This is a genomic window from Bradyrhizobium oropedii, assembly GCF_020889685.1.
Classification (GTDB): Bacteria; Pseudomonadota; Alphaproteobacteria; order Rhizobiales; family Xanthobacteraceae; genus Bradyrhizobium; species Bradyrhizobium oropedii.
In genome coordinates, this window is sequence record NZ_JACMYO010000063.1 from 1 (window position 1) to 43689 (window position 43689).

Below are 43689 nucleotides of genomic sequence, written 5' to 3' on the forward strand. Positions count from 1 at the left end.
CGGCAAGTCCCGCCCCCATCGACAGCACCGTGCGCCGCGAGATATTAGCGCCACCGCGCGTCGATCCCCTCAAAGTCATATCGTCATCCTTTCGTCCTGTCATGCAACGGCAGCCAAATCGCGCTCGGCCGTCAGCAGACCGTCGAGCAATTCTTCCTTCAGAGCTGACAGCGCCGGATCGCCGCGATGCCGCGGACGCGGCTGGTCGAAGCTCAGATCACGCGCGATCCCGCCGTCCTTGACGAGGAGCACGCGATCGGAGAGCAGCAACGCCTCCTCGACGTCGTGCGTGACCAGCACGACGGTGCGGGGCCGCGCGACGAGCAACTGTTCCAGCAGCAATTGCATCGCAGCCCCGGGTGATGGCGTCGAGCGCTCCGATCGGCTCGTCGAGCAGCAACAGATCCGGTCGTGGATCAGCGCCCTCGCCAGCGCCACACGCTGGCGCTGGCCGCCGGACAGCCCGATCGGAAATTCACTTTCGCGCCCCTGCAATCCGACCGCCTCGAGGATGCGTCCGGCATCCTGCTTCCTGCCCTTGATGCCCAGCAACACATTACCGAGCACGGGCCGCCACGGCAGCAGGCGATCCTCCTGAAACATCAGGCGCACGTCTGCCTTGTGGCCTGTCGCGCGGAGCTCGATGCGGCCGCGCGTTGGGGCATCCAGGCCTGCTACGAGACGCAGCAGCGTCGACTTGCCGGCTCCGCTGGGTCCGATGATCGAGACGAACTCGCCAGCAGCGATTTCGAGATCGACGCCGTCAAGGACCGTGCGGCCGGCGAACGATTTGCCGACCGAGCGCAGACTGACGCTGGCTCCGCTCATGCCTTCACCCTGTCAGCATAGTTCGGATGCCAGCGCAGCAGCCGCCGTTCGATCAGGCGCGTGATCAAATCCGATAGCCAGCCCGCGATGGCATAGAGAATAATGGCCAGCACGATGATATCGATGCGCAGCAGCTCGCGGGCATTCTGCACGAGGTATCCAACGCCATCCCGCGACGCGATCGTTTCACCGACGACGAGCGTGAGCCAGGCAACACCGAGTGCATAGCGCATGTCGACCAGGATCGGCTGGAGCGCCGCCGGCAGAATGATGGACCGGACCAGCTCGGCGCGGCCAAGGCCGTAGGATTTTCCAAGCTCGATCAGCTTGGGATCGACGTTGCGAATGCCCCGACCGTGTTGATGTAAACAGGGAAGAGCGAACCCATCGCGACGAGAATGAGCCGCGGCTCCTCCCCGATGCCGAACCAGAGGATCATCAACGGCACCAACGCGAGGTGCGGGATGGTCCGGATCATCTGCAGCGAACGATCGAACAGGTCGTGCAGCGGCTCGAACAGCCCCACGGCCAGGCCGCGACCATGGAACATTGTCGCCCCCCTTTTCGAGCTTGAGTCTGTCTTCGACCGCATCTAGTCGCGAGAATAGTGAACGTTTGTGAACAGCCCGCCCGTCGCTCTCGATTAAGGGCCGACCAATACTGTTGCGCGAGGTTAGGTCTCCAAACTCTGGATTGCCTTGTCGAGTGTTTCGCCGCCGACGAAGCGCTGGCGCAGCTCGCGCTTGAGCAGCTTGCCGCTCGGATTCTTGGGCAGGCTGTCGACGAAGATGACGCGCTTGGGCACCTTGAAATGCGCCATCTGCCCGGCGCAGTGCTTGATGACGGCGTCCTCGTCTAGCTTCTCGCCGCTCTTGACCACGACGATCGCGGTCACCGCCTCGATCCAGCGCGGATCGGGCAGGCCGACGACGGCGACCTCGGAGACAGCCGGGATGCGGTAGACCATCTCCTCGACCTCGCGGCTCGCAACATTCTCGCCGCCGGTACTTGATCATGTCCTTGACGCGGTCGACCACGGTGATGTGGCCCTCGGCGTCAACGGTGGCGAGATCGCCGGAGTGAAACCAGCCGCCGGTAAACGCCGCCGCGGTCTTCGCGGGATCGTTGTAATAGCCGGAGAGCAGATGCGGCGAGCGGTGCACGATCTCGCCGACTTCACCGACTTTCACATCTTCCATCGCCGTGTTGACCACCCGCGTTTCGACATTGAGCACGGGCTTGCCGGCCGAGCCGGCCTTGCGCAGCTGGTCCTCGGGCCGCAGCACGGTCGCAAGCGGTGCGATCTCGGTCTGGCCGTAGAAATTCCAGAACTTGACGTTGGGCAGACGCCGCTGCAGCTCGAGCAGCACCTCCACCGGCATGATCGAGGCGCCGTAGTAGCCCTTCTGAAGCGTTGACAGGTCGGTCTTGTCGAACTTCGGCGAGCGCAGCATCGCGATCCAGATCGTCGGCGGCGCGAAGAAAGAGGTGATCCTGTGCGCCTGGATCAGCGCCAGAATGTTGTCGGCGGCCGGCTTGCCCGTGATGACGCCGGAGGCGCCGAGATAGATCTGCGGTCCCAGGAACACGTCGAGCTGGGCGCAGTGATAGAGCGGCAGCGCGTGCAGGAACTTGTCGTTCGCGCTCATGCCGCCGCCGATGATGCAGCTGACATATTGCCACATCACCGCTTCATGGGTCAGCATCGCGCCCTTGGGCAGGGATTCCGTACCGCTGGTGTAGACGATCTGCGCGAGATCGCGGTTGTCGACGGAGGCCTCCAGGAACGAGCCGTCGGCATCAAGGAGATCGTCGAAAGTGGTGAGACCCGCGGGCGCCGTGGCGGGATCCTCACCCGGCAGCCAGATCATCTTCTCGACCGCGCAGTCCTTGGTCGAGGCGGCGCGCGCCGGCTCGACGAAATCCGCCCCCGCAGCGAGCAGCTTTGCGCCGGAGCTCTTCAGGATGAAGTTGATCTCGTCCGGATTGAGCATGAAGTTGATCGGCACCAGCACCGCGCCGATCCGGGCCACCGCGAACCGGAGCGCCGCAAAGGCGTGCGAATTGCGTGAGAGCACGGCGAGGCGATCGCCCTTCTTCACTCCGAGGCCGAGCAGGCCGCGGCCGAGCCGGTTGCAGATCGCATCCACCTCGGCAAACGTCCAGCTAACATCTCCGCAGACGATCGCTGATTTGCTCGGCTCGCGTTGGGCAGAGCGGCGCAGGAGATCGCCGAGACTGTGCTCCCGAGCCTTTTCAATTGTCCGCGTGAGCTCTTGGGTCATGTTGCTCCCTTCAATTTGCAGTTGCCCTGGCACCGGTCTGGAGCAGCGCGGGGCCGTTTGTCTTGCATATACTTTCCATATGGTCTAATTTGTATCAAGAGGTCCGCGCCAGAGACTTCGGGGAAAAGTGGTTTCAGGGAGGATTATCGGCATGATCGCCAGAATCGTGATCGTAGCCGCGGCCATGTTCGCCGCCTGCATTTCGGCGAGAGCGGACGACCGGCCGCTGAAGATAGGCTGGCTCATGAGCTATACCGGTCCGGGCGCCGCCGCCGGTGCCGCATCCGACGCGGCAATCGAGGTGTTCTTCAAGACATTCGGCAAGTCTGTCGCAGGCCGCAAGATCGAGATCATCAGGCGCGACACCACGGGCCCAGCACCCGACGTCGCGCGGCGGCTCGCCCAGGAGCTGATCGTCGGCGAGAAGGTGGATTTCCTTGCGGGAATGGATTACACGCCCAACACGATGGCGGTCGCACCGTTGTCGACCTCCGCCAAAGTCCCCCTCCTCATCGTCAATTCCGCGACATCGGGGATCCTCGCCAAACATCCCTTTGCGGTCCGCTTCGGCTTCACGACAACCGAGATGGCGCAGCAGCTCGCAACCTACGCCAGCAAGCAGCAGTTCAAGTCGGTCTATACTTTCGTGCACGAGTACGAACCTGGCCTCGACGCCGAAGCGATGTTCATTCGCGAATTCAAGGCCGCTGGCGGCGCCATCGCCGGTTCGGTGCGCGCGCCGCTCAAGGCAACCGACTTTTCCGCCTACATTCAGCGGATCAAAGACGCCAATCCTGACGCCGTTTTCGTGTTCATGGCGGCCGGCGAGCTGCCACCCATTTTCCTTCGCCAGTTCAAGGAAGCCGGGCTCGATCCCGCCAAGATCATCGGCATTGGCGATATCACGGACGAATCCTCGCTCCCTGCAGCTGGTGACGCAGCACTGGGTGTGGTAACCGCGTTCCACTACACGCAAACGCATGAGTCCGTAGCCAATAGCGAGTTTGCCCGCACCTACAAGTCGATTGCGCCGGATCGTCCGCTGAATTTCATGCCCGTCGTCGCCTACGACGTCCTTAAGGCAATCTATCAAGTGGTCGAGGCCCAGAAGGGCGAGCTAAATCCCGACCGGACCATGGAGCTGCTGAAACAGACGAAGTTCGAAAGTCCGCGCGGGCCGATCTCGATCGATCCCGCGACCCGCGATATCGTCCAGACCGTCTATTTCCGAAAGGTTGAGAAGCGCGACGGACAGATCGTCAACGTCGAGTTCGCATCGACACCGGACGTCAAGGACCCAGGTTCGGCACGCTAGGTGGCACGATGCTTGGCTTCGTCAATATCCTGCTCGGCGGCATCGCCTACGGGTTCGTGCTGTTCCTGATGGCCGGCGGACTCTCGATCACGCTTGGCCTCATGGGCTTCGCCAACATGGCCCACGCGGCGCTCGCAATGGTCGGCGGCTACACCGCCGCGCTGTTGATCGGCAAGGCCGGCTGGCCGTTCCTGGCGGCCGTCGTCATGGCGGGGCTGACTGCGGCGCTGACCGGAGCGATCCTGGAACGTACGTTGTTCCGACGCCTCTATCAGGCATCCGAGCTCGAGCAGGTCCTGCTCACGATCGGCGTCGTCTACGCGGCCATCGCAGCAGCAACTTACCTCGTCGGGCCCGAGCAGATGGCCATTGCAGTCCCCGCCTGGCTCGACGGCAATCTGCGCATTGGGCCGGTCGACCTCAACCGCTACCGCCTCTTCCTGATCGTAACCGGCCTCGTGCTCCTCGTCTCGCTGGTCGGCCTGATCGAGCACACCACGTTCGGCGCCAAGATCAGGGCCGCTGTCTTCAACCGCCGGATGACCGCATCGTGCGGCATCGATGTCGACAAGCTCTACGCCCTCGCCTTCGCACTCGGATCGGCGCTCGCCGGGATTGGTGGCGCGCTCAGCGTCAAACTGCTTGGGCTCGATCCCAACTTCCCGATCAAGTTCCTGACCGAGCTATTGATCGTCGTCAGCGTCGGCGGGCTCGGCTCGCTGCGCGGGACGTTTCTCGCCGCCATGCTGTTCGGGATCATCGACGTCGTGGGCAAATATTTACTGCCCGAGATCGGAGCCTTCATCATCTACGCCACTGCGCTTGCCCTGTTGACCGTGCGGCCGCAGGGCCTCGTTGGCCGCCCGCGATGAGCGACATCACACTCGACCTCGCACGAATAATGGTCGTCAACCGCGCACGGTGGACCACCATCGAGGTCGCGTTCTGGATTGCGGCCGCAGCCGGATACTTTCTTTTTCCTGCAAAGCTCGTCCTGTTGACACAGATGCTGATCGGCGGCCTCTTTGCCATGTCGCTCGACCTGTTGCTGGGCTATGGCGGGATCGCCTCGTTCGGCCATGCCGCCTTCTTCGGCCTCGGCGCCTATGCGGCGGGACTGCTCGCCGCCCACGGCTGGGGCGAACCGCTGTCCGGTGTTCTCTTCGGCGGGCTGGCCGCCGGCGGACTTGGACTGGCATTCAGCTCCGTGATCGCCAAGGTGCGCGGCGCGGCGGTGCTGATGGTGACGCTGTGCATCGGGCTGTTGCTGTTCGAGGCCGCAAGCCGCATGCCGTGGCTGACCGGCGGCGATACCGGCCTGCAAGGCATCGACATGTGGCCGCTGTTGGGCCTGTTTGAATTCGACCTCTTTGGCCGGACCGCATTCTGGTACGCCTACGCCGTCGCTTTCCTGCTCTACCTTGCGGCCCGGCGATACATCCATTCGCCCGAAGGTCTCGCGCTGAAAGGGATCCGCGAGAACCACGATCGCGTTCCCATGCTTGGCGTATCGACCGCCCGCCGCAAGATGATCGCCTTCACGATCTCGGCGACCATCGCCGGCATGGCCGGCGCATTGCTCGCCCAGACCACCCAGATCGTCGCGCTGGAGACATTGAGCTTCGAACGGTCGGTCGCAGCCCTGATCATGCTGACCGTCGGCGGGCTCGGCACGCTGATCGGTGGCTTCATTGGCGCGGCGACTTTCATCTGGGCGCGCGACGTGCTCTCCGCGCTCAACCCGGTGTACTGGATGTTCTGGCTCGGGCTCATTCTCATCGCGCTGATGCTGACGGCGCGAGGCGGACTGGTCGGCGCCTTGACGCTGCTCACGAACTATTTGGCGCGCGAGAGACATCCGCGATGACCGCACCAGCGCTCGAAACAAAAGCCCTCTGCAAGCAGTTCGGCGCCTTGAAGGTGACCAACGAGGTCAGCCTTCGGCTGAAAGCCGGCGGCCGCCAGGCCCTGATCGGGCCGAACGGTGCGGGCAAGAGCACGTTGATCAATCTGCTCACCGGCGTGCTCGCGCCAAGCAGCGGCAGCATTCTGCTCGAGGGCGCGCCGATCAATCGGCTGACCACCGATCAGCGTGTCGCGCTCGGACTCGGCCGAACGTTCCAGATCAACGCGCTGTTTCCGCATCTGTCGCCGCTGGAGTCGATCATGCTGGCGGTGGCGCGACGGAACGGCCGCCTGGGTAGGCCGCTCCAGGCGCTGCACCGAGAGACGGATACTACCGACGAAGCGTTCGCGCTGGCTTGCTCCGTCGGCCTTGGCCGGGACTGCCTGCGTCCGACTGCGGAGCTCGCCTACGGCCGCCAGCGCCTGCTGGAGATTGCGCTCGCCCTTGCCGGCCGGCCGCGCGTCCTGCTGCTGGACGAGCCGGCCGCGGGCGTTCCCGCCAGCGAGAGCTTTGAACTTATGCAGGCGATCGAAGCGTTGCCTCGCGACGTCGCTATTCTCTTCATCGAGCACGACATGGATCTGGTCTTTCGGTTCGCCGAGACCATCACCGTGCTGGTGGCAGGTACGGTGTTGTGCGAGGGGACGCCGGGCGAGATCGCCGGCGATTCCGAGGTGCGCCGTGTCTATCTGGGGGTCGCCGGTGGCTGAGCCCCTGCTCGAGATTGAGAACATCGACGTCGGTTACGGCGAGGGTGTGGTGGTCCATGATCTGTCGCTGACCATTGAGGTTGGCGGATCGCTCGCCCTCCTGGGGCGCAACGGGGCCGGAAAATCGACCTTGATACTCGCGATCGCGGGTCACCTCGCTCCGCGAGGGGGGCGGATTCGGTTCGGTGGGCAGGACATCACGACCATGCCGCCACACCGGCGATGCCGCATGGGCATCGGGTGGGTGCCGCAGGGCCGCGAAGTGTTTGCGCCGCTAACCGTCGAGGAGAACCTCCGGATCGCAGCGGCGCCGGGAGCCTGGACGCTCGACCGCGTCTACGAACTGTTTCCGAAGCTGAAGGAGCGGCGCGGCAATTTTGGCAATCAGTTGTCCGGAGGCGAGCAGCAAATGCTGGCCATCGGGCGCGCCCTGGTTACAAATCCCCGCCTTCTGCTGCTGGACGAGCCGCTCGAAGGCCTCGCGCCGGTTGTCGCGCAAGACGTCGCGCGTTGCATCACGGACATCACGCAAAGCGAAAGCATGGCCGTCGTCCTGATCGAGCAGCATGCCGGCTTCGCGCTAGGGCTGGCGCGGCATGCGATCATCCTCGAACGGGGTCTTGCCGTCCGATCCGGTGCGAGCGGCGCTATCGCCGCAGACCTCGATGCCCTCGAGCAGCATGTCGGAATCAGAAAGCCGGTTCGCGCCGCCTGAAATAAGGCCGTGGACCGCGGCTTGCTCATTATCTTTTCCATATGGTATATTTAGCGAGCAGAAAAGCGACAAAGGAACCGGGAGGACCGCATGGGCTTTCGCTTCGACCCCGAGGACCGTGACTTCGTCAATAATCCCTACCCCACCTACAAGATCCTGCGCGACAACCATCCGGTCTACCGGCACGAGCCGAGCGGCTATTATGTGATAACGCGCAACGAGGACGTCGCCCGCATCCTCAACGATTTCGAGACGTTCTCGTCTGCCCGCGGCAATACCCTGGTCGACTCGCCGCTCCGCATCGGAAAGACGCTCGGCACGACGGACCCGCCTCGCCACGACGAGCTGCGCCGGGTCGTCATGAAGGGATTCACGCCTGCCCGGATCCAGTCGATGCAGCCCGCCATCGAGCATGACGTGCAACGCCTCCTGCACGAATTCGGTGAACGCCGCGAATGCGACTTCATGGCCGATATCAGCCGCCCCATTCTGTACGCCGCGCTCGGCCGCATGCTCGGCCTCGATGGTCACGCCGCTATCCGCGCGGCCGAACTGTCGAGAGATCTCTTTCATGCCGCCCCGAACGCGATGGGTCCCGTGTCGAAGCCGGGCGTGATGGAAGACGTATTCGCCGTGCTCGGCGAGCAGCTCGAGCGCCGGCGCAAGGACCGCAGCGACGACCTGTTCTCGTTCCTGCTCGAGGCTCAGGAGGCCGGTGCGCCGCTCTCTGACGCGGAAATTCTTGGCAACATGTCGACCGTGCTATTGGCGGGGAACGCTTCCATCGGCCACTACTTTTCGAATCTCATTCATGCGCTCTGGCAGAATCCGGACGAGCGTTCGAAATTGCTGGCCGATCCGACAAAACTCGACGCGGCCGTCAACGAAGGCGTTCGGTGGGACACCTCGACGCAGTCCTTTGCACGCCAGACCACAAAAGAAATTTCCCTGCACGGGGTAACGATCCCGGCCGATAGCCGTCTGGTGGTCTGCTACGGCGCGGCCAATCGCGATGAACGGGTGATTCCTGATCCGGACACATATGACATTGACCGTGGCAAGACGCGCCATTTCGGCTTCGGATCCGGTCCTCACATTTGTCTCGGCGCGCCCACTGCTCGGGCGATGATGCGTACCATCATGACGCCGCTGTTGCCGGCGCTCGGCGAATACGAACTCGACGTCGCAAATGCCGAGCGAGTCGCTCACATGATGGCACGCGGATTCTACAAGCTCCGGATTCGTTGGTAGGTGGCGATGACCGTATTTGATCTCGCCGGCGACGCCTTCTTTGAGGATCCCTATCCGACCTATCGGCGGATGCGGACCGAACAGCCGGCCTATCATTGTCCGAAGACCAATCTCTGGTTCGTCAGCCGGCACCGCGACGTCGCGGACGCGCTGGCAAGGCCCGATCTGTTCTCGTCCTCAGCGGGCAATGCGCTCAGCGATTCCCCGCTTCGCGTCGGCAAGACGCTGGGATCGATCGATCCGCCCCGCCATGATGAACTGCGGCGCATTATCATCCGCGGAGTCACACCGGTGCGCATCGAGCTGGTTCTCCCCTGGATCCGTGCCGAGCTCGCGCGGCGGGTGGAAGTGCTGAGCCCTCGCCGCCAATGCGATTTGGTCACGGATATCAGCCGGCCCCTGTTGTTCGGAGCCCTGGGACGCATGCTCGGCCTTGGACCCGATTCCGCTCGGAAGGCCAGCGAGCTTTCGGAGCGATTGTTTCGTGGACACGCTGGCCCCGCGGGCCCTGCGCTCGCGGAGGACGATCGTGCCGTGGTCATTGCGCTGTTGACGGAGGAGCTGGCGCGGCGCCGCGTGGAGCGCGACGATGACCTGTTCTCTATCCTGATCGCGGCACAGGCGGCAGGAGCACCTCTCAGCGACGCCGAGATCGTGGCCAACATGATGACCGTGCTGCTCGCAGGCAACGCCTCGATCGGACATTTCCTGCCAAACCTGATGCACGCGCTCTGGTGTCATCCCGATCAGCGCTCGCGCGTGATGGCTGATCCGTCGCTCGTCGATGCCGCCATCGAAGAAGCGATCCGCTGGGACACCTCGACGCAATGCTTCGCCCGGATGACGTCAGCACCGACCGAGATTGCGGGACTCCCCATTCCGCCGGGCGCGAGGATCGCTCTACTCTATGCGTCGGCCAATCGCGACGAGACGGCCATTGCCGATGCCGACCGCTTCGACATCACACGCGGCAAGGTGCGTCACTTCGGCTTCGGGTTTGGACCGCATATCTGCCTCGGCGCGAGCGCAACCCGCTCCATGCTGCGCGCAATCCTGCGGGACCTGCTCGTCGCGCTAGGCGACTTCGACATTGACGTCGCCACGGCCGAACGAGTTCGTCACCTGATGGTGCGTGGCTTCAAGAGCCTCCCGATCATTTGGTGAGGCGTTTTCCCTTCGGCGTCGCAACGCGCGCCGGCGCGCGCCCTCCGCCGGTTCGCGGAAGAACAAGGCACAGCATGTCCGGACATGCTCATCGACAAACTTCTTGGAGAAGGGCGAGCGTCCCATCACCTGCTGGACTTCGGCGGACAGCATGAAGATACGCGTGACGGCCCCAATGAACAGATATTGCAGATGATAGGGATCGCCCTCGACGTAGCGCCCCTGCTTCTGTGCGACCCGGATCAGCTTGGCCACGACGTCGAAATAGTTGCGCACGCGCTCCTCGACCAGCCAGGTGAGCCGATCGCTCTCCCGCTTGCCTTCATGCGACATCAACCAGTGGAAATTCGGGTTGGCTGCCGCGAAGCGAATGAACTGCTCCTGGAGCACCCTGAGCTGCGCAAGCTCGTCCTTCCCGGTCATTCCCGCGAGGTGATCCTGGAAGTGCTGACCGAAATTGAAGCTCGTCGTCGTCACGACCGCCTGCCAGAGCCCATCCTTGTTCTTGAAGTGATAGGTCACCAGCGGATGCTGGACGCCGGCCTTCGTCGCGACGGTGCGTGTCGAGGCGCCTTCGAAGCCGCGCTCGGCGAATTCCTCAAAGGCCGCCTGAAGGATCCGTTCCCGCGTGTCGAGCGAACGCTGCTGCCGACGCCGCTGGTTGACGACATCGTCGAGGGTTTCCTTGGTCAGATCCGTTGTCACAGCATCCCCGCGAGGCAGGCCATATCCGATCAAGGCTATCCGCCCGGCCACCGGATTTGTCAACCGCGCCGGGGCGCGAGGGTATCAGCGCGTCGGTTTGGATTGCAGGGCGTGGTACCGCAAGCGCTCGCGCGCCTTGTCCAGACGCTCGCCGGCGATGACGGCATCCCTGATCTTGGCCTCGGCGGCCGCGATCTGACGCGCCGTGGCGAGGATCTCCTCGAGCCGGGACGCCGGCAACGCGACAATGCCGTCCCCGTCACCCACCAGCCAGTCTCCCGGTGCGATCCGGACGCCGGCAATTTGGACCGGCACATTCATGGCGTCGGCGGTCACGCGGTCCTTGCCGGTGCGCATGGCGTTGCCGCGCGCGAAGATCGGGTAACCGAGATCGAGGCTGCGATCGATGTCGCGGCAGACGCCGTCGATCACGGTGCCGCCGATGCCGCGGCGCGAGGCGACCATGGTGAGGATATCGCCCCAGACGGTCGCATCGAGCCGCCCGTCATTGTCGATCACCACGATCTGGCCAGGCGCGACGTCGTCGATGTAATCGCCGACCGAGCCGCCATGGACGCCGACGGGCAGCATGCGGATGGTGAAGGCAGGTCCGGCGAGCCGCATCTGGTGATCGAACGCCTTGATGCCCAGACATTGTCCCTCGATGCCAAGGCGATCGAGCGCGTCGGACAATGTGGTGGTGCCGATCTCCTTCAATTCACCGGCGATCTCCGACATTCAGGTCTCCCGTCGTTTCAGCATGTCTTCGTAGTCGCCGCTCAAGACCTCGCCGACCGCCTTGCCCGCGTCGATGGCTTCCGCCATGCGCTGCTCGCGCGCGTAGATGTCTTCAGCGGTCGAAACGATCTCCTCGGCGCGCGCCGCGTCGACGAACACGATGCCGCTGCCGTCGGCGATCACGAGATCGCCCGGCTTCACGGCGACAGTCGCGAATGTGATCGGCTCCTCACAGGAATGCTCGGCAACGCGTCCGCGCGCCGTCACCGGCACTGCGGCGCGCGCGAACACCGGCAGACCAAGCATGCGGCTCTCGTCGATGTCGCGGCAGGCGCCATCCACCAGCACCGCTGCGACACCGCGGCGAACGGCACCCCGGCTGAGCAGGCCGCCCCAGCCCGAGACCTCGGTGCGGCCACGATGTTCGACGACGATGACATCCCCCGGATTCGACGCCATGACCGCGCCCGCACCGAGATGTCGTTTCGGCAACCCCGGCAGGGGCGCCCCCAGCTTGATGGTGACCGCTCGTCCGGCAATCTTGACCGGGCCGGTGAGCGGGGAGATTCCAACCACGGCGCCGGAAAGGCCGAGTTTGTCGAGGGCGTCCGACACCGCGCAGGTATCGAGGGCGGCGAGCCGCGCAATCAGACCGTCCATGGCGCGACCTCAGGTACCGTCGAGAACCGCCGTGGCGTCACATTGCACGAGCATGTTGGCCGGCAGATGATCGTTCTGGAACGTGTGACGCGCCGGACGGGATGCTGGATCCGGAAAGGCGGCGAGCCATTGCGTATTCACGGCCCCGCGCGCCTCCGGCACCTTCACATAGACCGTCATCTTGACGATCTGGTCGAGGCTTGCGCCGCCTGCGTCCATGATCCGCTTCAGGTTCGCGAACATCAGCTCGGCCTGCCGGCCGACATGATCCGGGATCTTTCCGCTTGCCGGATCGAGTCCATAGACGCCGCCGGTCATGATGATGTTGCCGACCCGCGACGCGGCGGGAATTGGCTGCCCACCATGGCTGAACCCCTCGACTTCAATGCTTCGTCGTGCACCCATGCTGATCTCCTCCCCTGCTCAGGCGTCGAGACGGGTGAAGAATTTGCGTGCGTTACTTTCGAAGATGGCCTTCTTGTCGGCGGAGGTCAGTTCCGCGATGGACTCGATCACCGGCTTGAGGTCATCGTAGGGCCGACCCGTTTCCGGATCGACGCCGCCGCCGCTGCCGGGGCGCTCGGTGCCGAACATGCAGCGATCGGTGCCGACCACGTCGAACAGCAGCTCCAGCGACTTCTTGTTGTGGACCACGGTGTCGAACCAGAAGCGCTTCAGGCTCACATCGAAGCTCTCGGTATCCTTTGGCAGGCGGCCTGCGGCAATGGCCATCTGCCGATTGGACCGCCAGCGCCCGACCTGGAACGGAACCGATCCCCCGCCGTGACTGACCATGAGCTTCAGCGTCGGATAGCGCTTGAAGACATCCGAGCGTGTGATCGTGGTGATGGCGAGGCTCTCCTCGGTGATGAAATGCTCGTCATAGGTTTCCCGGCCGCAGCAGGCGCAACTGTGAATGTGCGCAGGAATGTCGTGCTTGCAGAGGAATTCATAGAGCGGATACCAATACGGATCGGCCAGAGTCGGGCTCTTCCCCATGCCCTCGGACGGATCGGGATTGAGCAGGACGCCGATGAACCCAAGCTGCTCGATGCAACGCTTGATCTCATCGAACGTCGCCTCGACGGGAACACCGACAGCCTGCGGCAATCCGCCGACGCCACGAAAGCGCTTGGGATGCATCTTCACGGTGCGGGCGATGATGTCGTTGTTGTCCTCGGCCCAGGTGACGACGTCCTCCCAGCGGTTTTCGCCGTGGATCATCATGAAGGGGCGCGGCGAGATCACCTGCAAATCGGTGCCGACGCCATCCATGATCGCCACGTTTTGAGCTGCGGATTTCTCAAGCTCCGCATCGGAGATCGCCGCCGGAAACTTGCCGTACTGACCGCGAGCGACGACTAGGTTGCTGCGATGGGCATAGAGCGAGGCAGGCGCGACGAGATGGGCATGAGCGTCGATGATCATGGGCGCGATCTCTCCCTGGCCATGGGCCTGATTATTAATTGGTCCACTTGGTATATATAAGAAACGGCAAACTTGCAAGTGGATTTTCGTCTCCCCCTCGTCCGGTTTCGATTGCAGCCCCGATCGCCCTATGTAATATTGTCCACAAGGTAAAATTAATTTCAGGGAGGACTGCCGATGGCTAGGATCGTGTTCAGCTTTGCCGCGTCTCATACGCCGATGCTGGCACTCGAGGGAAAGCGCTGGAGCGAGCGCGCCGAAGACGACAAGAAGAACAAGGCGTTGAACCTGGCCGACGGCAGATTTATCAGCTACGACGATCTCGCAGAGGAAAACGGCGCGCCTTACGGCGATGTCGCGACCGAAGCCAAGTTTCTGGAAATCGAGGCCGCCTCCCAGAAGGCTCTTGATGCGATCGCCGACCGCCTCGCGGCCGTTGCGCCCGACGTGGTCGTAATCATCGGTGACGATCAGGCCGAGCTGTTCAGCCATGCCAACATGCCGGCGATCTCGATCTTCCACGGCGAGGAGATCCTGACGCACGAGAAGCACCTGACGCCGCAGACGCCGGGCTGGGTCGGAACCGTGATGAAGGGCTATGCGATGGATGCCGTGCATAGCTTCCCGGGGCAGCCGCAGTTCGCGCTCGAACTGATCCGCGGCCTCGTCGACGAGGACGTCGACGTGGCAGCCGCTGCCAAGGTCGATGATCCGCTGAAGGCGGGATTTGGCCACGCCTATGGCTTCATCATCGAGCGGCTGTTCCGGGGACGCGCCATCCCGGTCGTGCCGGTGCTCCTCAATACCTATTATCCGCCGAACGCGCCGACAGCCCGTCGCTGCTACGACATCGGCACAAAGCTGGCCCGCATTGTCGAGAAATCGCCGAGCAACCTTCGCGTCGCCGTTGCGGCAAGCGGCGGTCTCAGCCATTTCGTCGTCGACGAGCAGCTCGATCACAAGGTGCTTAACGCCATTCGCTGCAAGCATCCGCAGGTCCTGCGCGGCCTGACACGCAACGAGTTGAATTCAGGCTCGTCCGAAATCCTCAACTGGGTGATGACGGCGGCGATGTCCGAGGGACTGACCAACGATTGGTCGGAGTATTACCCTGCCTATCGCACGCCGGCAGGGACCGGAACTGGAATCGGGTTCGCGACGTGGTCCTAGCTGGCGAGCTTGGCCGCACTCGTCATCGAGATAGCGTCTAGCGGGTCAAAGGTCCCTATTCGCTATCGACATGTCGTCTGTGGCGGGTCAGCAATCTGGCCGGCGTCATGGGCTTTCAGCTGTCCAAGACGACGTGAGGCGAGCGGCTGGCGGAAGCCATGATCTCGCGACCGGCGAGAAGGAAGACGATGCGCCTGAAACTTCGTGTTAGGCCTTGAGGGCCCGGCGCGGGCGTTTGATCCGTGTTAAATCCACCGACTTCACATCCTCCTGTGAGGGCGTCGCCGATGTTTGAGAGCCGAGCAGAGTGGACAAGCACTATCAGCTGGACGGCTTGCTCATGACGGTAACAAATGCCCGCGCAACCTCATCGAGCTGATGTTCTGGCAAGCCTGCAACGTTAATTCGTCCGTCCTCGACCAAATAGATCGCGTGCTCCTTACGCAGTCGTTCGACTTGTTCCGCTGTCGCCCCGATGCGCGAGAACATGCCCCGTTGTCGAGCGATAAAATCAAAGCGGGTGCTGTTCGATTGACGTTGTAATGCTTCGGCGAAACTGAGCCTCAGATTGACCATTCGTCGACGCATTCCCTCGAGTTCGATGGCCCAATCCGCTCTTAGCGCAGCATCCTCGAGAACAATTCGTACGGCGGCAGCACCGTGGTCAGGTGGCATCGAGTAGAGGCTACGCGCGGCGCCAAGGAGCTGCGCCACAGCGACGTCGCTCTGTGTTGACGTGCGCCCAACGATGACCGCCACTCCAACGCGATCGCGGTAAACACCAAAAGTCTTGGAGCAGCTTGCAGCAATGACCATTTCGGGAATTCTGGCGAAAATGGATCTGAGCCCAGCAGCGTCCTGCTCCAGCCCTTCCCCGAACCCTTGATAAGCTATGTCAATAAAGGGCAGCAAAGCCCGATCTGTCAGACAATTGGGACTGGATCGACGGCGAGGTCGCACCGCTCTACAGCGAGAATGGACGGCCCGGGATCGAGACCCGCTTCATGATCGGGCTGCTGTTGCTCAAGCACATTTACGGGCTGTCCGATGAGGGCATTTGCGAGCGCTGGGTCCACAACCCGTACTTTCAGTTCTTCACCGGCGAAGAGTTCTTCCAGCACGCCTTCCCGCACGAGCGCTCGGACGTCAGCCATTGGCGCAAGCGGCTCGGCGACAAGCTGGAGCTGTTGCTGGCCGAGAGCCTGCGGGTGGCGCACGAAGCCGGTGCGTTACGCAGCCAGGACCTCAAGCGCGTCACGGTCGACACCACGGTGCAGCCGAAGGCCGTCAGCTTCCCGACCGACGCCAAGCTGTTGCATGCGGCCATCAAGGGGCTCAACCGCCTGGCGAGAAGGCACGGCGTCAAACTGCGGCAATCCTATGCTCGTGTGGCCAAGGCCGCCGCGATGATGGCAGGCCGATACGCCCACGCCAAACAGTTCAGGCGGCATCAGCGGCAGTTGCGTATCCTGCGCAGCCGGCTGGGCCGGATTCGCGACATTCGCCGCAAGATCGAGGGCCAGTCGGCACTGGAGGAGGCGTTCACCCTCCCGCTCTGCCGGGCCGCGCAGATCCGCTCGCAACCTCGCAACAGCAGCGCCAGCGCGGCTGGAAGCTTTATTCCTTCCATGCTCCGGAGGTGGAGTGCATCGGCAAGGGCAAGGCCGCCGCCCCTTACGAGTTCGGCGTGAAGGCCTCCATTGTCACCAACAACCGCCGGGCTCCCGGTGGCCTGTTCGTGCTGCACGCCAACTCGCTGCCCGACAATCCCTACGACGGTCACACCTTGCGGGACATCATCGACCGCACCGAGGCGCTCACCGGCTGTCCGATCGAGCGGGCCTATGTCGACAAGGGATACCGCGGCCACGACGCACAAAACCCACGGCGCGTCTTCATCTCCGGCCAGAAGCGCGGCGTCTTCGGCATCATCAAGCGCGAGCTGCGCCGCCGCTCCGCCATCGAGCCCATCATCGGCCACATGAAGGCCGAAGGTCACCTCGGCCGTTGCTACCTCAAAGGCCGCGCAGGAGATGCCGCCAACGTCATCCTCTCCGCCGTCGGCCACAACTTCCGCCGCATCCTCGTCTGGCTCAGAGAACTCTTGGCCTTGTTCCTGCGGCTGATATGGCCAACGCTCGCCTGTCCGCCCCAGCTCAATCCGGCTTCTTAACGGACGACTTCGGAATGGCTCGGATTGCGACCAGTAGGATCTGTCAGTATCGGCGCGGATATGACCCAAGCGCGCGAATGTCTGGGTGCTTTCCGAGCAGCAGGGTCAGGCTCTCCATTTTCTCGTTCCCAGCGACCTCGATCAGATATCGATGCCTGTCGAGGGCTGTTTTTGCCGGTCGCTCGTAAATGGTCAGGATCTGGACTCCGGCGCCTGCAAAAGAAGCAAGCAAGGAAGCAAGATCCGCATCACTCACAGTTGCTAGCAAGGACGTCTTGTCGTTATCGGTAGGCGGAGGGCTATCCTTGCCCAATACCCACCAGCGTGTGACATTGTGCGGGCCCTCTTCGATCCCATCCACCAGCGAATCCAGACCATAAATCGACGCGCCAATTTTGGGGCCAATGGACGCCTTGTCCAAGGCGTCGCTGTTGGCCACGGCTTGCGCCGCAGCGCCGCTGCTCGCCGCCGCGGTCCGTCGCACCTGCGGAAATTGGTGATCTAGCCAAGGCTTTACCTCGTCAAAGGCAACAGGATGCCCGAGAACTTCTTTGACATCCTCCAGACGCGTTCCATGACGAGCAAGAAGGCTATAGCCAAGCATTTTGGGATATTCGGCGACGATCCTTACGTTTGGCAGAGCGAGGATCGGATCCAGATAGGGAGTAGCTCCCACCAGCGAGGTCGTAACAGGCAGGCAGGCACGATCGATTTTCCCGCTCTGATATGCTGACAGCAATTCGTCTTGCGATAGAGGGACCAGATCCGAAGGTCCGAACAGCTCCAAGCAGGCCTGGTGTGTCCACGATCCAGCCGGCCCAAGATAGCCAATCTGCCCCGCCGCCGCAGCTGTCATGTGCAGTGCGCCGCTCGCTGCTGCGATGAGAGGAAGTGCGACCTGCAAACACTGTCTGAACCGCGACAACAACGCCATGAACCCCCTCCTATGATATCAAGATCCCACCTTAAGCGATGGTCCCTCCGCCATCGACCAAAACGGTCGAACCGGTTGCAAACGGCGTCTTCGCCAGAAAAAGCACTGCATTTGCCATATCATCGGGCTGCCCCACGCGGCCCGCTGGCAGATTCTTCGCCGCGTTTCCAAACATGGTCCCGCGGTCGCCTTCCGACATCCCCGACCACATCGGCGTCGCGGTCAACCCGGGCGAGACCACATTCACACGGATTGGCGCCAATTCCAGCGCGAGGCCGCGAGCGAGAGCTTCCAATGCAGCATTAATGGCGCCTTGAAGAACGGTGTTCGCCGATGGCCGAAAGCTTCTGAAGCCGGAAACCAGGCACAATGATCCTTGCTGACTGATCCTGGCCGAGCGAGCGACGTGGTATGCGCCCCAGAATTTGCTCATCATCGTCTTCCGCGCGTCTTCCATCGTCTGCTTGCGCATGGGGCCGCTGACAGTTTCGGCGGCGGAGACCACAACGTGATCCCATTCCCCCTCGGGAGCAAAGAAGGAGTCTACTGCCTCATCATCCGTGACATCGAGCTCCCGGCCGACCGATCCGGAGCCAATTTCCGATACCGCTTTGTCCAGCTTGGCCCGCGAGCGGGATGCGATATGAACCCGAGCGCCTTCCGCAAAAGCCTGCTTTGCGACCGCTAGGCCAATGCCTGAACTCCCTCCAATCACCAGAAATCGAGCGCCTCTCAGATCACCTACCATAGCCTTCCCTTTGCGCTATCGGGGCGCACGCAGCTTAATCGTCGCCAGCCCGACCACCGCCTAATCAGATTTCAAGAAGATCCCGCCCGACGATGACCTCGCCGGAGAAGGATTCCCGCGCGGCGTCAAGCCACACATATTCCGGAACAGTATCATCGCCCGGCACGAAATGATTGATCACGAGAGTTTTGACACCGGCTTCCTTTGCAACCTCGCCAGCTTGCTGCACGCTCAGTGCATTTCCAGAGATGCTTTTGAAAATCGCTTCCCTGCGGGATGGTTCGGCCGCAATCCGTTCGGCCAATCCCCGAATGCCCGGCAGGTACTGTCCCTCGCAAACAAGCACGTCGGCTCCCTTCGCGAGTTCGATAAGTGCGTCGCACTTGCGCGTATCGCCCGAAAACACAATGGAGCGATTAGGTGTGTCGAAGCGATAGGCGAGTGCCACCTTGATAGGCGGGTGATCGACCAACGCACATGTCACCTTGACGTTTTCGTCCTGCATTACTGCGCCCGCAGACGTGATCTCGTGCGGCACAAGCAACTTCCGCGGATCAAGCCGTCCTTCGTCGTGGATACGCAAATCAACGTCGAACTCATTCAATTCGAAGAATTTTTCAGTCATCTTCGACAGCGGTGGCGGCCCATACGAATTGACGGCGCCTTTTAGCGCAGCGCTCCATGCCAGATAAAACAGATTGCCATAGTCGAGGTTGTGATCGGAATGCTGATGCGTGATGAAAATTGAGTTGAGATCCTTGAGGGCAAAGCCTGCCCTCACAATCTGCCGCGCGACGCCATTGCCGCAATCCACGACATAAATCCGGCCGCCGGCGACGACCATGGCGGCCGGTGCAGAGCGAGATACCTTTGGACTGGGGCCTCCAGCAGTCCCCAGAAGGACCACGCGCGCGCGATCCGGGGCGGAGGTCGTTGCCCCCTTGGGTGCCTCCTGTGCGGATGCCGGCATATTCCATCCGATCAGTGATGCGGCGACGCCCGTGAGAACTTGCCTACGATCTGGGGACATTATTTTCTCCATTTGACTAGTCCGTTGGGCTCGGCCTCGGTCTTGGTGCCCAAGCCGCATCGGTAACGGCCGATCGCGCTCCGTCCAGGAAGTCCGCGCGCAGAGCCTGCGCGCGAGGTTCGACACGCGTTATCGAGTCGGCTTTCAGAGGTCCGTAGCCGCGGATTTCACCAGGGTACGAGGCGAAAGCGACTGCCGCTTCAATATTCGACGCAATAAGCCCCGTCGCGATTTCTTCCGCGAACGCCAAATACTGATCGCGTAACCGGCGTTCCATCCGCCTTTCGTGCATCCACCCGAAGGGATCGAACGCAGAACCTCGTAGGCCCTTCAATCGCGCGAGCAACCTCAGGACCGGCAACATATAGCGCGCGGAGAACGCCATCTTTCGCGGGCGGCCGGTCGCAGCATCCCGTGTTGCTAAAATGGGCGGAGCCAAATGTAGTTTCAGTGACCCGCCTTCAAACCGCTCGTCCACGCTCTGCCAGAATGAGGGTTCCGTCAACAGCCTGGCCACCTCGTACTCGTCCTTGTAGGCCATCAACTTGAACGCATTTTCGACCACAGCCGCAGTCAATCGTGTAGATCCGGCGCAAGCCTTCTCCTCCGCGGTCCGGACAAGGTCGACGACATGCTGGAAACGATCCGCGTAGGTGTCGTCCTGATAGTCGCGGAGGGCCTTCACCCGAAGCGCGATTTTTTCATCAAGAGTGTTCACCGGTTTGGGCGAAGTCACAATCGGCGTTTCGGCGTCGACGATCAAATTCGCAAGCGCATCCGGTTCGCCAACCGAAAGCCTACCGAGATGAAACGCGCGAAGCGTCCCGGCAACGTCGACGCCGTTGAGGCGGATGGCTTGCTCGATTGATTCCAAAGAAAGCGGCAACGCGCCCATTTGGAAGGCCGAACCAAGCAGGATCATGTTTGCGACGATAGGATCGCCGTGGGCGCGCTCCGCCAGCTGCTTGGCTGCAATTCGAGTGGCCTGGTGACCGGCCCTTTGCTCCAGGCGCCGAACAAGCCGTTCCGCATCAAGATTGATATTTGCATTTTCATGGAAGGATTGCGTTGCAACAACCTGATCGTCGATCACGACAGTCGTGGAAGAACCAACCGTCTTCAAGGCTTCAAGTTGGGTCGCCGCGACGATGTCTGAGCCAACCAGGAGGTCGGCATCTTCGAACCCCAGCCGCAACGGTGCCACGCTCGTCGGAGTGGGAAGGATACGCAGATGGCTATAGACGGTGCCCCCCTTCTGGGCGAGCCGGTCATGTCATAAATGCCAACTCCCCGTCCCTCCAGGTGAGCAGCCATCCCGATCACGGCAGTTGCGGTCACGACGCCCGTGCCTCCGATACCGGCGACCAGAACGCCGAACGCTCTCTGATACTCGAATTTTGAGACGGGTACGGCGAGGCGAGCCACCGCGTCGTCGAGATTGGGCGATGTCGGCTTCCTCAGGCGGGCTCCCTCAAGCGAAACGAAGGAGGGACAGAACCCTTCCAGGCATGAAAGATCGCTGTTGCAGCTGGCCTGATCAATACGTCGCTTACGGCCAAATTCCGTTTCCAATGGTTGGACCGACATGCAATTCGAGGCCTGCGAACAGTCGCCGCATCCCTCGCATACTGCGGGATTGATGACGACGCGCTTCGACGCGGCGGCCATCTGACCTTTTTTACGCCTCTTGCGCTTTTCAGTGGCGCAGATCTGCACGTACACGATGACGGTCGTCCCTTCCGTCTCACGCAGTTCCCGCTGTACGTTCTCCATTTCCGTGCGATGAACAACCGTCACGCCGGCAGGCAGTGACTGCTGGGCACGAACGGCATCGGGATCTTCGGCCACGACGACAACGCGCTTCACCCCTTCCAAGAGCACCTGTCGGACCATGGCGCCAACGGACAATCCGCTTTCGACCGTCTGGCCGCCCGTCATAGCGACCACGTCATTCGCAAGGATCTTGAAGGTCACGTTCGCGTCGGACGCCGCCGCCGCACGGATCGCCAAAGAGCCCGAATGAGAAAACGTTCCGTCTCCGAGGTTGACGAAGACATGCTTGGTATTGGTGAAATGCGAAAGGCCGATCCAGTTGACACCTTCCGCACCCATATGGGTGCAAGGCAGCGGATTGCGATCCATGAATTGCACGAGCCCGTGGCAGCCGATTCCAGCCACGCCGAACGAGCCCTCGGGCAGTTTCGTGGAGCGATTGTGCGGGCAACCCGAGCAAAAGACCGGTCGTCGCGCAAGCGGACCGGGATCAACCCGCTTCCAGGCTAGCCCCCGCTGCTCGAGGTCATCGAGGGCCGCTCGAAGCCCATTGAGTCCTTGATCCTGCGGTGCTCTCTCCAGGAGGCGTCGCGCGACGGCCTTCCCTACCATAACAGCATCGAGCGGCTCATCCACTGGGAGGAGCGTGGCTCCATCCGGTGTGTGCTTGCCGGAGATGTCTGGTCGGCGGGCCGAATGGTACATCAGGGCGGCCGCTTGAAGCTCCATGTGAGGACGCTTTTCCTCAACGAAGAGCAATTCGTCGACCTCACTGGCGAACTCGGTCAATGACAAAGGATCAAGCGGGTAGATCAATCCGACCTTGAGGACCCCGATACCAAGCCGCTGCGCCTCGGCCTCGTCGATCCCGAGCCACCTCAGTCCGTCGATGACATCCTGGAACGCCTTTCCCGCCGTCACGATGCCGAGACGGGTCGGTTTTGTCGCGCCGAATGCAACTCGGTCTATGGCGTTGCGTCGGGTAAATTCGTGGATTCTGGGCAGCTTGTTCCGGACCATTCGCTGGTCCTGAGCCGCAACCGCGAGCATTTCGACGCGAATGCTGACATCGGCACCGGACGGACCGGCGGCCAAGGTCGGCGTGAGTTCATCCACAGAGAAATCGACAGCCTGGGTGCAGTCCGCGGTCTCGTTGACAAGCTTCAATCCCGCAAGAAGTCCGCACTCACGCGACAACGCAAAGCCGGCCAAGCCAAACTTCAAGATGTCATGCACATCCGAGGGATACAGGATCGGCACTTCGTGGGCCGCCAGAGCAAGATCGCTTTGGTGCGCAAGCGAGGAGGATTTGCCGGCATGGTCGTCGCCGAACACGAGCAACACCCCGCCATTGGGATGAGTGCCCGACATGTTGGCGTGCTTGATGGCATCGCCAGATCGATCGACCCCCGGCCCCTTACCGTACCACATCGCAAAGACGCCGTCGTACTTGCGACCGGGAACGAAATCCAACTGCTGACTGCCCCAGACCGCCGTCATGGCAAGATCTTCGTTCAAGCCAGGTTGAAAGACGATGTCGGACGCAACAAGGCGATCCTTGATTTTCAGGAGCTCGTTGTCCACCGTCCCAAGAGGAGAACCGCGATACCCTGAGATATAGCCGGCCGTTCTCAACCCACGTTGACGATCGAGCTCTCGCTGCAGAATCGGAACCCTGGCGAGGGCTTGTTTTCCCGTAATGTAGATCGTTCCCTGGGTCAGGTCGAACTTGTCCGCGAGAGAGACCTCACGGAGGACAGGCTTGCTTGGCATTTTCTTGCTCATGTTTCGGGAATTGCCGCCACGCATTCGATCTCGACGCGCACTTCCGGGCGAACGAATTTCGATACCTCCACGAGCGTACTCGCTGGCGGATCAATCCCTTCGAAAAACTCCTCACGAATCTTGTTCGTCGCCGGATAGTCCCGGATGTCGAGCACGAACACATTCATTTTCATCACGTGCTGAAATCCGCCCCCCTCAGCTTCGAGCGCAGCTAGTATCCGTTCGTAGATAACCCTTGTCTGGGCCTCGGTGTCCTGCGCGCCCGACTCTCGCGCCGTAACGCCCGAAACAAACACGAGCTTGGCACCCGCCAGTTTGAGAACGCTCGCGTGAGCGAATTTACCGAACGGTGCTGGCAATGCAGCATAGGTCCGAGATTTCGCAATTGGCTTCATGACAGTCCTCCATTGCAGCCAAGGGGCTCCGCGATGCCAAAATGCATCATCGCGCGCGATCGGAATGGCTCGCTGGTAAGTGCGGACGCATGATTTACATCGGGTACCGTTGCCGCAATCCCCACCGGAAAGAGACCAGCGACCCGGTACGGAGCTCCGGCAAGCTTGTCGTTTTCTCCAACCATCACGAGGGTCGGCGCCGCGACCTGCGCTAATTTGGCGAGATCAAAGACGCAACTCTGCCCGCGAAGGCATGCCGCGAGAACGGCGAGATCGTTGTACGACTTTAACGCAGCATGCTGGGCGAATCGGAGCGCGTATGACGGAAGCGCGCTCGTATCCAACTTGTGTTCAGCTACGGCATCCAGCGCATCTGCGAACTCGGGCGCCAGCCCGACGGTGGCGGCAATTCGCTCGCCCATACCGCCGAGCACGAGGGTTTCAATCTGATCCGGGTTCGCAAGAGAGAGGGTCATCGCGATGTGCGCGCCCATCGAATAGCCGACGACACTAAAGCTCGAATGGCCCCAGCAGAATCTCGCGGCCGCAATACAGTCCCCCGCGAAGGCCTCCAGCCGGTAGTCGCGCGGGTTCCGAGACTTAGAGCTAAGACCATGTCCACGTAGGTCGGGGGCTATGACATCATAACCCGCGGCGACCAGCGCTTGAAACCACCCCGTCGCGACCCAATCATCGTTAGCGTCTGAGGCAAATCCGTGCAGTTGAGCAGGTTGACCATCCGCCAGAGCATCGATCTCGATTGAAAGAAGCTTCGGCCGCTCATTTCCCATGGTTTGATGCCCCGGTCTGACGGGCGCGATCTCGGCTGGCAATGCTCTCAATCACGGCTGCTGCTGAAATGGCGAGCTCGTCACGGCCAGGCGCGGCACCGATCTGCAAACCGATCGGCAGAACGCCGTTATCCCGCGACGGCCATGGCACGGAGATCGCAGGTCCGCGCGACAGGTTGAACAGTGGGGTGAACGGACACCACTTGAACCAATCGACCTCACGGGCTTCCGCAGAATCTGCGCGCAGAGGAAGGCAAGGCATGGTCGGAGTAAGCAGGACATCGACAGTATCGGACAGGACCAAAGCCGCCTGACTGGCAATTTCCTCTCGACGGCGCTGCATATCGATCAACGTCTCCGCGGGTAGGTTGCGGACCGGCTCGATAAACTCGAGTATCGCTGGGTCAAGTTCCGAGCGCTTGCTTTCGGGAACGAGGGACACGGCAAACGCGCACCCGAGACGATAAAGCGTCGCTACGATGTCGCGAGCTTCATCAAGCCGAAGCTCGACCGACTTAATGTCTGCCTGTGAGCTCAGGGCTCTAACTGCCTCATCCCACCCTCTCTTCACCTCGGGATCCAGGTAGCGGTTCAAGTCAGTGGGAATGCCGATGCGCGCTCGCGGCGTCAACTTTCTTTCTAGACGCTGCGATAGCGGCGTCTGGACCAGCGACATCCAGTCCGACGAAGCCGGTCCGCTCATCACAGCCGCCGCCAATGCGGCATCTGCCACGCTTCTGGTTATCGGCCCGATGTGAGGGAGCTGCCAGAAAGCCGCCGGGAACGGCTCAAGCGGGATCGCTCCGAAGGTGGGCTTGTACCCGACCACGCCGCAGAAGGCGGCTGGTATGCGGACGGATCCCGCCGCATCGGTCCCTATGCCAACAACGCCGACGCCGAGCGCTGTCGCGGCGGCAGCGCCGCCGCTGCTCCCACCCGCGTGACGAGTTTTGTCCAAAGGGCTCAGGGTCATTCCGTTGAGCAGGCTTTGGGTCAACCCTTTCCAGGCGAACTCCGGTGTCGTCGTCTTTCCGAGAAACACCGCGCCCGCGCTACGAAGCCGTGCCACTGAGACCGCGTCGGCCGTCGCAGGCGCTTCGGGTGTCGTCCGCGATCCACGCCTCGTTGGCCAGCCGGCAACGTTCAGCGTATCCTTGATCGTCGTCGGGATACCATCCATCGGTCCGATAGGCTCGCCGCGCCGGTATCGTTCTTCGGAAGCTTGCGCCATCTCGATGGCAACAGTCTCGTCCACCAGCGTGAATGCGTTAACGCCGGCATCAACCGCAATGACTGCGTCCAATTGAGCGCGAACGATCTCGACAGGAGACAGCTCGCGCTTAGAGAAGCTCTGGTGAAGTTGACGTATTTCGCCATCAATCGACATAGACTTGATCCCGCGCAGCAGCGTAATCCGCAGCACCTCCCAGATAGGCCTGACTCAATCTCGGGTCGGTTGAGAGTGAAGCACTGGTGCCTTCCAGAACAATTTTGCCAACCTCAAGCACGTAGCCACGATCCGCTACGGAAAGTGCGAGCCTTGCATTTTGCTCAACCAGGATGATGGTCAGTCCGTCGGCCTTGAGCTGGCCAATGACCCGAAGAATTTCCTGGACGATCAACGGTGCGAGCCCGATCGAAGGTTCATCCAGCATCAGCAAGCGAGGACCGGCCATCAAAGCACGCCCCACCGCGAGCATCTGCTGTTCGCCGCCGGACAGCGTAGCTGCCTTCTGCTTGCGACGCTCTGCAAGGATCGGGAATAGGCTGTAGATGCGATCGAGCGACTTCGACGACGCATCAGTTCGATAGCCGCCCAGGCGCAGGTTTACTTCCACCGTGAGGTTGCCGAACAACTCCCGTCGTTCCGGTACGAGCACGACGCCACGAGCAACCAACTGCTCGGGACGAAGACCGACGAGCTGCTCATCCTCCAGGAGGATGGATCCCGCGCGCGGCGGCGCCAATCCCATGATGCCGTTCAGCAGCGTCGTTTTCCCAGCACCGTTGGCTCCGAGCACAGTCACGAGCTCGCCGGGTGAGACCGCCAGATTGAGGTTCTCTAAAACCGTCGCTCGGCCGTAGCCAACTTTTAGGCCGCTAATCCGCAAATTTGGCATGGTCAGGCTCCCAAATACGCGGCGATCACCCGCTCGTCCTGCCGAACCTCCTCGGGAAGACCGGTCATAAGTCCTTGCCCGCGATCCAGAACAACCACCCGATCTACACAATTCATGACAAGGTCCATGTCGTGCTCGACGAGCAAGACCGACATCCCGGCCCGCTTGAGCCGGTGCAGCAAGGTGACCAGCTTGAGTTTTTCACCCGTCCGTAGTCCGGCAGCGGGCTCGTCCAAGAGCAGCAAGCGGGGTCGGCTAACCAAGGCACGAGCGACTTCTACGAGGCGCGCCTGCCCCATTGCCAGACGCGATGCAGGCTCGTGCGCGAGGCCATCCAACTCCACGATTTCAAGGGCGCGCCAGGCCTTTGCATAGGTTGCGGCCTCTTCCTTTCGGTCGAAGCCGAACATCCCCGACATCATGCCCGCATGACCTTGCGCATAAGCGCCAAAGGCAACATTTTCCAGCACCGTACGCTCAGGAATGATCCGTACGTGCTGGAACGTGCGAGATACCCCACGATGTACCAGGTCGGATACTCGTCTGGGCGGCTTCTCGCCCATGAGAAGAACATCGCCCTCTGACGGGGCAAGAAGCCCGGTAGCGATGTTGAAGGTAGTGGATTTGCCTGCGCCGTTGGGCCCTATCAAACCAACGATCTGATCGGGGCCCACCCCGAACGAAATCCCTTGGAGCGCTTTGAGGCCGCCGAAGTTCTTTGAAATACCTGTGACGGTCAGCAGGTCCTCGCCGGCCGTACTACGCTTGGATGGGGTCAACTCGATATTGCGCCCTGGCCGAGCTGCAGAGAACTGCGGCCAAATGCGCTGCAGGGCCGACCAGATTCCCCCCGGCCAGCGCAACAGCACGCAGATGAGCACGAGCCCAAAGACGATCAGTTCCACGTTGCCCGACAGACCCAGCATGCGGGCAACCGTATTCTGCAACAGCATCTCGAGCGCAGTAATGGCTGCCGCACCGAGGACCGCGCCGAACGGATGCGCCATTCCCCCAAATATGCATGCGATCAATAGGTTTATGCTCGCGGTCAGCCCGAACGGTGCAGGACTGAGAAACTTGAAGTAGTAAGCATAGAGCGTCCCGGAAAGTCCGGCCAGCGTTGCCGCCACAACGAACACGATCAGGCGTAAGCGCGCTGCATTGACCCCAAAAATTTCGGCCATCTCCGCGTCGGTCTTGAGGGCCGCGATCGCCCGTCCCGCGCGGGTATGCAGCAGGCGGGAAAGCCCACCACCGAGCACTGCAACCAGCAGCCAGACAACAACCGCAAAGCCGCGATCATCTGTCAATGACAAGGGGCCGATCGCGAGGGGCGGAATCTGTCCCAGCCCGGAGGCTCCGCCGGTAATGCCCCCCGCCGCGACGATCGCGGCACTGGTCGCGATTCCAATTGCCAGCGACGCAAGCGGCAGGAAGTGCCCTTTTAGTCGCAGCGTGATGGCTCCCACGATGACACCAGAAAGAGCTGAGGCAGCCACGCCTAGAATGAGCGCAACGAAAGCCGGGACGCCGAAATCACGTGCCAGAATTGCCGACACATAGGCCCCGATCGCCATAAACGCCGCCTGACCGAGGGAGACCTGTCCTGCAATCAACAGGAGCGTCAGGCCCATCGCGGCGATCGACGTTAGGCCGACCGTGACGAGCAACGTGACGTCGTACTGCGGGCCAATAGCGGCGATGATACAAGCCAGCACAAACATTGCGAACGCAACAACGATCGACGCGGTCGCGGGGGATCGCCGCGATGACGGAATGGACTTCTCGGCCATGATCAATGCTCGTGTGCTTCTGGCGGACGAACAGCGTTTCGCCAAAGAAGGATCGGTATCACCATCAGAAAGACGATGACGTCTCTGAACGCGCTGATCTGGAATGCCGAGAAGGACTCGGTAAGACCAACCAGCACTACGCCGACCAGCGCCGTCGGGTATTCAACGATGCCACCGAGTGCTGCGGCAACAAATCCCTTCAAGCCGATCGGAAAACCCATGTCATAATTCGCGGTGATGAGCGGAGCCAGCAACAGTCCTGAAACAGCACTAAACCCGGCCCCGATGGCAAAGCTGAGCTGCCCGGCGAACCGGACAGGGATGCCACACAGTTGAGCCCCTACTCTATTGACCGCGGTTGCTTGTAGGGCCTGACCGATGAGCGTTCTCTCGGAGAACATGTACAAGCCTGCCATCGCCAAAACAGCAAAGCCGCAGATCCAGAGGCTTTGGTAGGTGATGAAGACCGGTCCCAGCGACACTCCGCCGTCGACGACCGGCGGTACCGATTGCGGCTCCGCGCCCCAAATCAAGACCGCCACGCCGTGAAACACCATGTACACGCCGACGCTGACGATGAGCAGCACGATCGGCGATGCGCCCGAGACCGGCTCCACCGTCAACCGGTAGGTCAGCGTCCCGAGAGAAACGGTCGCGGCAAGCGCGGCCAACACAGCGAGCCAGTATGATCCCGGAAACTTGTGCGCCGCAAATGCCGTGAGAAGGACGCCGGCAATCCAAACCGAACGGATCAACAAAATGCGGATCCTGACCGAGCTCAACAGGCGCCGATCCGCCAAGTCAAGCAGCGCGAATGCCGCCAGACCGCCCGCGACAAGCCAACTGAACAGATTGAACGATCCCGAAAGCGCGCTCGAAAACGACAGCGCTCCCAACGTTACGTATTCGCCCTGGGCGATATTCACCACCCGCGTCACTGTATAGATTACAATGAGGCTGAGCGCGACAAGACCGTAGACGGCACCATTGGTGATGCCGTCCACGAGCAAGAATAGGAGCGTGTCGAACAATGTTTATTCCTCGATCAGGACGAAACGTCCGCCCTTGATTTGCGACAGGAAGGTGGACCGCTTATCCAATCCGAGATGGTCGGTCGGTGTGACGTTGAAGACGCCATTCACGCCGGGCCATTCGCGTGTTTGTTCCATCGCGTTCTTGATCGCGATGCGGGTAGCGGCGAGGTCGTCGGTCTTGGCTTCCGCCATGTGCTGGTAAGCATTCACGGCAAGCAGCATGGCATCCCAGGACTGACCAGCGAACAAGTCGACCTTGCCCTTTCCGTAAGCCCCGTCATACAGCTCAGCGAATTTGGCAAGGACGGGACGAAGCGGATTGTCCGTGGCAATCTGGTCGTAGACATTGAGCGCCCCGACGCCGACGATCGCGCCCTCGACGTTCGCCTTTGCAATATCGACGAACGCGTTAATCGACGAACCAGCTCCATGGTAAATTGGGCCAGTGTAGCCAACCCGCTTGAGCGCCTCGTGAGCAAGATCCGCGGACGGCGGTATCGCGTGGATGTAGACTGCATCGAGACCCGCCTGCTTGAGGCGCAGCGCCTGCGGCGTGAAGTTGGTATCTTGCCGCGCAAAGCGCTCGGTTGCGGCAAGCTCGATCCCGACTTCCTTGGCTACAGGTTGCAACTCCTTCAGGCCACCCTCGCCATAGGCATCTTCAAGACCGAAGAAGCCGATCTTCTTGATACCCTGGCGCTTCATGTAATTGAGCGTGCGTTGAAGCATCAGCTTGTCGGACGTCGGCGTCTTGAACGTGAACGGGCGTTCGCTGGCAGGCTCAACGATTGCCGCGTTCGAGGCCATCGAAATCATGGTAATCTTCGCCGCCTTGACCGTGTCCAGGATCGCCATCGAACTCGGCGTGGTGGTGCAGCAGACGACGACATGAGCCTTGTCTTCCTCGATCGCCTTCCGCGTTAGGCTGACGGCCTTCGTCGGATCGGAGCCATCGTCATACGAAATGACCTTGACCTTGAAGGGCAGATCAGTGCGCGTCGACCAGGTCTTGTCGAACAATTCGACCGCGCTCCGCTCAGGAGCCCCCAACGCAGATGCTGCTCCCGTCACCGAGACGATTGCCGCGATGCGCAGCTCAGGCTTGTCCTGGGCAAACCCAGGCTGGGCACAGGCAAGAGCGATAGAGCTTGCGGAAATGAACCCGCATAAGCTTGTTGCGATGCGGCCACGCGTCACGGTCTTGGTCATGAAATCCCTCGGGGTTGCTGCTGACCGTCACAAAGTGACACCGGCCGCATTCCAGGGGCTGTATCTACGGATACATCCACGATCGATACATCTACGACTATGTGCTGCCAGATACAGCCGCGCAGTTTTTCAACGGGTAGTCGTGCTCTTCTGTCAACTCACCAACCCGAAGAGCCGCCCAAATGAATGGCAACAAGGCTGAAGATTTTCGCAGACTATTCCGACGCCTGACGACCGGTGTCACGCTGATCGCAGTCGATGGCGAAAACGGCCCGGCAGGCATGACCGTCAATTCGCTGACACCGGTAAGTCTGGATCCACCGCTGCTCCTGTTCTGTGCATCTTTGACTAGCGCTACGGCAAAACGGATCGCGACGGTTGGTGCTTTTTCGGTGAACATATTGGCAGGTCATCAGCAGGACGTCTCCATGCATCATGCTGGCCGACCTCTGACGAGTCCTACCTGGTCCTGGCGCGAAAGCCGCGGCGTACCTTGGATCGACGATGCAAACGCAGTCTTCCGTTGCCGACTCGTTGACGATTACCCCGGCGGCGATCATCGAATCCTTATTGGCCAGATCGACGAAATGTTCGGCCCCGAGACCGCTGCAACCCCTCTCCTCTATCACGGAGGAAAGTATGCTCGCTTGCCGTATGAGGATGGCGACGTAGCTAACGTTCCACGAACCGAGGACCTTTGGTGGACGGGCTAGAAATTTCAGCTGTCCACTTCGTTAGCAAGTATCGTAAAGCCGTCTTCGATGAACAGCATTCCCTTCTCGCGGAGCCTGCCCATCGTTCGAGTGACAGTGACGCGAGACGTGCCGGTCATCGAGGCGATCTGCTCGTGGGTCAAGTGCGTGATGATCTTGCGTCCGCGTTCGTGATCGATTGCAAACATCTGGCTCAGCCGACGGAGTAGTTCCAGTATCCGATCCTCTGGGTCATTTGACACCAAATGCTCGAGTCGCAATGCGAGAATACGTTGCTTAAGGCTGGTCAGCCGCAGCATAGCCAGCGCCAATTCAGGATCAGCTCGCATCAAGGATTCTATGCGGGCAGTGTCGAACTCGAGCGCTTCCGTTGGCTCAACGGCCACCGCGGTCGAAAAACGAGGCAGACCATCGAAAGCAGACCCTTCTCCACATAGCGCATTCGGGCCCATGTTCTCGAGAACCACTTCGGTGCCGTCTCTTCTGAATATCGATACCTGCACCAATCCCGACTTGATGAAATAGAAGCAAGTATTGATCTCGTCTTGCCGATAGAGCTGTTCTCCTTCGGCAAATCGGCGAGCCCGCACTTTGCCCTCGAAGGATACCAGTTTGGCTGCGAGGGCGTCCGTCATCCGCCAAGTGGCAGTGGCTTTTTTTGTCATTCTCACCGCTCATTTTTCGAAGGAATGACCCGGTCGTATCCGGCGATACAGCGCGCCACGAACGGTGCACGGTAGGCCAAGGTCGATGATAGCGCCAGAGGAGGCAATCGCAATGGGTTTAGCTCAACGGACCGCCGACGAGGTGGATTCGGACGTGCGCGGGGCGGAAATGGCCGTCGAAAAGACGGCCGCCCTTGTGCCGTGGCTCAGCGAGCAGGCGGCGCGGGTCGAAGAGGCGCGGCGGATCCCCGACGATGTCGCCGAACGCCTTTTTGACACAAGGCTGTTCGACCTGATGCGTCCTTCGCGCTTTGGCGGATTTGGCGTCTCGCCCCGGTTCGCCTGGGAAGCAACCTTCCACGTCGCCAAGGGGTGTTCGTCCAGCGCCTGGCTTGCCGGACTCACCAGCGCGAATATTATTATGCTCGGCAAATTTTCTGCTGAAGCGCAGAAGGAACTCTTCGCGCCGGGCGTATCTCCGATCGTTCCCATGCTGACGGGCGGCGTGGGACAGGACATAAAGATCGAGCCGGCGGAAGGCGGCATTGTCCTGAGTGGGCGTTGGAGGTACGCCTCCGGCGTCGACGTTTCGGATTGGCTGGGCCTTCTTATCAATATTCCCGGACAAGGCGATGGGCCCGCGCCTCACGTCGTGCTCGTCCCGCAATCCGAATTTACGATCGATCACCAAAGCTGGCGCGTGATGGGCATGCGCGGCACCGGCAGCAAGAACATCACCCTCGGAAAGACATTCGTTCCGTCTCATCGCTTCATGAATTGGGCCGAATTGCAGGCCGGGAAGAAGCACCCGACCTGCCCGAACACCGAGCCTGTGTACGACTTCCCATTGAATACGGCCAACGCAATGTCGGTCTTGGCTCCGACGCTTGGCGTAGCGACCGCTTGCAGCGAGGAAAGCATCAAGATTATTCGCGCTCGCGTCAGCTCGGGCAATCAGCAAGCGCAAATCAACGACAAGATCGCCCAGGTCGACGCAGGAACGAGCTCCGCCACCATGAGCTTCTTGCGAGACTTCCTGCTTTCCGAGACGGCTGCGATCGAAGAGCAGATTCTCCAGAGCGGGACGCTGTCGCTTGAGGAACGCGGACTTAGCCGCACGAAAGTGGCCATCGCATCTCGTCAAGCATTAACGTCTGCACAGCGTCTATTCGCGTCTCTCGGCGGGTCGATGCTCCCCGAGGGCACGCGGATTGAGCGTCTGTTCCGCGATATCCACGCCATGAGCTCGCATTTCTTGCTGCAGCCCGAGCCGATCGCCGAGGCGTATGGCCGGTTGCTGTTGGGTCTCGAGCTTTCTCCAGGAACGCGCCTCTAATTGACTAGGAAAGGATCCCTCATGACAAAGACGACCTATAGCTCAAAGAACCCGATGTTCGCTGCCGCGGGCGGCGGTTCCATTTTCGATAAATTTCAATACTCCTCCGCTGTGAAGGCCGGCGGCTTGATTTTCATCGCGGGACAGATCGGCCTCAATCCCGATGGATCGATGCCGGACAAGCCCGAGCAGCAGTTCGTCAATGCGTTCGAACGGCTCAAGCTCGTCCTCGAAGAGGCTGGCGGTCAGATGGGCGACCTGGTCGAGCTCGTCTCGTATCATGTCGGGCTGACCTCGCATTTGGCTGACTTCATGAAGGTCAAAGAAAAGTATGTGCCGGCCCCATTTCCGACCTGGACCATTCTCGACATCGCCGGTCTCGCACGTCCTGGTCTCATCATCGAAATCAAGGCGGTTGCCGTTGCGCGCAACTAGGCGAAGCCGACAACGTTTCCTCCCAGACTGGGTCGGGGCCGCAAGGCCCCGACCATTTTTCTCTAAGTGAGGTTTTCCGCTTATTGGAAGCCGACGCTGTCGGGGATCCCGATGCCAAGGACTCGATCGAACGCCTGCGCAAAAGCCAGCCGCTCCAAGGTCAGCGAGACCTTGCGCGTTCCCAGATCGATGTTGGAGCGACTGGTCGAAATTGCTCCGAATCTCTCTCTTCGGAAGATAGCTAAAGGACAATCCGTCTACCGCCAAGGCGACGCGGGGACGCATGCCTATGTGGTGGTATCGGGCCGCCTCGGTATCACCATGATTGGACAAGCCGGGCAGGAGCTGTTGATTGACATCGTTGGTCCCGGCGCACTCTGCGGCGAGGGCGCCGCGTTCGACGGTCTACCACGCTTTTCCAGTGCCAGCGCCATCGAAGCCACCGATGTACTCCCGATAGCAGGCAAGGAGCTCCTCAAATTGATTTCGGCCGACGCGAAGCTTGCATCCCTGCTTGCGCACGCCACCGCACTGAAGCAACGTACACTCGCCGGTCGCCTCGTCCAGCTCGCGCAGGCTTCTCCTGAAGACCGCATTGCAGAGCTTCTCTCGCAGATTGCCTTGCCGGAACTGCCCGATGTTCTGCTCACTCATCAGCAAATCGCCAATCTGATTGGCGCCTCCCGGATCACGGTGACACGCGCTATGCAAAAGCTCCGCAAAGTCGGCACAGTCAGCTGCCAGCGCGGTCGCTACCGGCTGACACAGCCGCCGACGCGGTCGCGGCATTGACCCTTCGTGACCGGCGAGATTGGTCCTCCTTTGTAGCGGTTGATACAGACCATCTCCGGTCCGGCGCTAAGGTGATGCCGTCTCGCTGGGAACGGAGCCGCCACATGAGCGCTGGACGAATTAAGGACATCGCAAACATTCAAAAGCTTGGCCATGTCGAATTCCGCACGACGGATTTGGAGCGAGCACGGGATTTCTACGTCAACCTGATCGGCTTGCACGAGACCGAACGCGATGACAATCGCATTTATCTTCGCTGCACGGAGGACAAACAGCACCACACGTTCGTGCTGCGCAAGGCGCAGTCCGCTGGCGTCGGGCATATCGGGTTCGTGGTTGCGAGTGAAGATCAGCTCGACCGCATGAAGGCGCGGTTCGATGGCCTGGGACTGGCGACCCGCTGGACTGACAACGACATGATAGGCCAAGGCAAGACACTGAGAGTCCAGGATCCCTTCGGCTTCATCATCGACTACTATGCCGAGATCAAGAGCGTGCCATGGCTCGTACAACAGTATCATCTTCATAAAGGGGTCTCGCCGACACGCGTCGACCATGTCAATGTCCTCACGCCCGATGCCCAGGCCGGTTATGGCTGGTACACTGAAGAGCTCGGCTTTGGATGCGCCGAACTGACGGAATCCGATCCGCCCGAAAAGCGGATTTGGGCAAGCTGGCTATTTCGAAAATCCACGGTGCATGACATCGCCGTTATGACTGGAGCAGGACCGGCAGCCCACCACGTCGGCTTTTCGCTTGGAGATCCGCTCTCAATTATTCGTGCCTGCGACCTGCTCGCTGGCGCCGGCTATGCGGCCAGTATCGAGCGGGGGCCGGCCCGACACGGCATTTCGAACGCGTTGTTCGTCTATATTCGCGATCCCGATGGAAACCGCTTTGAGCTCTACACCGGCGACTATTTGACGGGAAACACTTCTGCGGAGCCAATACGCTGGAATCTCAACAATCCCGTACGCCAAACGCTGTGGGGAGCACCTCCACCGCGCCGCTGGTTTGAAGAATCCATGGCCGTTGAGACGTTCGATGGTGCCTCCACGAAAGAAACCAAGCCTGCCTTGATGCAATCAGTGCCGAGCTACGTCGCTGACTGAGTCACGATCGATCAGTCGTTTGAACCGCCCTCGACCCACCCTTAGCCGTCAAGGTTACCATGCCGCGTACAGTCATCGTTCCCCCCACCGGTTTGCGCCCTGGCATCCCATATTCGCCAGCGATCCGCTGGGAGAAGCTCCTCTTCATTTCCGGACAAACCGGCTCCGACCCCGTGACGAGGGAATTTCCGGAAGACATCAAGGCTCAAACCAGGATAGCTCTCGATAACCTCAAGGCTCTGGCTGAGGCCGGCGGGGCCTCGCTCGAGACCGCGCTAAAAATGACGATCCACATGACCGACATGGTCAATGAATTTGCTCCGATGAACGAGGTGTTCCGCGAGTACTTCCCCAAGGATCCGCCCTCGCGGACCACGGTGGGAGTCGCCCATCTCGCTCGCGCCGGTCTGAAGATCGAAATCGACATGATCGCGGTGGTGAAAGACGCCGTTCAAGGGTGAGACCACCAAATCTATCGCCCCTCGCCAATTATGCATCAACCCGCACGGTGATACCATGAGCCAACAAGAGGCGCGCGCGCCCCATTCAGACAATATGCGCAAAGCGCAAGAGCATTTGCATCGATTTAAGTCGCAGGCCGTGCCGCACAGGATCGCCGGACAACCGGTGCTAAGCGATCAGACCTTCGACAACCTGGATCCATCGGACAATTCCGTTCTATGCAAGGTCGCGTCAGGCGGCGAAGCCGAAGTCGATCGTGCTGCCAGTTCGGCCGAAGAGAGTTTTAAAGTCTGGAAGGACGTGCCCGGCGACAGGCGGCGCGCGCTCCTGCATCAGATCGCGGATCGGATCGGAGCTCGAGCTGAGGAAATCGCACTGGTTGAGAGCGTCGATAGCGGCCAGCCCATTCGCTACATGGCAAAGGCCGCGCTCCGTGGGGCAGAGAATTTCCGCTTTTATGCCGATAAGGCCCCGGAAGCTTCAGATGGCAAGTCGTTCCCGACGCAAACCCACCTCAATTACACGATCCGCCAGCCTATCGGACCCGTCGGCATCATCACGCCGTGGAACACACCGTTTATGCTGTCCACATGGAAGATCGCTCCGGCGCTGGCGGCAGGCTGTTCGATCGTTCACAAGCCCGCGGAATGGAGCCCACTATCTGCAGTCATACTCTCGGACATCATGACCGAGGTGTTCGAGGAGGCGCGTTTGCCACCTGGCATCGTTAACCTCGTGCACGGCATTGGTGAAAGAGCCGGAAAACTCCTGACCGAGCACCCTTCTATCAAAGCAATCGCCTTCGTGGGGGAGTCGGCCACCGGCAGCCATATCATGGCGCAAGGCGCACCAACCCTGAAGCGCGTCCATTTCGAACTTGGTGGCAAGAATCCCGTCATCGTGTTCGACGACGCAGATCTCGAGCGAGCGCGAGATGCGGTTCTGTTTATGATCTACAGCTTGAACGGACAGCGCTGCACATCATCGAGCCGCGCGCTCATTCAGCGTTCCATCTACGATCGATTTGTTTCAGCCCTCGCCGCCCGCGTCAAGACGATCAAGGTGGGCCCTCCCTTGGACCCTTCAACCGAGATCGGTCCGCTCATTCATCCCCGCCACGCTGACAAGGTTTTGAGCTACGCCCAGTGCGCCACGCAAGACGGTGCGCAAATAGCGACGGGGGGCGGCCGGGCACTGGGCGGCAAAGGTAACTTTGTCGAGCCGACATTGTTTGTTGACGCCCAGAACACAATGAGGATTGGGCAAGAAGAGATCTTCGGTCCGGTATTGACCGTCATACCATTCGATGATGAAGCCGACGCAATGCGCATTGCCAATGACGTAAAGTACGGCCTCGCTGCCTACATCTGGACCGGCGACGTCGGACGAGCCCACCGCGTGGCTCAAGGAGTCGAGGCTGGCATGGTCTGGGTGAACTCCGAAAATGTGCGGCATTTGCCGACGCCGTTCGGCGGCGTCAAAGCGAGTGGAATAGGACGGGACGGAGGCGACTATGCCTTTGACACCTACATGGAGCAGAAGAACATCGCCATCGGGATGGACAGACACCGGCCGCCAGCCATTGGGGTATGATAAGGGGTTTTGGTCTCGCTTATTGCGGAGTGCCCCGCTGCAAAGGTCCGATTGCTCGCTCCACCGCAACCCCCCGGCCGCCAAACCGTCGTTCACCGGATCTGTTAAAATTGACTGCCCGAGGTGCCACAAGGCACAGAAAGTCCCGGCTGGCCCTGGATTGGAGTGGGCATCTCCTCATTCTGCGTCGGGCTGCCGGCCGGGCTCGGACCGCGAAAACGCGTCAATCTTCGATGCCGCCATTTCGATGGCGCGAATCCTCGGATAGGGCGTGAGATCCACACCAAACCTACGCGCATTGAAATCATTGTGATCCGATTTGAACATCGAGATATTGAAGAGATTAGTACCGTACGCCCACGCATCGAAATGAGTGAACGAATAGACCTGCTTTGCAGTTGTGCCGTCGACTGCGCCATTGGGGTTTACAGTGTACATGCCCGGATCGGTTCCCCTTGGCATCCATGAGAACGTCACGCGATTATCGATGACGGAGAAGAACGGGCTGGTCCGCCGGCGGCGGATTCGCCTTGACTGGCAGGTCAGCTGCGCCGGCAACGCCGGCGAACTCGAGCATGAGGACAGCAGCAATTGCACAGTAACGAAGCGACATTGATTCCCCCTATTTTGAATTTGCCAGTGCACCGTCCCTGACTTGGCCTGACGCACGCCAACTCGGCTGCGGCCAGCGACGGCAAATTTCAGAAACTGATATTGATGTTCTTGACCTGGGTGAAAGCCATCAATTCATCGATGCTTTCCTCGCGGCCAATTCGCGACTGCTTGTAGTCAGGAGCCCCGATGAAGTGCGGGCCTGCCCCGTTTATCCAGACAAAGCCGGATTCCATTCGGGAGGCAGCTCGATGGGCCGTGGCAAGTCTTTCGTGAAGATTGCGCCCGAACTCGCTGGGCGGGAAGAATGGCCACAGGTTGAAACGCGTTCCTCCCTCCATCCGGCTCCCTTGTAGCTGAGCCGCTTCCGACGAAGGTTCGACGAATAGTCCATATAGACAGAAATTAAGCTTATGGATTTGGCACGCGTATTGCCCGCTAGGATAGCTAAGCTGACGGCTGCGCGCCTTGTCCCATGGCCCGATATAGAAGGGATATCGATCTTGACAGAAAATTTGACGAGTCGCACGAAACTCAGTTCACAAAGTCATAAAATTGTCCAGGAAGAATGGGCAGCAAGGGAAGAGCGAATGGCGGGGGGACGCAGCGCCTTCAATCCGGGTGCCGCCGCCATCAGCATTGGCGCGCAGGCTTGGATCACATTGGCCGTGACCACGGCGATCTACACGCTCAATGTCGCTGACCGATTTATCTTCTCGACGCTGTTGCAACCGATAAAGGTAGAGTTCGGTCTTTCCGATGCCGGCGTGTCGAGTCTCAATCTCGCGCTCGGCCTCGTCCTGATGACATTCGGGGTTCCGGCCGGGATTCTCGCAGACAAGATGAGCAGGCGCATCTTGCTCGCAGCAGCTACAACGATCTTCTCCGTGATGACCGCGCTGGGAGGGGCCACGTCAGGAATGTGGACCTTCGTCGCAACCCGTCTCGGCGTAGGGTTTGGAGAAGCGGGCTGCGCGCCACCATCTGTGACGCTCATCGCCGACCGGTTCCCACCGGTGCGCCGCGGCGTTGCAATGACGATCTTCACGCTGGGGATTTGTGCAGGCTCCTTTTTTGGCACGGCCGTGGCAGGTTATTTTGCCGACCATTATGGATGGCGCGCGACGATGGTGATTTTTGGCGTGTTCGGTTTACCGCTTGGCGCCGTTACGCTGCTCCTGGTCAGTGAGCCTGTCCGCGGTGCCGCGGACGCCGCCGCAGGCACTGGGCAACCCGGCGGAGGGTTGCTCACGGCCCTGTCGCACATTTACCGCGAGAAGGCGCTGCTTTTCGTGATCCTCGGGGGAGCCCTAATCTGCACATGGGGTTGGGGGCTGTTGTTCTGGACGCCCGCGTTTATGGCGCGAAACTATGGTTTGACCACCGGCCAGGCCGGCGCCATTCTCGGACAATTGCACCTCGTGGGCGGGACCACTGCCACGATCCTGGTCGCAGTTGCCATGCATTGGCTGTCCCGCTCGGCCGCGAGGGTGCAGATTTGGTCGATCGCGGGTGTCGCGGCGATGGGTGCTGTGGCATCGATCGTTGCCTACACGACCACAAGTCTGTCTGTGATGGTGCTGTGCGTATGGCTTTTTGCTCCCGTGCTCTATATGTACACGGGGCCCACCTACACCCTGATCAATAATCTTTCACCGCCGCATCTTCGCGCGAAGATTTTCTCCATCTTTCTGTTTGCGACGAGCCTCGGATATCTGGTCCTCGCGCCCTACTTAATCGGCTTGGGTTCGGATTTCTTCCGGAGTTCGGGGATGGATGCCGGGGCCAGTCTCCGTCGTGCGCTGGAAATCTTCGCACCTCTCGGCCTGGTAGCCGCGATCGGATATGCCGCGGCCGGCCTTTACCCCGGAGCGCGGCCCAAAGCTGCGGCGGAGCTTGCGCTCCCGGCAAACTCGCTGGTGGAGGGGTAACCGTGAATCACGCAAATCTTCTTCTGTCTCACGAGAGGCTGGGGACCGGTTCAGGGTCAGTGCGGCCAGCGGAAGCCGTTGGCGCAATCGGGAGCGTCAGCAGGGCGACACCCGATCTTGCGATCGAGGAATTTGGAATCACACGCAAAAAAGACGGCACACGCCAGCGAGCAGGACCGTCCGGACCTCGTGAAGCGGCGTCAAGATTGGGTTGAAGGCCAGCCCACACTCGATCCCGGGCGCCTTGTCTTTGTCGATGAGACGTGGGGCTCGACCAACATGGCACGTCGCTATGGCCGCTGACCGCGTGGCGAGCGTCTGCGGGCCGGCGTCCCTCACGTCATTGGAAGACCACAACCTTCGTCGCTGGCCTCACCACGCGCGGCACTATCGCGCCTTGGTACTTGATGGACCAATTAACCGCGAGGCCTTCGAAACTTATGTCGAGAAGGTCCTCATCCCCGAATTCAACAAAGGCGACATTGTGATCTTGGACAATTTATCCAGCCACAAGCGCCACGGGTGCGTCAGATGATTGAGGCCGCAGACGCAAGCTTTGCGCTATCTGGCGCCCTACAGCCCCGACTTCAATCCGACCGAGAATGCCTTTGCCAAGCTCAAGGCTCTCCTGCGCAAAGCTGCCGAACGCTCCGTCGACGGTCTCTGGAATGCCATCGGCCGCGTCATCGACTGCTCCACCCAGACCGAATGCAAAACTACTTCACCGCCGCTGGATACGCCGCCATGATCGGCGAACGCTCTAGCGTACAGAGCTGGCGAAACCCGGCTCAAACAGGCTTCGCCGGACGAGCTCCAGCAGGAGCTCTCGGCTGCTGCTCTGAGAAACCTCGTTACGCACGATCGCCGAACAAACGTTTGTGAAGCACATGTCGCGTTCGCGTACGATCTTCAACAAATCCCTCGCCACAAACGACGAGGCGAAGTCGCGCGGAAGAAATCCAATGTAGGCGCCCGCCAAGATCAGGATCAGACGAGCCTGCATGGTCGGAGCACGAGCCCGGACATTCAGTTGGTTGATGATTTCGCGAGATTGAGAGTGTTGTCTCGTTACAATGTCGATGCAGTCATAGCGTTGGAGAGCTTCGTCGTTTATTTCTCCGTCTGATTTTGAATAGAGTGGATGTTCGCGACCGCAGCAAAGCACCATTGGCTCATAAAAAAGTGGATAAGTTTTCGTGCCCGCGATATCAGGCGCCGATGCGCTGATTCCCATATCAGCGGTGCCGTCCAGGATCATCTGAGCTACTCGTTCGGGAGAGGTCGTCCGGATAGTCAAGAATACCTCTGGATGCTCCGTGTGAAATGTCTTCACGATTCCGGCCAGCTCAGCTCGTTTTCCTAGCGGAAAATTGTCATCCATCACCACTACAAGCTCGCCTGTGATTTTCATGGCTACTCGACTTGCGTTTTCACGAAAGCTTTCAAGGCCATCGAACAATTCGCGCGCCAGAGACAGGATTTGCTCGCCCTCTGCGGTTAGCGAAAATCCTGCGCGACCGCGGCGACAGAGCTTTACTCCTAACCGAACCTCAAGAGATGCGATATCGACGCTAATCGATGATTTGCTTTTGTTGAGAGCGACTTCGGCGGCACTGAAGCCACCGGCATTGGCGACCGCCGCGAACACCCGCAAGAGTTTGAGGTCGAAATCTGAAAGGTCGGGAATTTTCCTATGACGCACGGATGACAGCCCCCAATTCGCAAGCTGCAACGCGATAAAGGCGCTTGGGGCCGCCAAGCCAAGAGCCTGAAACTGCTCTCAAGTCGTGATCGGAATTCCCACACGATGGAACAAAAAATGTCACCACATCCTTGTCCTCCGAAGGGCAGCGACGGACGGCAGCATCCAGAAGATCAAGCGAGCCACGATCTTCAATGCGTAGGTCCCCGCGCGCGTCGATCGCGGGTGCGGCAGGTCCAAAACGAGGACACATTGGCGGTTCCCCTGCGTCCCCCTTGGGCTCTTTTTTAACCTGTAGGTCGAATTTTCGTATCAATGGACGATTTAATTGTCAAGGCCAAGCATCTGGCTGGCCCGCGCCTTTAGAGTCACCGCTGTGCTCGGATCTAAACCATTGACATAACGGCTATTTTCGAATTGATGTGGCATCGTCGCATTTTCGACTCGCTGACCGGTGAATTCTGGCGCTTCCACATCCCGAGGTTATGAATGGACTTGTTCTTGAGGATCGGACCGAGGTTTCACTGCAATCGGCGCTCCAACTGCGACCTCAGGGATCAACGCCGGCCAGCGGAATCCCGATTCTCTCGCTGCGACACGTTTCGTTCTTGGAGCAATCTCCAGCGGCCTGCGCACGCTCTGCAGCGAGCTTTCGCGATTTCGTTCTTACCGACACGGGTCCCAACGATGATCCGGGCAACTTTCGACCTGCCGATCTTCCAAAAGGGGGCGCGGTGCTAGACCAACACCTCGACCGCAACTGCAGCCAATCAGCTTGGCGAGACATGCAGCAGCGTCGGACGGTTTTTTAAAAGGAAGTAGCATGCCACGATCCACGGCACCGAAGCGACCAAGGGCGCCACGAGGGGCACGCGCCGCTGAACCCGTCGCCAAGGGGAGCAATCTTCAGACGCTCAAGCGTCAGCTCGTGCGCGAGGAGATCCTTCGAAGCGCGGCAAAGCTGTTTGCCGACCATGGCGTTCACGGCGTCTCGATTGACGAGGTCGCAAGCGGGCTAGGATACACCAAATCGAGCGTCTACTACTACTTCAAGAGCAAAGACGAATTGCTCTGGGCTGTGTTTGGGTACATCTCAGAGCACTTCGTTGGAGAAGCCGAGCGCATCGCGCAGTCCGCTCCCGATCCCGTGGCGCGTTTGACGGACCTGGTCCGGATGCACGTGCGCTTCCTAGCAGAGCACAAGGAATGGGCGACGGTCTTCTATCGAGATGTTTCTGCTCTTCCGCAGGAGCGACAAGCGCAGGTTCGCGCAATCATCGTCCGATACGATGCTTTCTTCCGTCAAGCAGTGCAGGAAGGTGGCGAATGTGGCCGCATGCGCCCCTTGCGGCCCGACATTGTCGTCAACGCCGTGCTTGGTGCCTGCAACTGGATGGTGACCTGGATCTCCCAGAAGCATCGAGACAGTATCGACGAAATCGCTGAAACATACGTCAAGCTCTTCACGGGAGGACTTGTGCTCGGCCAGCCTTCCAATGCCGAAGGTGGCGAGGCACACCGCTAACAATCGGCCGTAACCCGTGTCGTTTGGTGCGAACTCCAATAGCAAGACTCAAAGACAGGCCAAGAGAACGGTGGACCCCGGCTGCACGCCATTTGCCGGTTGCCTCCTATAACGAGCTCACTGCGCCCCGATCGCTTGAGAAGGCTCGCGG

Annotated in this window: 40 protein-coding genes and 4 pseudogenes; 19 read left to right on the forward strand and 25 right to left on the reverse strand. The window is 60.6% G+C overall.

The features are described 5' to 3' along the window. Window positions 1–99: 99 nt before the first annotated feature. The 3 genes and pseudogenes from H8A95_RS19060 to H8A95_RS19070 form a co-directional block, all read right to left on the reverse strand. Window positions 100–828, reverse strand: a complete 729-nt coding sequence (locus H8A95_RS19060) for an ABC transporter ATP-binding protein (protein ID WP_229166675.1) — start codon at window positions 826–828, stop codon at window positions 100–102. Further along, window positions 825–1487 (reverse strand): ABC transporter permease subunit, encoded by a 663-nt coding sequence (locus H8A95_RS19065; RefSeq protein WP_229184516.1) that lies wholly within the window; start codon window positions 1485–1487, stop codon window positions 825–827. Before H8A95_RS19065 ends, H8A95_RS19060 begins: the two co-directional genes overlap by 4 nt. 14 nt (window positions 1488–1501) lie before the next feature. Next, window positions 1502–3113, reverse strand: a pseudogene (locus H8A95_RS19070) (acyl-CoA synthetase). Window positions 3114–3264: 151 nt separating this feature from the next. On the opposite strand from H8A95_RS19070, the gene H8A95_RS19075 reads away from it, so the two are divergent. The 7 genes from H8A95_RS19075 (at window position 3265) to H8A95_RS19105 (ending at window position 10174) form a co-directional block, all read left to right on the forward strand. Then, window positions 3265–4428 carry an ABC transporter substrate-binding protein gene (locus H8A95_RS19075; RefSeq protein ID WP_229166673.1) on the forward strand — a complete coding sequence of 388 codons (1164 nt, stop codon included), beginning with the start codon at window positions 3265–3267 and terminating at the stop codon, window positions 4426–4428. Between the two features lie 8 nt (window positions 4429–4436). Then, entirely contained in the window at window positions 4437–5300 is an 864-nt protein-coding gene (locus tag H8A95_RS19080) for a branched-chain amino acid ABC transporter permease (protein WP_229166672.1), read from the forward strand. Continuing rightward, entirely contained in the window at window positions 5297–6295 is a 999-nt protein-coding gene (locus H8A95_RS19085; RefSeq protein ID WP_229166671.1) for a branched-chain amino acid ABC transporter permease, read from the forward strand. Before H8A95_RS19080 ends, H8A95_RS19085 begins: the two co-directional genes overlap by 4 nt. Further along, a complete protein-coding gene (locus tag H8A95_RS19090; RefSeq protein WP_229166670.1) occupies window positions 6292–7044 on the forward strand; it encodes an ABC transporter ATP-binding protein in 753 nt (250 codons plus the stop codon). Before H8A95_RS19085 ends, H8A95_RS19090 begins: the two co-directional genes overlap by 4 nt. After that, complete coding sequence (locus tag H8A95_RS19095; RefSeq protein ID WP_229166669.1) at window positions 7037–7759, forward strand: ABC transporter ATP-binding protein; 723 nt, start codon at window positions 7037–7039, stop codon at window positions 7757–7759. Before H8A95_RS19090 ends, H8A95_RS19095 begins: the two co-directional genes overlap by 8 nt. Before the next feature lie 90 nt (window positions 7760–7849). Beyond that, window positions 7850–9010 carry a cytochrome P450 gene (locus tag H8A95_RS19100; RefSeq protein WP_229166668.1) on the forward strand — a complete coding sequence of 387 codons (1161 nt, stop codon included), beginning with the start codon at window positions 7850–7852 and terminating at the stop codon, window positions 9008–9010. A 291-nt stretch (window positions 9011–9301) separates the two neighbouring features. Beyond that, a complete protein-coding gene (locus tag H8A95_RS19105; protein WP_229166667.1) occupies window positions 9302–10174 on the forward strand; it encodes a cytochrome P450 in 873 nt (290 codons plus the stop codon). Here the strand turns inward: H8A95_RS19105 and H8A95_RS19110 are convergent. The 5 genes from H8A95_RS19110 to H8A95_RS19130 form a co-directional block, all read right to left on the reverse strand. Next, complete coding sequence (locus H8A95_RS19110; protein ID WP_229184513.1) at window positions 10085–10879, reverse strand: TetR/AcrR family transcriptional regulator; 795 nt, start codon at window positions 10877–10879, stop codon at window positions 10085–10087. The two genes, H8A95_RS19105 and H8A95_RS19110, sit on opposite strands and share 90 nt — an antisense overlap. A gap of 84 nt (window positions 10880–10963) precedes the next feature. After that, on the reverse strand, window positions 10964–11617 hold the full coding sequence (locus H8A95_RS19115; protein WP_229166665.1) for an RraA family protein: 654 nt from the start codon (window positions 11615–11617) through the stop codon (window positions 10964–10966). Further along, entirely contained in the window at window positions 11618–12277 is a 660-nt protein-coding gene (locus H8A95_RS19120) for an RraA family protein (RefSeq protein WP_229184514.1), read from the reverse strand. Between the two features lie 9 nt (window positions 12278–12286). Further along, window positions 12287–12682, reverse strand: coding sequence for a RidA family protein (locus H8A95_RS19125; protein WP_229166663.1), 396 nt, complete (start codon window positions 12680–12682; stop codon window positions 12287–12289). Between the two features lie 18 nt (window positions 12683–12700). Next, window positions 12701–13918, reverse strand: coding sequence for an amidohydrolase family protein (locus H8A95_RS19130; protein ID WP_229166662.1), 1218 nt, complete (start codon window positions 13916–13918; stop codon window positions 12701–12703). Here H8A95_RS19130 and H8A95_RS19135 point away from each other — a divergent pair. Further along, the gene (locus H8A95_RS19135; protein WP_229166661.1) at window positions 13883–14875 is read left to right on the forward strand and encodes a DODA-type extradiol aromatic ring-opening family dioxygenase; all 993 of its coding nucleotides are present in this window, start codon (window positions 13883–13885) and stop codon (window positions 14873–14875) included. The two genes, H8A95_RS19130 and H8A95_RS19135, sit on opposite strands and share 36 nt — an antisense overlap. A 321-nt stretch (window positions 14876–15196) precedes the next feature. On the opposite strand, the gene H8A95_RS19140 is transcribed toward H8A95_RS19135, so the two are convergent. Further along, window positions 15197–15835 carry an aminotransferase class I/II-fold pyridoxal phosphate-dependent enzyme gene (locus H8A95_RS19140; protein ID WP_229184515.1) on the reverse strand — a complete coding sequence of 213 codons (639 nt, stop codon included), beginning with the start codon at window positions 15833–15835 and terminating at the stop codon, window positions 15197–15199. Between H8A95_RS19140 and H8A95_RS19145 the strand changes: the two are divergent. Next, a pseudogene (locus tag H8A95_RS19145) lies at window positions 15805–17048 on the forward strand (IS5 family transposase); the annotation flags it as partial. The gene H8A95_RS19140 and the pseudogene H8A95_RS19145 sit on opposite strands and share 31 nt — an antisense overlap. Window positions 17049–17091: 43 nt before the next feature. On the opposite strand, the gene H8A95_RS19150 reads toward H8A95_RS19145, so the two are convergent. The 12 genes from H8A95_RS19150 to H8A95_RS19205 form a co-directional block, all read right to left on the reverse strand. Then, window positions 17092–17982, reverse strand: a complete 891-nt coding sequence (locus H8A95_RS19150) for a prephenate dehydratase (RefSeq protein WP_229166659.1) — start codon at window positions 17980–17982, stop codon at window positions 17092–17094. Window positions 17983–18013: 31 nt separating this feature from the next. Further along, window positions 18014–18730, reverse strand: a complete 717-nt coding sequence (locus H8A95_RS19155) for an SDR family oxidoreductase (protein WP_229166658.1) — start codon at window positions 18728–18730, stop codon at window positions 18014–18016. 64 nt (window positions 18731–18794) lie between these two features. Beyond that, complete coding sequence (locus H8A95_RS19160) at window positions 18795–19760, reverse strand: MBL fold metallo-hydrolase (protein ID WP_229166657.1); 966 nt, start codon at window positions 19758–19760, stop codon at window positions 18795–18797. A gap of 16 nt (window positions 19761–19776) precedes the next feature. Next, a complete protein-coding gene (locus H8A95_RS19165; RefSeq protein ID WP_229166656.1) occupies window positions 19777–20964 on the reverse strand; it encodes a DUF6537 domain-containing protein in 1188 nt (395 codons plus the stop codon). Then, window positions 20880–23342: an indolepyruvate ferredoxin oxidoreductase family protein gene (locus H8A95_RS19170; RefSeq protein ID WP_229166655.1), complete on the reverse strand. Its 2463-nt coding sequence runs from the start codon at window positions 23340–23342 to the stop codon at window positions 20880–20882. The genes H8A95_RS19165 and H8A95_RS19170 overlap by 85 nt, the downstream gene beginning before the upstream one ends. After that, window positions 23315–23713: a RidA family protein gene (locus tag H8A95_RS19175; RefSeq protein WP_229166654.1), complete on the reverse strand. Its 399-nt coding sequence runs from the start codon at window positions 23711–23713 to the stop codon at window positions 23315–23317. Before H8A95_RS19175 ends, H8A95_RS19170 begins: the two co-directional genes overlap by 28 nt. Then, window positions 23710–24504, reverse strand: coding sequence for an alpha/beta fold hydrolase (locus tag H8A95_RS19180; protein WP_229166653.1), 795 nt, complete (start codon window positions 24502–24504; stop codon window positions 23710–23712). The genes H8A95_RS19175 and H8A95_RS19180 overlap by 4 nt, the downstream gene beginning before the upstream one ends. Further along, window positions 24494–25891, reverse strand: coding sequence for an amidase (locus H8A95_RS19185; protein WP_229166652.1), 1398 nt, complete (start codon window positions 25889–25891; stop codon window positions 24494–24496). The genes H8A95_RS19180 and H8A95_RS19185 overlap by 11 nt, the downstream gene beginning before the upstream one ends. Beyond that, a complete protein-coding gene (locus H8A95_RS19190) occupies window positions 25881–26624 on the reverse strand; it encodes an ABC transporter ATP-binding protein (RefSeq protein ID WP_229166651.1) in 744 nt (247 codons plus the stop codon). Before H8A95_RS19190 ends, H8A95_RS19185 begins: the two co-directional genes overlap by 11 nt. A 2-nt stretch (window positions 26625–26626) precedes the next feature. Beyond that, entirely contained in the window at window positions 26627–28417 is a 1791-nt protein-coding gene (locus tag H8A95_RS19195) for a branched-chain amino acid ABC transporter ATP-binding protein/permease (protein ID WP_229166650.1), read from the reverse strand. Window positions 28418–28419: 2 nt separating this feature from the next. Then, window positions 28420–29448: a branched-chain amino acid ABC transporter permease gene (locus H8A95_RS19200; protein WP_229166649.1), complete on the reverse strand. Its 1029-nt coding sequence runs from the start codon at window positions 29446–29448 to the stop codon at window positions 28420–28422. Between the two features lie 3 nt (window positions 29449–29451). Beyond that, window positions 29452–30660, reverse strand: a complete 1209-nt coding sequence (locus H8A95_RS19205; protein ID WP_229166648.1) for an ABC transporter substrate-binding protein — start codon at window positions 30658–30660, stop codon at window positions 29452–29454. Window positions 30661–30842: 182 nt separating this feature from the next. On the opposite strand from H8A95_RS19205, the gene H8A95_RS19210 reads away from it, so the two are divergent. Further along, the gene (locus H8A95_RS19210) at window positions 30843–31373 is read left to right on the forward strand and encodes a flavin reductase family protein (RefSeq protein WP_229166647.1); all 531 of its coding nucleotides are present in this window, start codon (window positions 30843–30845) and stop codon (window positions 31371–31373) included. 5 nt (window positions 31374–31378) lie between these two features. Here the strand turns inward: H8A95_RS19210 and H8A95_RS19215 are convergent, their stop codons facing one another. After that, on the reverse strand, window positions 31379–32038 hold the full coding sequence (locus tag H8A95_RS19215) for a Crp/Fnr family transcriptional regulator (RefSeq protein ID WP_229166646.1): 660 nt from the start codon (window positions 32036–32038) through the stop codon (window positions 31379–31381). 112 nt (window positions 32039–32150) lie between these two features. On the opposite strand from H8A95_RS19215, the gene H8A95_RS19220 reads away from it, so the two are divergent. From H8A95_RS19220 to hpaE, 6 genes are all read left to right on the forward strand, one after another. After that, entirely contained in the window at window positions 32151–33374 is a 1224-nt protein-coding gene (locus H8A95_RS19220; protein WP_229166645.1) for an acyl-CoA dehydrogenase family protein, read from the forward strand. A 21-nt stretch (window positions 33375–33395) separates the two neighbouring features. After that, entirely contained in the window at window positions 33396–33809 is a 414-nt protein-coding gene (locus tag H8A95_RS19225; RefSeq protein WP_229166644.1) for a RidA family protein, read from the forward strand. 111 nt (window positions 33810–33920) lie between these two features. Next, entirely contained in the window at window positions 33921–34601 is a 681-nt protein-coding gene (locus tag H8A95_RS19230; protein ID WP_229166643.1) for a Crp/Fnr family transcriptional regulator, read from the forward strand. A gap of 104 nt (window positions 34602–34705) precedes the next feature. Beyond that, window positions 34706–35713 carry a 3,4-dihydroxyphenylacetate 2,3-dioxygenase gene (gene hpaD, locus H8A95_RS19235; RefSeq protein WP_229166642.1) on the forward strand — a complete coding sequence of 336 codons (1008 nt, stop codon included), beginning with the start codon at window positions 34706–34708 and terminating at the stop codon, window positions 35711–35713. Between the two features lie 59 nt (window positions 35714–35772). After that, on the forward strand, window positions 35773–36174 hold the full coding sequence (locus H8A95_RS19240; protein ID WP_229166641.1) for a RidA family protein: 402 nt from the start codon (window positions 35773–35775) through the stop codon (window positions 36172–36174). A gap of 55 nt (window positions 36175–36229) precedes the next feature. Continuing rightward, complete coding sequence (gene hpaE, locus H8A95_RS19245) at window positions 36230–37768, forward strand: 5-carboxymethyl-2-hydroxymuconate semialdehyde dehydrogenase (RefSeq protein ID WP_229166640.1); 1539 nt, start codon at window positions 36230–36232, stop codon at window positions 37766–37768. A 303-nt stretch (window positions 37769–38071) separates the two neighbouring features. Here the strand turns inward: hpaE and H8A95_RS19250 are convergent. Together H8A95_RS19250 and H8A95_RS19255 are read right to left on the reverse strand one after the other, a co-directional pair. Then, window positions 38072–38381: pseudogene (locus H8A95_RS19250) on the reverse strand (hypothetical protein); the annotation flags it as partial. An 88-nt stretch (window positions 38382–38469) separates the two neighbouring features. Then, entirely contained in the window at window positions 38470–38721 is a 252-nt protein-coding gene (locus H8A95_RS19255; RefSeq protein WP_229166639.1) for an aldehyde dehydrogenase family protein, read from the reverse strand. A gap of 162 nt (window positions 38722–38883) precedes the next feature. On the opposite strand from H8A95_RS19255, the gene H8A95_RS19260 reads away from it, so the two are divergent. Both H8A95_RS19260 and H8A95_RS19265 read left to right on the forward strand, forming a co-directional pair. After that, the gene (locus tag H8A95_RS19260; protein WP_229166638.1) at window positions 38884–40311 is read left to right on the forward strand and encodes an MFS transporter; all 1428 of its coding nucleotides are present in this window, start codon (window positions 38884–38886) and stop codon (window positions 40309–40311) included. Window positions 40312–40428: 117 nt separating this feature from the next. After that, window positions 40429–41049: pseudogene (locus H8A95_RS19265) on the forward strand (IS630 family transposase); the annotation flags it as partial. Window positions 41050–41071: 22 nt separating this feature from the next. Here the strand turns inward: H8A95_RS19265 and H8A95_RS19270 are convergent. After that, window positions 41072–42070 carry a LysR family transcriptional regulator gene (locus tag H8A95_RS19270; protein ID WP_229166637.1) on the reverse strand — a complete coding sequence of 333 codons (999 nt, stop codon included), beginning with the start codon at window positions 42068–42070 and terminating at the stop codon, window positions 41072–41074. 766 nt (window positions 42071–42836) lie between these two features. Here H8A95_RS19270 and H8A95_RS19275 point away from each other — a divergent pair. After that, window positions 42837–43538 (forward strand): TetR/AcrR family transcriptional regulator, encoded by a 702-nt coding sequence (locus tag H8A95_RS19275; protein ID WP_229166636.1) that lies wholly within the window; start codon window positions 42837–42839, stop codon window positions 43536–43538. The last annotated feature ends 151 nt before the right edge of the window (window positions 43539–43689 follow it).

Excerpts from the sequence above, each read along its gene's own strand:
- H8A95_RS19060 (WP_229166675.1), bottom strand. The coding sequence starts at position 828 with ATGAGCGGAGCCAGCGTCAGTCTGCGCTCGGTCGGCAAATCGTTCGCC.
- H8A95_RS19075 (WP_229166673.1), top strand. The coding sequence starts at position 3,265 with ATGATCGCCAGAATCGTGATCGTAGCCGCGGCCATGTTCGCCGCCTGC.
- H8A95_RS19080 (WP_229166672.1), top strand. The coding sequence starts at position 4,437 with ATGCTTGGCTTCGTCAATATCCTGCTCGGCGGCATCGCCTACGGGTTC.
- H8A95_RS19085 (WP_229166671.1), top strand. The coding sequence starts at position 5,297 with ATGAGCGACATCACACTCGACCTCGCACGAATAATGGTCGTCAACCGC.
- H8A95_RS19090 (WP_229166670.1), top strand. The coding sequence starts at position 6,292 with ATGACCGCACCAGCGCTCGAAACAAAAGCCCTCTGCAAGCAGTTCGGC.
- H8A95_RS19100 (WP_229166668.1), top strand. The coding sequence starts at position 7,850 with ATGGGCTTTCGCTTCGACCCCGAGGACCGTGACTTCGTCAATAATCCC.
- H8A95_RS19115 (WP_229166665.1), bottom strand. The coding sequence starts at position 11,617 with ATGTCGGAGATCGCCGGTGAATTGAAGGAGATCGGCACCACCACATTG.
- H8A95_RS19120 (WP_229184514.1), bottom strand. The coding sequence starts at position 12,277 with ATGGACGGTCTGATTGCGCGGCTCGCCGCCCTCGATACCTGCGCGGTG.
- H8A95_RS19125 (WP_229166663.1), bottom strand. The coding sequence starts at position 12,682 with ATGGGTGCACGACGAAGCATTGAAGTCGAGGGGTTCAGCCATGGTGGG.
- H8A95_RS19135 (WP_229166661.1), top strand. The coding sequence starts at position 13,883 with ATGGCTAGGATCGTGTTCAGCTTTGCCGCGTCTCATACGCCGATGCTG.
- H8A95_RS19130 (WP_229166662.1), bottom strand. The coding sequence starts at position 13,918 with ATGAGACGCGGCAAAGCTGAACACGATCCTAGCCATCGGCAGTCCTCC.
- H8A95_RS19150 (WP_229166659.1), bottom strand. The coding sequence starts at position 17,982 with ATGGCGTTGTTGTCGCGGTTCAGACAGTGTTTGCAGGTCGCACTTCCT.
- H8A95_RS19155 (WP_229166658.1), bottom strand. The coding sequence starts at position 18,730 with ATGGTAGGTGATCTGAGAGGCGCTCGATTTCTGGTGATTGGAGGGAGT.
- H8A95_RS19160 (WP_229166657.1), bottom strand. The coding sequence starts at position 19,760 with ATGTCCCCAGATCGTAGGCAAGTTCTCACGGGCGTCGCCGCATCACTG.
- H8A95_RS19170 (WP_229166655.1), bottom strand. The coding sequence starts at position 23,342 with ATGCGTGGCGGCAATTCCCGAAACATGAGCAAGAAAATGCCAAGCAAG.
- H8A95_RS19175 (WP_229166654.1), bottom strand. The coding sequence starts at position 23,713 with ATGAAGCCAATTGCGAAATCTCGGACCTATGCTGCATTGCCAGCACCG.
- H8A95_RS19180 (WP_229166653.1), bottom strand. The coding sequence starts at position 24,504 with ATGGGAAATGAGCGGCCGAAGCTTCTTTCAATCGAGATCGATGCTCTG.
- H8A95_RS19185 (WP_229166652.1), bottom strand. The coding sequence starts at position 25,891 with ATGTCGATTGATGGCGAAATACGTCAACTTCACCAGAGCTTCTCTAAG.
- H8A95_RS19190 (WP_229166651.1), bottom strand. The coding sequence starts at position 26,624 with ATGCCAAATTTGCGGATTAGCGGCCTAAAAGTTGGCTACGGCCGAGCG.
- H8A95_RS19195 (WP_229166650.1), bottom strand. The coding sequence starts at position 28,417 with ATGGCCGAGAAGTCCATTCCGTCATCGCGGCGATCCCCCGCGACCGCG.
- H8A95_RS19205 (WP_229166648.1), bottom strand. The coding sequence starts at position 30,660 with ATGACCAAGACCGTGACGCGTGGCCGCATCGCAACAAGCTTATGCGGG.
- H8A95_RS19210 (WP_229166647.1), top strand. The coding sequence starts at position 30,843 with ATGAATGGCAACAAGGCTGAAGATTTTCGCAGACTATTCCGACGCCTG.
- H8A95_RS19215 (WP_229166646.1), bottom strand. The coding sequence starts at position 32,038 with ATGACAAAAAAAGCCACTGCCACTTGGCGGATGACGGACGCCCTCGCA.
- H8A95_RS19220 (WP_229166645.1), top strand. The coding sequence starts at position 32,151 with ATGGGTTTAGCTCAACGGACCGCCGACGAGGTGGATTCGGACGTGCGC.
- H8A95_RS19225 (WP_229166644.1), top strand. The coding sequence starts at position 33,396 with ATGACAAAGACGACCTATAGCTCAAAGAACCCGATGTTCGCTGCCGCG.
- H8A95_RS19230 (WP_229166643.1), top strand. The coding sequence starts at position 33,921 with ATGCCAAGGACTCGATCGAACGCCTGCGCAAAAGCCAGCCGCTCCAAG.
- hpaD (WP_229166642.1), top strand. The coding sequence starts at position 34,706 with ATGAGCGCTGGACGAATTAAGGACATCGCAAACATTCAAAAGCTTGGC.
- H8A95_RS19240 (WP_229166641.1), top strand. The coding sequence starts at position 35,773 with ATGCCGCGTACAGTCATCGTTCCCCCCACCGGTTTGCGCCCTGGCATC.
- hpaE (WP_229166640.1), top strand. The coding sequence starts at position 36,230 with ATGAGCCAACAAGAGGCGCGCGCGCCCCATTCAGACAATATGCGCAAA.
- H8A95_RS19255 (WP_229166639.1), bottom strand. The coding sequence starts at position 38,721 with ATGGAGGGAGGAACGCGTTTCAACCTGTGGCCATTCTTCCCGCCCAGC.
- H8A95_RS19275 (WP_229166636.1), top strand. The coding sequence starts at position 42,837 with ATGCCACGATCCACGGCACCGAAGCGACCAAGGGCGCCACGAGGGGCA.